Raw genomic sequence first — 56105 nt, 5'->3', positions numbered from 1 at the left:
TCGACGACTGACCGAGTGTCGGGACGCCGCGGAGATCCTCTCCCCGGCCGCGTTCGGGACGGCCGGGTCACCCCGGTCGGGACGCCCGCAGCCGCCGCTCCAGGTCCCGCAGGTCCTTGACGAGCGAGGACCGCACCTTGCGCCTCACCAGGGGGGCCGCGAGCAGGTAGAAGCCGGACACGTCGCCCCGTACGCGGATCCGGGCCAGGGTGCCGCCGTCGGGACGCGGGGTGAAGGCGTACGTCACGTGCATCGCCATCGGGCCGGAGACCGAGACCATGTCCAGCAGCACCGGCGGCTCATATCCGGCGACGCGCAGCACGTAGTCGATCCGCTTGCCCAGGAAGAACGCCGTCCGCGTCACCTCGGCCCCGACCCCGAAGCCGCCGCCCTCCGCTTCCCGCGTCAGCTCGGCCGTCCGGATGCCCTGCGTCCACTGCGGATCGTGGCGCCAGTCCATCGCGTACGCCGCCACCTGCTCGCACGGCAGCGGGATCACCCGCGCGGCGGACACGTCGATCGACATGCGCTGCCCCGCCTTCCTTCCCGGTTCCGCGCCTGCACCCTCCCATGCACTCACCCCGCCGGGCGCCGGGCAACCGGACGCCCCGCGGAGGGCTCGCCCGGGCCCCCGGACCCGAAGGCCGGATCTGACAGATCCTCGTCATTGCGGACATCGCGGCGGACCGAAATGATCTGCACATGCCGTCACCGCACAGAATCGTCATCACGGCCTTCCCGGGCGTGGAACTGCTGGATGTCACCGGCCCGGCCGAGGTGTTCTCGGTCGCCACGCGAGTCCGCGGCCCCGGCCGTGCCGGGTACGACGTCCGGATCGCGACAGCCGACGGTGGTCCCGTGACCACCTCCAGCGGTGTCCGGCTGATGGCCGACATCAGCCTCGACGAGGTGGGCGACCACGTGGACACGCTGCTCGTGTCGGGCGCGGTCGATGTCGGCGAGCAGGGGGTGGAACCCGTGCTCGACGGCGTGGTCGTCGAGTGGCTGCGGGAGGCGGCACGGGGCACCCACCGGGTCGGCTCCGTCTGCGCCGGCGCGCACCTCCTGGCCGCCGCCGGCGTCCTGGACGGTCTGCCCGCGACCACGCACTGGCTCACCGCCGCAGAGCTGGCCGCACGGCACCCCGCCGTCACCGTCGACCCGGATCCGATCTTCATCCGGGCCGGCCGCGTCTGGACCTGCGCGGGCATCACCTCGGGCATGGACATGGCTCTGGCGATGGTCAGCGAGGACCACGGCCCGGATCTCGCCCTGGCCACTGCCCGCATGATGGTCATGTACGTCAAGCGGCCCGGCGGGCAGAGCCAGTTCAGCGTCCCGCTCACCGCACCGGCCGCCGAAGGCGACCGGATCGGCGCGCTGCGCCTGTGGATCGGGGAGCACCTCGCCGACGACCTCTCGGCCGAAGCCCTGGCGGCCCGCGTGAACCTGAGCGTGCGTCACTTCAACCGGCTCTTTCGCCGCAGCACCGGCACCACACCGGCGGCCTACGTCGAGTCCGCCCGGCTGGAGGCCGCCCGCCGGCTGCTCCAGGAGAGCGACCACGGTCTCGCGGAGGTGGCCGGCGCCAGCGGTCTCGGCTCGGTGGAGAGCCTGCACCGCGCCTTCCGGCGCCGTCTGGGCACCACACCCGCCGAGTACCGGCGCCGCTTCCGCTGACATCCCGTACCGCTCACCGACCGCCCCGCGACCGCGCCGGGCGGAACACCGTCACGCCCCCGCACCCCGCGCTCCGCGCGGCGCGGGGGTACGAGGAGAACCGAATGCCCGGAACCAAGGTCATCCCGCTCCCTGTCATGGGACGCCACCACATCAACGCGTACCTCCTGCTGGGCCGTAGGCCCGTCATCGTCGACGCCGGCACCCCCGGCAGCGGGCGCAGGATCTACGAGCAGGTCGCCTCGCACGGTGTCGATCCCGCCGACGTGTCCCTGATCGTCATCACGCACGGCCACATCGACCACTTCGGATCCGCCGCCGAACTGCACCGCCTGACCGGGGCGCCGGTGGCCGGCCACGTCGCGGACCTCGGGGTCTTCCGCACCGGCCGGGCCCGTGAGCCGTACCTGCCCACCGGTCCGATGGGCCGCTTGATGGCCAGGAACAAGAAGCTGCACGTCCGTGTGGAGCCGTTCGAACCCGGCGTCCTCGTCACCGGCGAGACGGACCTGGCGGACTTCGGGGTCCCCGCCCGCATCGTGCCCACTCCGGGGCACACCGCCGGATCGGTATCCGTACTCACCGACGAGGGGGACCTGGTTGCCGGCGACCTGATCGCCAACTCCTTCTTCGGACTCGTCCGGGGCCGTCCGGCCAATCCCCCCTTCCATGACGACCCGATGGGCAACCTCGCCAGCCTCCGGGAGATGCTCGCCTTGCAGCCGGCCCGCCTCCACGTCGGCCACGGCACCGCCCTGGACCCCGATCGCGTGCGGCGCTGGGCCGACCGGGAACACCGCAGGCTGTCCCGCCTGAAGGCCGCCGGACGCCTCCTCCGCCGCCCGGCGGACGACGCCGCCTGACCGCCGCGTTCGCACGTCGAGTACCCGGGTGCACACGCGACCCGGTCACCGGCCGGCCGGCCCTGCGCCCGTGTGTCAGGGGCCGATGTGTACGTACGGCGCCCAGAACACGGGGAGCGCGGTGTCGGGCGCGGCGCGGAGTCTGCGGGCTGCGGCGTTGAGCCGGGTCGCCGTGTCGCCGTGGGCGGGGTCCGCGTAGACGAGGCCGGCCATCAGGGGGGCGATGGCGTCGTGGACGGGCCACAAGGTGGCCACGACGTGCCGGTAGCCGATGGTGTGGAGGGCCGCGGCCAGGTGGATGGCCTCGTCGGTCAGGGTGGAGCCGACGGCGGCGGTCTGGCAGGCGGAGAGGAAGGCCAGTTCCGCGTGGGGCAGGGAGAGGGCGGCGATGTCGAGGACGGTCAGGACGCCGTCGGTGAGGGCCACTCCGCTCCGGGAGGGGTGGTCGGGGTCCTGGAGGCCGTGACAGGCGAGGTGGATCCAGGCGTGGCCCGGCAGTTCCCGGCAGACGTCGGCGATGGAGGGGGCGTCGAGGAGGGTCGCCCGGTCGCCGAAGGTGCCGGTGAGGAGGTCCACCTCCGGCTGGACGGTCAGGTCCGCCGCGCCGGGGGTCTGCTCCATGGCGACGACCAGGACGCGGCGGTCGGCGGGTTCGGCGGCCGGGCGGGACCGTGCCTCGGCCAGGGCGCGCAGGGTCGGGGTGTACGAGGAGACCACCTGGTCGAGGGCGCAGGCGCCGGACGGGTCGATGCCCGCGTGGACCGGCAGGGCGGCCAGAGGCCCGGTCGGGCACCACCACAGGCGTTCGGTGTCGCCGAGGGCGGCGAGGACCGGGCCGGTGAGGTGGCGCCCGAGCCAGCGCAGCAGTTCTTCGGTCCGCTGGTGGAGGGTGAGGGCCGCGGCCAGGCCCGTCGGTGACCGGTCGAGCAGGTCCAGATAGGAGTTGGCGGTCTCCACCACTTCGGCGGCGGTCAGCTCGGGCAGGGGATGCACGGTGACCGTGCCGGTGCGCACGATCAGGGCGTCGCAGCGCAGGGCGCTCACGTTGAGCAGGACGACGGGGCCGTGCGACGCGGCCTCGGAGAGGGTCGCGAAGACCGGCGGTTTCAGGAAGTCGGCGAACCCCGGCAGCTCGCGGGCCCGGCGGACGAGGGTGTCCCATTCGCCGGCCAGGGCGGCGCGGTCGGCCGCCGTCGGGGAGGCGGCCGTGCCCGGGTCGACGACCTCGTCGAGCGCGGCGCGGACCTCGGTGAGCCGGCCGGCGAGGGCCGGTTCGGCCTCCTGGAGCGAGGTCAGGTCGGTTCTCGTCTCCAGGAGTTGCGCCCAGAGCACGCCCCGCCCGTGTTCCAGCAGCTCGACGGCGAGGCGCGGCTGTTCCGCGGTGATCGCCAGTGCGGCGGCGTCGCAGGCCAGGCCGGAGAGTTCGGCCAGCCCACGCTCCTGGTCGGTGCGGGAGACTCCGCGCCAGGCGAGCAACGGGAGGAGTTCCACGGCCAGCCGCAGCGCTTCGAGCGCCGCCGCGGTGTCGTCGTCCGCGGAGGCGGTCTGGGCCCATCGCCGGGCTGCTCGTACGCGTGCCTCGGCGGAGCTGCTCTCCAGGTACGCCGCCTCGCGGAGCACGTCGGCGGCCTTGCGCCGGGAGTCCGCCGTTCCCCGGGCGAGGAGGGCCTCTGCGAGGTTGAAGAGGTGGCGGGAGCGGTTCGGCTCGGTCGGGGACATGGTGGTGACCGCCTCCGTGAGGACGGCGATCGCCTGCGCCAGCTCTTCGGGGTTCTCCCGGTGCACGGCACGGACGAAGAGCCCTGTTCCCCATCCGGCGAGGTAGCCGGGCCGCCGCCAGGAGCCCGGCGGCAGTGTCTCGTAGGCCTGCCGGGAGGCCTCGACGGAGGCGTCCAGGTCGGCGGGGTCTTCGTAGGCCTGGTAGCGGGTGGAGAGCGCCTGGGTCAGATTGAGCTGGACCATCGACCGGGTCATCGCGTCGGCGTGCGCCTCCGCGTGGAGCAGGACGGTGACGGCCTCGCCGATGTCGTCCCGGTTCCGGGTCAGGCGGAACCGGGAGGCGAGCACACTGCCCAGGTTGCCGCTGGTCGTGGCATGCAGGGCGCTGCTGGGCTCGGTGGCGTCGAGTACGGCGCGGTAGAGGTCGATGGCTTCGTTCAGGTCGGTGGTCGATCCGGTCAGTTCGAACCGCGCCTGCAGGACGGCCCCCAGCGTGTTCGTCGCGTTGGCGTCACGGGTCTGCGCGAAGGCCTCGCGCAGGAGGCGCACGGACTCGTCGAGGGTGGCCCGGTCGCCGGTGCGTTTGAACTCATCCGAGAGGAACGCGCCGAGCGCGGACTGGGCCATGGGGAGGCCGGGGGTGCCGGGGACGGCCGCGGCCATTGCTTCCCGAGCGGCCCGCAGGGACTCCTGCCGGTCCTCTTCCGAACTGGTCCGCTGGACGCGCTCGCGCAGGGCAGTGCTGAGGTTGACGCAGACGAGGACCCGGTCGGTGCCTTTCGGCGGAGTGATCTCGACGGCACGCCGGCAGAGCTCGACGGCCTCGTCCAAGTCGGCCGCGTCGCCGAGGAGTTCGTATCGCAGGCGCAGAGCGTTCGCGACGTTGCCGAGGGTGTCCGCGAGTCCGGCGTCGTCGTCGAGGACGTCCAGGGCGCGGCGTCCCCGCACGACCGACTCCTGAAGGTCCGCGCGTACGCCTGAGAACAGGTAGCGGTTGTAGTAGGCGGCGCAGGCCAGGCCGTGGCCGCGCGCGGTGAGTGCGGATCCGTCGCCGCCGAGCAGTTCGATCAGCTCGTTCAGGTCGGCGATGTCGCGCCGGTGCTGGTTGCGGGCCGTCAGCGCCGAGCCGAGGTTCTCCAGACAGTACGTGAGCAGCTCGGCCGGGGCGTCGGCGAGGGCGTCCCGGGCCAGGTCGACGGCCTCGTCCACGAGGTCCGCGTCACCGGTCATGGTGTACACCTGGCCCAGGCACAGACTCAGGAAGGTCTGGATGAGCGCGCTGGGGAACGGACCGGCGGGCAGTGCGAGTGCTTCGCGCAGGAGCGCGACGGCTTCCTGCACCTCCGGCAGCGACGCGTCGGTGAAGCTCCTGACCGCCATCACGGTGGCCCGGCGGTAGAGGGCGAGGGGCCGGTCGGCGGAGCCGGGCGGATTGACCGCGAGCGCCAGCGCGCTCAGGGCGTACTCCTCAGCCGGGTCACGGCTGTCGAACAGGTGGTGTCCGGCCATCGCCATCCCGAGTTCGGCCGTGGCCGTCCACTCCGGCCCGCCGGCGGGGAGTTCGGCCAGCGCGGCCATGAACGTCTCCGCCAGTTCCACGCCGACCGCCGGGGAGTCGTCGGTGAGGTGGAGGTCGGCGACGGCCGAGCAGAGCATGACGTGGACGTCTGCCCGGAGGGGGTCGCCGGCTTCGGTCCGGTCCAGCCCCGCACGCATCAGCTCGAGACCTGCGCGCAGATCCTCCGGCGACCTCCGCAGGGTCAGGTAGCGGCCCAGCAGGACGGTCGCCCCGGTGGTCTCGTGGAGTTCCCTGGAGGCCTCCATCGCCGCGATCGCCCGGTCCGGGCCCGCCGGGTCCTCCACCGTCGCGCCCGCCAGGTTGTAGAACAGCGCGGCCCAGTCGCGCCGGTCCTCTTCCTCTTCGAAGTCGAGGGTCAACTCCTCCCCCGCGACGCGCCGGTCGAGGAACTCGAGCGCGAACTCGAGTACCTCCGGCCCTTCTTCCCCGGCCATGGCGGCGATCGCCCGGCTGAGGTCCCCGATGTCACCGCCGGTCTCGTAGCGGTTCCAGTATTCCCATGCCCGGGACTCGACCACGTTCGGACGATACCCTCGTTCAGCGTGGAGAACCTGACGTTGCTCTTCGATCCCTCGGCTCCGGCCGACGGCGCCGTGCGGCTCGACCTCCCCGGGGGTCTGACGCTTGAAGACGCGGCCGGCGCACTGGAGGCCCTGCTGGCCGCCGAAGCGGTCGAGTACGTGCTCCTCGTCGTGGACGGACGGCCCGTCGGGGTCACGAGCCGCAGCCGGCTCGTCCGGATCGGCGCAACCGGCATGCGTGCGCTGGGAGATGGCGCGGGCGCGACCCTTCCCGGCGAGTCCTTGCACTACCGGCTGCTGCGGTACACGTGCGGCACGTGCGGGGCCGAGATCAGGCGGGTCCACGTGGACCCCCGGGACCCGCCGGCCTGCCCGAACGGCCACGGCGTGCTCGAGCTGCCGCGATGAAGCTGGACGCGCTGGCCAGACCGGGCTTCGGCGGCGCGAGGTTCCTGCTGGTGGACTACATCCCGACGTACGCGGCCGGGCTGGCGGTCCTCGTCCTCGTGTGGGCGGGCGCCCCCGGCCGGCTCGACTTCGACCGGGCCTGGCACACCGCGGGACATCTGGGCTTGGGCGAGATCCTGCTGCTGGCACTGGCCATGACCCTGCTGGCGTCCCTCGCGCATCCGCTGCAGCTCGCGCTGGTACGCGTACTGGAGGGCGGCTGGCCTTCGCGGCGCGCTGCGGACCTGTCGCGGCGGCGGCAGGCGGGCCGCCGCGCCCGGCTGGCCGCCGGTGAGGAGCTGCCGGCCGGTGAGCTCACCGAGGCCCGGATCCAGGCGGCGGGGCAGTCGGGTACCCGGCTGCGGCGCCTGTTCCCGCCCGCGGCCGTGCTGCGGCCCACCGCTCTCGGCAATGTGCTGGCGGCCACCGAGATCAGCGCGGGCGAGCCCTACGGCCTCGACGCGGTCGTCGCCTGGCCGCGCCTGTACCCGCTGTTCCCCGCGGACACCAGGCGGATCGTCGACGACCGGCGCGACATCATGGACGCCGCCGCCCGCCTCGCGGTGGTCATGGCCGCCACGGCCCTGGTGGCGGCGGGCCTTCTGGCCGCCTCGGGCTGGTGGTTCCTGCTGGCGTTGATCCCGTTGGCGGTCGCCCGCGTCTCCTACATCGGCGCGGTCCATGCCGCCGTCGCCTACGGCGAGAGCGTCCGGGCGGCCGTGGACCTGCATCGGTTCGCCCTGCTGGACGCTCTCCGCCTGCCTCCTCCTGCCGACCTCGCCGCGGAACGGCTCCTGAACACCCGGCTCAGCGAGCTCTGGCGCCAAGGCGTCCCCCTGCCCGAGACGGCGTACGAACACCCCGTACGGATCGAAGCGATCCGGCTGGAGGCTGACGGCCGCCGGGCGGGGACGGCCACACCCGAGGCGCGGGCACCGGAGGGCACGGGCGCCTGACGAGCGCGGACCGCGCCACGCGGAAAGCCCGCGCCTTCCGTCAGCGTCGAAGGTCTCGGTGCATACCCCGGGGAACACCCCGTGCGGCGCACGACGAGCGGGAGCGATCGGGTGCCCCATTCGATGACGGAAGTCTTACGTCCGGGCGTGGAAGCGGCCGTGCGCGTGCGGAGTTCCGTAGCGTCCGCGGCATGCGAGTACTTGTCACGGGCGGCGCGGGCTTCATCGGCTCGCACATCGTCACGGCACTGAACGAGGGCGGGCACACGCCCGTGGTCCTGGACGCGCTCCTGCCGGCCGCTCATCCGGTGCCGCCCGTCCTGCCCGATGCCGAGCTGGTCCGGGCCGATCTCCGGGACGCGGAGGCGGTGCGCCCGGCTCTGCGCGGCGTTGACGCCGTGTGCCATCAGGCGGCGATGGTCGGGCTGGGTCAGGACTTCGCGGACGCCCCCGCGTACGTCGGCTGCAACGACCTGGGCACGGCGGTGCTCCTGGCGGCGATGGCCGAGGCGGGGGTGCGCCGGCTGGTGCTGGCGGGCTCGATGGTGGTCTACGGGGAGGGGCGCTACGCGTGCCCGCGCGACGGGGTCGTGCGGCCCGGCCCGCGCGAGGTCGCCGATCTGGAGGCCGGGCGGTTCGAGCCGCACTGCCCGGTGTGCGGGGCGGAGCTGGTCCCCGGTCTGGTGGGCGAGGACGCCCCGGCGGATCCCCGCACTGTGTACGCGACCACGAAGCTGGCGCAGGAGCACCTGACGGCGGCCTGGGCGCGGTCCACCGGCGGGCAGGCGGTGTCGCTGCGCTATCACAACGTGTACGGGCCGGGGATGCCGCGGGACACCCCGTACGCGGGGGTGGCGTCGTTCTTCCGGTCGGCGCTGGCCCGGGGTGAGGCTCCGCGGGTCTTCGAAGACGGGGCTCAGCGGCGGGACTTCGTACACGTCCGGGACGTGGCCGCGGCCAATGTCATGGCGCTGGAGGCGGTCGGCGGCCGTCCGGGCGGCTCGCTCGCCGCCTACAACACGGGCAGCGGCGAGCCGCACACCATCGGAGAGATGGCCGGGGCGCTCGCGGCGGCCCACGGTGGCCCCGCTCCCGTGGTCACGGGTGAGTTCCGGCTCGGCGACGTCCGGCACATCACCGCCGATTCCTCGCGGCTGCGCCGGGAGCTCGGGTGGCTGCCGCGGGTCGGCTTCACGGAAGGGATGACCGAGTTCGCGCGTGCAGGTCAGCGCGCCTCGGCCGGTTCCCCGCAGCACGCGTAGGCCGGCCCTGTCTCACCCCGCGGGGGCCGGCAGCGGCAGGGTCACCTCGAAGCGGCAGCCGCCCGGCACGTTGCGCACGTCCGTACGTCCCGCGTGGGCCTCGACGATGCCGCGCACGATCGCGAGGCCGAGACCCGCGCCGGCGGGCGGGGTGCGGGCCGCGCTGCCGCGCCAGCCTGTGTCGAAGACCCGCGGGAGTTCCTCGTCCGGGATGCCGCCGCAGCCGTCCGTCACGGAGAGCACCACGGCGTCGGCGCGGCGTTCGGCGGCGACCGCGACCGTACCGTCGGCCGGGGTGTGACGGATGGCGTTGACCAGGAGGTTGGCCAGGACCCTCGTCATCTCCCTGCCGTCGACCTCCACCGGCACGGCTTCGACCTCCGCTCCGACCAGCCGCACGCCGTGTTCGCGGGCGAGCGGGTGGACCCCGGACAGCGCGTCGCCCACGAGGTCGTAGACCGAGATCCGGCTCGGGGCCAGGGTGAGGGCGCCCGCGTGGATGCGGGAGAGTTCGAAGAGGTCGCCGACCATGGAGTTGAGCCGTTCGACTTCGGCGCCGATCTGCCGGTGGTAGCGGGCCGGGTCGGCGGCCACGCCGTCCTCCAGTGCCTCCGCCATGGCCCGGAGTCCGGCCAGCGGGGTGCGCAGGTCGTGGGAGATCCAGGCGACCAGCTCGCGGCGCGAGGTCTCCAGGGCCCGCTCCCGCTCACGGGAGGCGGCCAGCTTGGCGCTGGTGGCGGCCAGCTCCCGGGAGAGCGAGGCGAGTTCGGCGGTGGCGGGGACGGCCGGGGCGGCGAAACTGCCGTCGTCGCCGAAGTCCCGGGCGGCGCGGGCCAGGTCGTGGCTGCGGGCGACGACCCAGCGGCCCAGCAGGAGGGCGGTCGCCAGCGAGACGGCGGCGGCCATCGCCACGACGAGCGTGACGACGGTGAGGTCGTGCGCGGAGAGGAACATCGCCTGGGCGACCGCGAGCGTGCCCGCGAGCATGGCGGTGACCGTGACGGCCGCCACCACGGTCAGGGACACGGCGACGGAACGGTGGCGCAGCAGGCGCAGGGCGACCGCGCCGAGAACTCCCGCACAGGTGGCCCCGCCCAGCGCGAACGCGGCGATGAGCAGCAGGTCCTTCACGTGGCCTGCTCCGTCCCGGACGGGACCTCGAAGCGGTATCCGACGCCCCATACGGTCTGGATGAGCCCGGGCCGGGCGGGGTCGTCCTCGATCTTGGCGCGCAGCCGCCGGACGTGGACCGTGACGGTGGACAGGTCCCCGAACTCCCAGCCCCACACGTCCCGCATCAGGTCCTCCCGGCCGAGTGCCTGGCCGGGGTGCCGCAGGAAGTACGCCAGGAGGTCGAACTCCCGCAGGGTGAGCGCGAGTTCCAGGCCGTTCTTGGAGGCGCGGCGGGTGCCGGGATCGAGGGACAGTCCGCCGCCGCGCAACGCGGGCTGCGCTGGTGCGGTCACCGGACCGGTCACCGAGCCGGTCACCGGACCGCCCCGGCCGCGACTGCGGCGCAGCACGGATTCGACCCGCAGGACGAGTTCGCGGGGGCTGAAGGGCTTGGTGACGTAGTCGTCGGCGCCCAGTTCCAGCCCGGCGATGCGGTCCTCCTCGGCGCCCCGCGCGGTGAGCATGACCACCGGCACCGGGCCGACGGCACGAAGCCTCCGGCACACCTCCAGCCCGTCCAGCCCCGGCAGCATCAGGTCCAGGACGACGAGGTCGGGCCATTCCCGCCCGGCACTGGCGAGGGCCGCGGCGCCGTCCGCGGCATGCTCCACGGTGAATCCGGCGCGCACCAGATATCCGGTCACGACCTCGGCGACCGTCGGATCGTCCTCGACGACGAGGACTCTGCCCGGCGCGCTACCCATGCTCATGCGGCCAAGGGTCTCACCGTGCGGGCCGGCCTCGGCACCGCCGGGGCGGCGCCGAGGGTGATGTCCGCGTTTCGTAAGGAGTCGATGGCCCCCCCGTCCGTCCGGCGTCCATACGGTGAAATCCGTGACCGTAGACGTCGTACTCCCCTGTCTGAACGAGGCCGAGGCACTGCCCTGGGTGCTCGCCCGCATCCCTGCCGGCTGGCGTGCCGTCGTCGTCGACAACGGCTCCACCGACGGTTCCGCCGAGATCGCGCGCGGCCTCGGCGCCACCGTGGTGCACGAGTCGCGTCGCGGCTTCGGGGCTGCCTGCCACGCCGGGCTGCTGGCCGCCGAGGCCGAGGTCGTCTGCTTCTGCGACTGCGACGCCTCGCTCGACCCCGGGCTCCTCACCGGGTTCGTCCGCGCGGTCGAGGAGGGCGGGGCCGACCTCGTGCTCGGGCGGCGCCGGCCCCGGGGTCGCGGAGCCTGGCCGGTGCACGCCCGCGCCGGAAACCTGGCCCTGTCCCGGATGCTGCGGCGCCGCACCGGGCTGCGGCTGCACGACCTCGGCCCGATGCGGGCGGCACGGCGCGCGTCGCTCCTCGCGCTGGGGCTCACCGACCGGCGCAGCGGCTATCCGCTCCAGATGGTGGTCCGGGCCGCAGACGCCGGGTGGCGGATCCGGGAGGTCGACGTGCCCTACTTCCCCCGGGCCGGCAAGTCCAAGGTCACCGGAACCTGGCGGGGCACCTACCAGGCGGTACGCGACATGAGCCGGGTGCTCGCCGAACCGGTGGCCGTCGACACCGTGCCGGGGGGCCCGCGGTGACCACCCTTCTGGTGATCGCGAAGGAACCCGTGCCGGGACGGGTGAAGACGCGGCTCACTCCCGCCTTCACCCCGGCCGAGGCGGCCCGGCTGGCGGAAGCCGCCCTTGCCGACACACTGGAGGCGGTCGCCGCCGCCCCGGCCGAGCGGCGGGTCCTCGTCCTCGACGGCCGCCCCGGACCCTGGCTGCCCCCCGGGTTCGAGGTCGTCCGGCAGTGCGCCGGAGGCCTGGACGAGCGGCTCGCCGCCGCTTTCGCCGGCTGCGCCGGACCGGCGCTGCTGATCGGCATGGACACCCCGCAGATCAGCCCCGCCCTGCTGGCTCCGGCGATCGGGCCGGACGCCTGGCAGGAGTACGACGCGTGGTTCGGCCCGGCCTTCGACGGGGGCTTCTGGGCGCTCGGGCTGGCCGCACCGGACCCCGCGCTGCTGCGCGGCGTACCGATGTCCGTCCCCGAAACGGGCGCGGTGCAGTACGGCCGGCTCGTGGCCGCAGGGCTGCGGGTCGGCCGGCTGCCGCTGCTGCGGGACGTGGACACCGCCGAGGACGCCCGGCTGGTGGCCGGCGAGGTCGGCGAGGCCCTCGAGGCCGGCGGCAGCCGCTTCGTGGCCCTGTACGCGCGGCTCACGGCGGCCCGGGCCTCCTCCGCCCGCGGACCGGTGGAGTCATGAGGCTCCGCAGGGCACGCGAGGCGGCACGCGAGGCGGCCGCGGCCCGGGGCGCCCTCCCCCGGCCGGCCGCCTGGCGGGAGGACCCGTACGCCGACGCGCTGCACCGGGGCCGGGGCCCGCTGTTCCTGCGCCGGAGCGACGGCTGGCTGTTGCCGCTGGAGGTGGAGCGCTGGTGCGCCGCCCCGGACGCGGCGGACCTCAGCGTGCTGGCCCGGTGCCAGGGGGCGGTCCTGGACATCGGATGCGGTCCCGGACGCCTGGTCGCCGCGCTGGCCGCACGCGGACACCGGGCCCTGGGCGTGGACGTGAGCCCGGCGGCGGTGGCCCGTACCGCACGGGTGGGCGGGCTCGCGCTGTGCCGGTCGGTGTTCGAGCCGCTGCCCGGGGAGGGACGGTGGGACACGGCGCTGCTCATCGACGGAAACATCGGCATCGGCGGAGATCCCGCGGCCCTGTTGGGGCGCCTGGAGGCGGTGACCGGCCCGGCGGCGCGGGTCATCGTGGAATGCCTGTCGCTGGACGTCGACGAACGCTGCGAGGTCCGGCTCGACAACGGCAGCGGCGGGCTCGGGGCGCCGTTCGCCTGGGCCCGGCTCGGGGCGCGTGCCCTGCGCCGCCACGCCCGTACCACCGGCTGGGCCCTCACGGACGAGTGGTCGGTGGCGGGCCGGGTCTTCGTCGAACTCTCCCGGCGGCCTCAGGTCCCGTCGCCGGGAGCCTGAGTCCCGGGTCCGGGCGTCGGGCCGGCCGCCCGTCCGGGCTCCGGCCCGCCGTCGTTCCCGGTCGTCTCCTGCTGCGGCCGGGATCCGGGTCCGGGCCGGCGGCCCGGGTGCCGTGGGCGGTAGCGCGCCGCCACTGCCACCACGACGGCCGCGATCGCCACCGCGGCGAGCACCAGCAGCAGGTTGCGCCCGTAAGGCAGCGGCAGCGCGGACGGGTTGGGCGGGGAGCCGGGCCGGACCAGCAGAGGAAGCGTGATCAGGAGCAGTGAGCCGCCGACGATCAGGGCGCCGCGCAGCACCCCGCGCGTGGGGACGGCGGCGATCAGGAATCCGCCGGCCAGGACGAGGGGCGCGATCAGGCCGTCGTGCAGGACCAGCGCTCCGGCGAGCCAGACGGCCACGTCCTCGGACTGGGGCAGCACGGACAGCTGCCGGCCGCCGATGGCCATCAGCAGCAGCCCCAGGCCGCCCAGGACGTAGCGGACCGCCCCCACCCGACGGGCATCGACCGCCTCGCGCTTCACATGACCTCCAGCCGGGTGACCCATTTCGTCTGCAGTACACCGGGCCGGTTCGGCGCGATGATCCGCGCCGGGTAGCCGTGATCGGGCAGGAGAACGCCGCCGTTCAGGGTGAGGGCGAGCAGGGTCAGGGGATCCTCCGCGTACTCCTGCCCCATCTCCATCACCCGGTACGCGCCCTGCACTTCGAGCGAGACCACCCGCACCCCGGCTCCGGGCCTGCCGCCGGCCCGTTCCACGAGGTCGCGTACCCGTACGCCGCCCCAGCGGGCCTCCACGCTCCAGCCCTCCACGCAGGAGATCGGGAGCCTCGCCTGTGACTGCGGCAGCGTCCGCAGTTGATCGAGGGTCAGCGTGAAGGGGCGGGGGCCCAGCACCTCCAGCCGCCAGTCGCGCAGGGCAGCCGCCGATACTCCGGCCGCGGCCGCCGTACGGTTCACCGGCAGCCCCTGCGGCCCGTGATCGGGGTGTCGGGCTGCCAGCAGGTCCAGTCGCTTGAGCGGGGTGAAGGACTGGCCGACCGTGGTCAGGGTCACCGCCCCGACCGCCGCGCCGACCCCCAGCAGGAGCGAGCGCCGGTCCCGGGCGTCCTCGGCCGGAAGCTCCAGTGTCCCGGCCGACCGCCGCCCCCAATGGGCCTTGATCGTCGGCGCCTGCACCGCGATGTGCAACAGGATCGAGCCCGCCGCCACCCAGGCCACGGCGAAGTGCGCGGGTACGAAGGAGAACGGCCACGGGTACCACTCGACGATGTTGAGGAGTCCCGTGAAGACCTGGAAGACCGCCGTCGCCACCAGCACCGCGACCGAGAGCCGCTCCAGGGCGTGCCGCACGGACCGGACCGGCGGCCACACGAACAGGCGGGGATACACCGCCCACAGCTTCACGAGCAGCAACACGATCGCCGCCAGTCCGAAGGCGATGTGCAGCCCCTGGGTGAGCCGGTACCCCCAGACGGGCCGGCTCGGCAGGTAGTCGGCGAGCCATCCCGGCGGATGCTGGAGGTAGTGGCTGATCAGCCCGGTCACGAAACACACCGCGAAGGCGATGCCCAGCAGGCGCCCGACGGACGTCGCCGTTCGGGCGTCATGCAGCCGTCCCGAGAAGGAGGGCGGTCGCACGGGTGGGAGGACCGGGCGCCAACGGGTTCGGGGCATCATGCTCCCATCACAGCGCCACGGGACGCGCTATGGAGCCTTCGACACCTTACGAAACGCGGACGCGAGGCCCGGTGGGGCAGGATTCCCGCCCTGCGCTGCCAGGCTGTCGCCATGGACAGCCCCCGCACCGCCGGCGCCGCCTTGCTGCTGGCGGCCCTGACCGCCACCCTCGTGCTGACCGTGCGCAAGGACGGGTACTTCGCGGACCCGGCCGGACTGTCCTGGTGGTACGCGGCCTCGTGGGCGCTGTTCGCCGCGGCCGCATGGGCGCTGCGCAAGGTGCCCGCCCGGCACGTCGTCCCGCTGGTGCTGGCCGGCGGGGTGGTGGTGGCCGCCACCGGTCTGGTCGCGGCTCCCCGCACCAGCACCGACTCCTTCCGCTACGCGTGGGACGGCCGCGTGCAGGCCGCCCGCATCTCCCCGTACGACCACACGCCGGCGGACCTCGCGCTCCTGCCGCTGCGGGACCGCTGGCTCTTCCCGCAGGGCGCCGCCGCCTGCGCCGGACCGGACCGGGCACCGGTCGCGGAGGGAGTGTGCACACGGATCAACCGCCCCCGGGTGCACACCGTCTACCCGCCCGTCGCCGAGGGCTATTTCCTGCTGGTCCACGCGCTCTCACCGCCGGATGTCCGCCACAAGGCCCTGCAGGCCGGCGGGGACCTGCTGTCCGTGGTGACAGCGGGCGCGCTCGTACTGATCCTGCGCCGCCGGGGTGATCCCCGTAACGCCGCCTCCTGGGCATGGTGTCCGGCCGTGCCGATCGAGGCGGTGAACAACGCCCACGTCGACGTACTCGCCGTGCTCCTGTCCGTCGCCGCCCTCGGCGTGGTGGCCCGGCACCGCGCGGCGGGCGGCGCCCTGTTCGGCCTGGCCATCGCCGCCAAGATGCTGCCCGCGGTACTCCTGCCCGGAGCCCTGTCGGGAGTGCGGCGCCTGCGCGACGCGGCCGCCGTGCTGCTGCCCGCCGCCGTGGTCGTCGGCCTCGTCTACCTGCCGTACGTCCTGGTCTCCCGCGCCTCGGTCCTCGGCTACCTCGGCGGCTACGCCGAGGAGGAGGGCTACGAGGACGCCTCGGCCCGCGGCCGGTACGCCCTGCTGCGCCTGCTGTTCCCGGACTCCTGGGCGCTGCCGCTGGCCGTGGCCGGCATGCTCGCCGTGATCTGGTACGTCGTGCGCCGCGGCGACCCCGAACGCCCTTGGAGCGGAGCCCTGCTGGTCACGGGCACCGCCTTCCTGCTCATGACCCCCGGCTACTCCTGGTACGCGCTCCTGCTGATCGCCCTGGTCGCCCTCGACGGCCGCTGGGAATGGCTCTCCATCGCCGCGGCGGGTGCGGCCGTCTACGTCGCCGGCCGGTCCCTCGGCGGCGAGACGGGCACCGTCGCGTACGCGCTCGCCGGCGCCGCCGTCCTGACGGGCTGGGCCGTGCGCCGTCGACGCACGGCAGCGGGCATCGCCGTCTTCGGCGTCGCACTGCTGATCGCCGTGCTTCTGTCCGGGCTCGCCGCCCGTCCCGTCCCCTCGACCGCCCTCCTCTTCCAGCGGGGAGGGGCGCTCGTCAGCGACGGATTCCCCGGGAAGTCGTCCTCCGTTCCCGTCCCGAGCCGTGCGTCCGAACAGGAGCAGCGCCATGCCCGCCCGTGATCTCGCCGAGCCCTACCCGTACGTGACCACCGACGACGCCGCGGTCGACGCGGTCCGCCTGCTGGCCGGGCAGAACCTGCCGGCGCTCCTCGTCCTCGATGCGGACGGCACCCCGTACGCCGTCGTACCCGGCTCCCAGCTCGTGCGCCAGCTGGTGCCCGGGTACGTGAGGGAGGACCCGCTGCTCGCCGCCGTCATCGACGAGCGGCACGCCGAAGCGATGACCGACTCGCTCGCGGGCAAGACGGTGGCCGAATGGCTGCACCCGCGCGAGTTCACGCCGCCCTACGTCGGCCCGGACTCGGGGACGATGCAGATCGCCGCCGTGATGGCCCGCACCCATGTCCCCCTCGTCGCGGTGATCGAACGCGGCGGGGCGGACGGCAAGGGCCGACTCCTCGGCGTCGTATCGGCAGCGGCTCTGATGCGCCACCTGCTCCGGGCGGGCGGCCAGGCGTGAGCGGCTGGCAGAGCTGGGCCGCCGTCGCCGTCTTCGCGGGCGTCTACGTCCTGATCATCACCGAGTGGATCCACCGTGTCGCCGCCGCCCTCGGCGGCGCCGCCCTGATGCTGGCCATCGGGGCGACCGACGACACGTCGGCCTTCCACTCGGATGAGACCGGCATCGACTGGAACGTCATCTTCCTGCTCCTCGGCATGATGATGATCGTCGGCGTCCTGAAGCGCACCGGCCTCTTCGAGTACCTGGCGATCTGGTCGGTGAAGAAGTCCAAGGCCAGACCGTTCCGGGTGATGGCCATGCTGGTGGTCATCACCGCGGTGGCCTCCGCGCTGCTGGACAACGTCACCACCGTGCTGCTGGTGGCCCCCGTGACGCTCCTGGTCTGCGACCGGCTGAAGCTGTCACCCATCCCGTTCCTGCTGGCCGAGGTCTTCGCCTCGAACATCGGCGGCACCGCCACCCTCGTCGGCGACCCGCCCAACATCATCATCGCCAGCCGGGCCGGGCTCACCTTCAACGACTTCCTCGTCCACCTCGCCCCGCTCGCCGCGGTCCTGACCCTCGTCATGGTGCTGCTGTGCCGGGTGATGTTCGCCAGGCACTTCGTCTACGACGAGAAGCGCGCCGCCGAGATCATGGAGCTGCGCGAACGCGAGGCGATCAGGGATCCCCGCCTGCTGATCCAGGGCCTGAGCGTCCTCGCCCTGGTCGTCGCCGGATTCGTCCTGCACCCCGTGCTGCACTACGAGCCCAGCGTCGTCGCCCTCCTCGGTGCCGGCCTGCTCATCGCGATCTCCAAGGTCGAGACCGGAGAGGTGCTGGGCGAGGTGGAATGGCCCACCCTCGCCTTCTTCGCGGGCCTGTTCGTGATGGTCGGCGCCCTCATCGAGACCGGAGTCATCGGCGAGCTCGCGGGACAGCTCGCCGACGTCATCGGCGGAGCGCGGGTGGGCGGCACGATGCTCCTGCTGGGCGGTTCCGCCGTGCTCTCGGGGATCGTCGACAACATCCCCTACGTCGCCACGATGGCCCCCATCACCAGTGAGCTCGTCACCGGCATGGGAGGCGACCCCGACCACGTCCTGTGGTGGGCCCTCGCCCTCGGCGCCGACCTCGGCGGCAATGCGACCGCCGTCGGCGCCTCCGCCAACGTCGTGGTCCTCGGCATCGCCGAACGCAGCCGTCACCCCATCACTTTCTGGCAGTTCACCCGATACGGCCTCGTCGTCACCGCCGTCACCGTCGCCCTCGCCGCCCTCTACCTGTGGCTGCGCTACTTCGCTCTCGCCTAGGGGGTGCCTGTCCGAGGAGTTCGGCCCCGCAGCCTCGCCAGGACCCGCGTGCCGATCTTGCCCAGTCCGAGGAGCACCACGTGCCCGGACAGGCCGCGCGGGGGTCTGCGCAGGGCCATGGCGGTGGGGAACGCGCCCAGGGCTTCCAGCGCGGCCGCCACCAGGACCGGAAGCAGGAGCAGGCCCACGAACCCGGACAGGATCTGCAACACCTGCTGCTGCGTCGAGGCGTCCACCACCGGGTCGTTGATCGCGAAGATGTGTTCCTCCAGGTGCTGGCCGAGCTCGCGGTGGTAGAGCCGGATCACCAGCCGCAGCCCCGCGGCGGCCAGCACCCTCCTCGTCCGGCTCCGCCTCCAGTACCCGCAGCTCCCGTACCGGCAGCCGCTCCCCCGCCGGCCTGGCCGACGCTCGCCCGAACCGCCCCAGGTACCGCACCCGTTGACGCCCCACCACGGGCTGCGACTGACGAGCGGCCGGCACCACGAGCGTCACCCGCTCCTGGTACACGTCGCGGAGCTCGGCGGCCAGCCGACGGGCGAGTCCGTCGTCACCGCAGACCACCATCCTGCCCGCCACGTCCGAAAGTTGAACCTGCCCGGGAATCTGCACGCGCACAGGATGCCTGCCCGGATTCCGGTGGGCATCGGTGGCCGCTCGGGTCTGCTGCGGCCCGTGCCCCCGCCGCGACGACGCAATCCGGATGACCCCGGCCCTCCTGCCTGGGCGGGCCGAGCCAAGCTGTAGGAAGCTGGAAGTGGGGCGTCATCGAAGGAGATGGACCTCATGACGAGCCGAGTGACCGTGGGCCTGGACGGCTCCCCTGAAAGCAGTGCGGCGGCCCGCTGGGCTGCCCACGAGGCCGAGCTGCGGGGCGCGTCCCTGGACCTGGTCCACGCCGAGGAATGGCTGGAGGATCCGCCGCTGCCGGTCGCGACCACCGAGGAACGCCGCCACTGGGCCGAAGGCGTCCTCCGCGAGACGGCCGACGAGCTGCGCCGCGAACATCCTTCACTGGAGATCTCCACGCGCCGGGTGGGAGGCCTGCCCTCCGTGGCCCTCGCATCCGCCGCGAAGGATTCCGACCTGCTGGTACTCGGCTCCCGCGGGCTCGGCAGCATCGCCGGCTTCCTCGTCGGATCGACGGGATCGGCCACCATCGCCGAGACCGAGCGCCCGGTCGTGCTCGTACGATCCGCCGACCACACGGGAATCCCGTCCGGCGGCGTCTCCGAGCCGGGTCCTGTCGTGACCGGTGTGGACGTCCGCCACGCCAGTGACAGACTGCTCGCCTTCGCCTTCGAAGAGGCCGCCCATCGCGACGGCAGGCTGGTCGTGGTCCACGGATGGTCTCCGCCCCCGGTCCTGAGCTACGCGCCGGCGCTCGACGCCGGGGTCCTCGCGGAGATCGCTCACGGCGTCGCCACGGAACTGGACGGGATCCTGGGCCCGTGGCGGGACAGGTACCCTTCGGTGACCGTAGAACCGCGCGTGACCATCGGTCAGGCGGCGACCCAGATCCTCGATGCCGCCGCCGGCTCCGCCCTCGTCGTCGTCGGCCGGCGCATCCGCCACTCGCCGTTCGGCCTCCACATCGGCCCGATCACACACGCCGTGCTGCACCACGCGACCTCGCCGGTCGCCGTGGTCGCCCACGAATGATGCGACGTCCTCACGGATACGCCGCCTCCAGCAGGTCCACGGCACGCTCGTCGATCTCGCTCCAGCTCGCCAGGTCGGCGGCGATCAGCTCCTCGGTCAGTCGCCGGTCGAGGGGGACGCCCAGCCGTGCACAGACCTCCTGCCAGTAGCCGGGCCCGGTGACCTCTATCCGCTGGCTGACGCTCGGCTGAGCCTGGCCTGCAGGAGGAGGAGGGCGATGTCGTCGGTGCGTGGTGCGGCGCGTTCGGCGTGCTGAAGAAGAGTGTCGGCCAGGGAGTTCAGGTTCTGGTGTCCGGCTCGGGTGAGTTGGCTGGCGAGGTCGGTGATGGCGTCGTCGATGTCGGTGCCGGGGGTTTCGACGAGCCCGTCGGTGTACAGGGCGAGCAGGGCTCCGGGAGAGAACGGGATGCTGGTGGTGACGTAGTCGGCTTCAGGGTCGATACCGAGGAGGAGTCCCGGCGGCAGGTGCAGGACTTCGGTGCGGCCGTCGGGGTGGCGCAGGAGGGGCGGGGGGTGTCCGGCAGTGGCGAGGTGGGCGCGCTGGTGGGCGAGGTCGAGGTGGGCGTAGAGGCAACTGGTGAACAGGCCGGGGTCGAGGTCGGTCAGGAGCCGGTTGGTGCGAGCGAGGACTTCGCCGGGGGGTGTGCCGGCGGTGGCGTGGGCGTGGACGGCGGTGCGGACTTGTCCCATGAGGGCGGCCGCGTTCATGTTGTGGCCCTGGACGTCGCCGATGGCGGCGGCTGCGGTGGTTGCGTCGCAGCGAATGAGGTCGTAGAAGTCGCCACCGATGTCGATGCGGCGGTCGGCTGCTTGGTAGCGGGCGACGACGTCCAGGCCGGGGATCACGGGGAGGGTGTGGGGCAGCAGTCCGGATTGAAGGGTGCGGGCGAGCTGTTGGCTGGTGTCGAACAGGCGGGCCCGGTCGAGGGCTTGGGCGATGAGTCCGGCCACTGAGGTCAGCAGGGCGCGTTCGGCCGGGGGAAAGGGGCGGGGGTGGTCGTAGGCGAGAACGAGCGAGCCGACAGTGCGGCCGGAGGCGATCAGGGGCAGGAAGGCCCAAGCGGCCATCGTGTCCTGGTGGACGGCTGGAGGATGGTCGCGCTTGAGGTCGGCGAAGGTGGCGAAGAAGCTCGGGGTTCCGGTGGCGAGGACGCGCGCGGCAGGGGTGTCGGAGGTCAGGGGCGCGGCGTCGAACCGGTCCATGAGTTCGGCCGTGTAGCCCCGGAAGCCTTTGATGCGCAGGCGACCCTCTTCCGCGGTCATCAGGGCGAGGGCTTTGGGTCCGAACGCGGGGACGATCTGGTCGGCGGCCAGGTTGACCACGTCGCCTACTCCGGCGGCCTCGGTGAGGGCGGCCGCCAGGTGTGTCAGGTGGTACAGCGCCATCGCGCCCACCGGTTCCGCGGTTGACGGGGGATGTGGTCCGCGGGGCGGGTGAGGGGCGGGGGCAGTCGTGGCGGGGGTGATGTGCACGCTGATGCCGCGCTGGTCGGGGTAGAGCTGGAAGTGCAGCGGCTGGTCGGGGGGGCGCAGTGCGGTGAAGGAGGTGGGCTGGCGGGCGACGACCGCGGCCCGGTAGCGGTCTTCGAAGACGGGGTCGCGAAGCCACAGCAGCACCTCCCAGGGCCGCCTGCCGACCAGGGTGGCGGCCTCTGCGCCGACCATGTCGGCGGCGGCGGGGTTGATGAAGGTGAGCCGGCCGTCGAGGTCGAGCGCGCAGCAGCCCACGGGCAGCCGCTCGGTGAATTCCAGAGCGGCCCGAGCCTCGGCGGGGTCGGCATCGCGGGAGGGTTGCGGTGGCAGCAGCCGCGGTTCCTCGGGCGGCTGCACCGGCCGACCGCTGTCGGCGGCCTGCTGCACCATGAGTCCCGCGCGCCGGCAGCAGGCGGTGATCACACCGCGTTCGTGATCGCTGAGCCGCGCGGGATGCCGGACAGGCCACAGCAGTACCAGCCCGCCCCACACCGCGGTGGCCGCGCTGGTGAGGGGGGCTGCGGCCAGCATGAAGTCGTACGGCAGCACGATCCCGAGCCGTGGATAGCGGCGCGCGACCTCTTCCTGGCTGCCCAGCCACACCAGGCTGCGCTCGCGCATGGCGTCGGCCACCGGGATGGGCACGTCCGTAGGGATCCGTGACCACGGTGCGGTGATCTGCGAGGAAGCACCGGAGGCCACCGCAAGCCGCAGCATCTGCTCGCCGGGCGCCAGAAGATACAGCAGCCCCACCGAGGCGTCCGTGTCGCGCATGACCTGCGCCAGGGCCGCGTCAAGCTGCTCCAGGCGGTCGGCGTCACGGGCTGCGGCGGGCTCGTGCATGTGCTCACCCCGTCCTGGCGAGGAGGTGCTACGGATGCGCCCGAGGCGCGGCCATGAGCTCCAGCCGGGCACGTACCAGCCACACCTCACCCATAGTCGAACGATACGTCCGCCGTACGGTGACGGCATCCGTCTCATGCGGCACAGGAAAAGGGGCGGTGGGCAGCCCCTCTGCTCGATGCAGGGGACGGTCACTCGCCGTGGCACGCGCGTCAGCCGTACGTGGCCACCGTCCGCCCGCCTGCTGCCCCACCACGCCCGCGTCAGGCGTCGAGTGCGGTGAAGCCTCCGACGATCGCCCCGTAGCCGATGTGGGCGCAGACGGTGACCAGGGGTGTACTCGGCCCGTAGTTGAGCATCAGAAATCCGGGCGGTTCCAGCAGCGCTGTCTGTGGGGCGCTGGTCAGCGGGCTGCCCATGCGCGGGTGGACGAGGGGCAGCAGGATGTTGACGAGTGCGGTGCCGGCGAACAGGCCGTGGGCGAGCCCGAACAGGGCACCCAGCCACCAGCCCGTCCGGTCGATGGCCACGAAGACGGCGAAGTAGACGAACGCGAAGACCTGGCCGTTGAGGAAGTGCATCAGGTAGCCGATGGCCTTGGCGCGGGTGCGGTTGACGGTCACGGCCGTGCCGAGCAGGAACGGCAGATCCATGCGGGTCAAGCGCAGTTCGCTGGCCGCCCGCAGCGCGGTGGTCAGCGCGAGGGTGCCGACGAAGGCGCCTGCGGCGGTTCCCCACGCGTTCACCGTGCTGCGTCCTTGCTTGCGGCGGCGATGGCGCAGGCGGCGCTGATCAGTGCCAGGTGGCTCAGTCCCTGGGGCAGGTTCCCCAGGAAGTCACCCGTGGCCGGGTCGATTTCCTCGCTGTAAAGACCGACGTCGTTGGCGAGGCCGACCAGCTCGTCCATGAGCTCGATGGCCTGCGGGAGGCGGCCGGTGCGGGCGAGGGCTTCGACGAGCCAGAAGGAGCAGGCGAGGAAGGCGCCTTCGCCGCCCGCGAGGCCGTCTTCCCCCACGTACCGGTCGACGTACGGCCCGTGCCCCAACCGGCGGGCCAGGGTGCTGATCGTGGCCCGCATGCGGTGATGGTCGCCACCCCCGTATCCGTAGAGGTGGCCCAGCAGAACGGCGGCGTCCAGGTCGTCGCCGCCGGCGGCGCGCACGTAGCTGTTGCGGCGGGGTGAGAAGCAGCGGGTCTCGATGAACGCGGCGATCGCGTCGCGTGCCGCGTCCCAGCGGGGCAGGTGCCGGTCGGGGATCAGGCCGCGTTCGGCGAGGTCGGCGGCGCGATCGAGTGCCACCCAGCACATCATTTTCGACTGGGTGAAGTGCCGGGGTGTGCTGCGGACCTCCCAGATGCCCGCGTCGGGCTGCTGCCAGGCGGTGCAGACGAGGTCGGCGAGTTCCGCCAGGCGGCGTGCGACGTCCGCATCCAGCCCTCCCCTGGCCTGCGCGTAGAGCCAGGCGGTTTGCATCAGCTCTCCGTAGGTGTCCAGCTGGACCTGACCCACGGCGGCGTTGCCGACTCGGACGGGCTCCGAGCCGCCGTAGCCCTCCCAGGGCAGGGTCTTCTCCGGGGTGCGGTGGCCGCCGTCCAGCCGGTACAGCACGTTCAGGGCCGGGTGCGTGAGCTGGGAGGCGTGCATCAGCCACCAGAAGTAGGCGTGGGCCTCCGCCGGGCAGCCGAGCCGCAGGAAAGCCGCCAGGGTGAAGGCGGAGTCGCGCACCCAGGAGAAGCGGTAGTCCCAGTTGCGCTCGCCGCCGATCTCCTCCGGCAGCGAGCTCGTCACCGCCGCCGCGACCGCCCCGGAAGGGGCGTGGACCAGCAGCTTCAGCACCAGCAGGCTGCGCATCACCGCCTGGTGCCACCGCCCGGTGTACAGGCGGTCGTGCGCCCAGCTCTGCCACGCCGTACACGTTGCCTCCAGACGCGCCTCGCACTCGGAGCGGGCGGGCAGGACGAGAGGCTCCTGGTGGGCGAAGGGCATGGCGAGCAGTGCACGTCGGCCTCCGACGAGCTCGAAGCGGCCGCTGATGGCATCCCCGTCGCACAGGGGCTCGCCCGCCTCCCAGGCACAGAGCGCGAGTGCATCGCGTCCGGCTGTCGCCACCAGGACGCCGTCGCGCCGGGCGAGCCGGGTGCGCCGGGTGCCGTAGCCGAAGCGGGGCTGCACGCTCCAGACCAAGGGCACGGACCCGGACAAGCCGTCCACGCGCCGCAGCAGCTCCCGCATGGGCGTGAGCGTCGTGTCGTCGTGGAGGGTGAGGGCGTCGGTGACCCGCGCCGTGCCGTCGGCCGTGACGAAGGTCGTCTCCAGGACGTTGGTGCCCGGGACGTAGCGGCGCTCGGTCCGGTAGGGCACGGACGGTGCGAGCGTGAACCGGCCGCCGCGGACGGAGTCCAGTACGGCGCCGAACACCGCGGGCGAGTCCAGGTCGGGCAAACACAGCCAATCCACCGCCCCGTCCCGGGCGACCAGCGCGGCCGTGCGGCCGTCACCGATCACCGCGTACTCCCGCAGCGGAGCGTAACCGGCCAGGCGCACGCCCCTGGCCGACGGGTCCGGGGCGGTTCCCGTTTCCGCCCGGCCGCTGATGCTTCCCATGAGACAACTCTCCCCCGTGGGCTGCTGACCCGCCTGGTCCGCACGGCCCCCTGGCTCGAGGGTGGGGCGTCACGGCACAGGCGAGCTGCGGGTGACCACACCAGGGCGCCGGTGCGCTACCCGGCGACCTCGTCCAGTGGCACATGGGGGTCGCTGAGCCTGTCCCGGTCGACCCGGATCCTCGTACGGACCAGGTGTTGAACCGACTCGTTGACGTCCCAGACGTTGACGTTCATACCGGCCAGTACCCGGCCCTCGGCAAGCCAGAACGCGATGAATTCACGGGTGTCCGTTCGGCCCCGGAAGACGACCTGGTCGTAACCGTCGGGTTCGACGAAGCCGGTGTACTCCATGCCCAGGTCGTACTGGTCGGTGAAGAAGTAGGGCATGCGGTCGTATGCGACGTCCTGACCCAGCATCGCCTTGGCCGCGACCTGCGGCTGGTTGAGGGCGTTGGCCCAGTGCTCGACGCGGAGGGGCTTGCCCAGCAGCGGGTGGAAGGCGTTCGCGACGTCTCCGGCGGCATGGATGTCCGGGTGGGAGGTGCGCAGCTGGGCGTCGACGCGGATGCCGTTGTCGACGTCGAGGCCGGCGTCGGCGGCGAGCCGGGTGTTGGGGGTGATGCCGACCCCGACGATGACGGCGTCCGCGTGGATGCGGCCGCCGTCGGCAAGCAGCACTCCGTTCGCTTTCCCGCCGACGGCGGTGATTTCGGCTACCTTCACACCGCAGCGAAGATCGACCCCGTGATCCGTGTGCAGGTCGGCGAAGACCTGCGCCACTTCACGCCCCAGCACGCGCAGCAAGGGCAGTTCCGCCGTTTCCAGGACCGTCACCTCCACGCCGGCTGCACGGGCGGCGGCCGCGGTCTCCAGACCGATCCAGCCGGCGCCGATCACCGCGATGCGGGATGCGGACCGGAAGGCTTGCTTGATGCGGTCGCTGTCGGCGAGGCGGCGCAGGTAATGGACCCCGCCGGAGTCGGCTCCGGGTACGGGCAGGCGGCGCGGTGAAGAGCCGGTGGCCAGCAGCAGCTTCGCGTATCCGAGCCGGCTGCCGTCGGCGAGGGCCACCTCGTGTCCGGCCGGGTCGATCGCGGTGACGGTGGCACCCAGGCGCAGGTCGACGTCATGTTCGGCGTACCACGGGGACGGGTGGACGTAGACCGTCTCACGCTCGTCCTTGCCCAGCAGGTAGCCCTTGGACAGCGGCGGCCGTTCGTAGGGGCGCTCGCTCTCCTCTCCGAGCAGGACGACAGGGCCGTCGAAGCCCTCTTCCCGGAGGGTCTGCGCTGCCTTGGCACCAGCCAGGCCGGCTCCGACGATCACGAATGCCGAGTGCGTGGCCATGTCCTCTCCTTTGCTGCGGCGCGCTCGGTGTGCAGTTCGGTGTCCAGTTGCTCGAACAGCTCGTTGCCGGAGGCCGTGAACGTGGCTATGCCCTCATCCTCCAGGACAACCACCACGTCGTCATAGGACACGCCGAGCCCCTCCAGGTCGTTCAGTACCTGCCGGGCGTGCGCGTATGTGCCATGGATGGTGTCCCCGTGGATGCGGCCGTGGTCCGCGACCGCGAGCAGGGTCTGCTCGGGCATGGTGGTGACCACGCCAGGTGCCACCAGGTCGTCGACGTAGCGGGTGTCGGCGTAGGCGGGGTCCTTGACGCCGGTGGAGGCCCACAGTGGGCGTTGCGGACGCATCCCGGCCGCCTCCAGGACCTTCCATCGGTCCGATTCCCGGGCCCGCTCGAAGCGCTGGTAGGCCAGGCGTGCGTTGGCGACCGCGGCCTGCCCGCGCAGCTTCTGCGCCTCGGGTGTGCCGATCGCGTCGAGTCGGCTGTCGATCTCGGTATCCACTCGGCTGACGAAGAAGGAGGCCACCGACGCGATGGACGCCAGGTCACGTCCCGCCGCGTGCGCCCGGCCCATGCCGTTCAGGAAGGCGCGAAGCACCTGGTCGTAGCGGTCCAGGGAAAAGATCAGCGTCACGTTGATGCTGATGCCCTCGGCGAGTGCGGTGCTGATCGCCTCCAGGCCCTCCTGCGTCGCGGGGATCTTCACGAACAGGTTCGGCCGGTCCACCAGCCACCACAGGGCCCGCGCCTCGGCGACCGTTGCCGCCGTGTCGTGGGCGACGCGCGGGTCCACCTCGAGCGATACCCGCCCGTCGACCCCGTCACTGGCCTCGTACACGGGGCGCAGGATGTCGCAGGCCCAGCGCACGTCGAACGCGGTCAGCAGCCGGACGGCTTCCTCGACCCGCACCCCGCGCCGTGCCAACTCACCGACCTGCTCGTCGTAGCGGTCACCCGAGCGGATCGCCTTGGCAAAGATCGTCGGGTTGCTGGTGATGCCCACCACCCGCAGTTCACCCACGAGGTCGGCCAGCCGGCCACCGGCGAGCCGCTCCCGGCTCAGATCGTCCAGCCAGACCGCTACGCCTTCGGCGGCCAGCCGGTCCAGATTCTCACTCATGGTCTTCTCCTTCCGGCCGATTCCGGCCTCCACCCGGGGAGGGGGCGCGGCTGCCACGGCAGGCCGTGCGGGTGGGCCGGTACAGCGCCCACCCGCCTCTGCGTCTTCTGCGGCCGCTGCCGTCAGTGCGAGGGCTGCTCGCGGTGGTAGCGCTGGGCGAGCCGGGCCAGGGCCACCGCGCCGAGCAGCAGGCCGAAGTCGCGCAGCGCGATGTCGTAGTGCCCAGGGATGGTCAGCAGGTTGACGATGATGCCGGCGAGCCATCCGGCGACCAGCCAGCCCCCGAACCGCGGGACGGTGGCGACGACCAGTCCGGCCACGATCTCGACGACACCGACGGCGTACATGGCCGCCTGGGCGCTGCCCGGGACGATGTCGTCGATCCACGGTGCGAGGTAGAGGGGCCAGTCCACGAGCAGGTTGGTGAATTTGTCCAGCCCGAACAGGATCGGCGCGACGGTGAACCCGGTGCGCAGGATGACGAACGCCTGGTAGCCGGGGTCGGTGAGTGCGGCCCGCCGTGGGGTGACGGACGCGGCGGTTGAGGTGGGGGACGACATGACGCCTTCCTTCTATCGAGAACTCTTACTAGCAATAGAAGTACGCGCATCTTCTTTAGTCAATGGTTTTGTGTTTTACACTGGTGTTCGTGGACGACCCGAAAGAAGCACCCAGGACCGACGTCTCCGCCGTGGCCGCGCTCGACGAGCCGACCCGCAGGAGGCTGTACGAGCACGTCGTGCGCCAGCCGGGACCGGTCAGCCGCGACGAAGCCGCCGAAGCCCTCGGCCTCGGCCGGCCGACCGCGGCCTTCCACCTGGACCGCCTGGCCGAGGAATCCCTGCTCGACGTCGTCTACGAGCGGCGCAGCGGTCGCACCGGCCCGGGAGCCGGCCGGCCGGCCAAGCTGTACAAGCGCTCCGGCAAGCAGGTCACCGTCAGCCTGCCGGAGCGGCACTACGAACTCGCCGGACGGCTCCTCGCCCAGGCGCTGGAGGAATCCGAGGCCACCGGCGAACCGGTGCGGACCGTCCTGCACCGAAAGGCACACGAGCTGGGCAGACAGCTCGCCGGACAGGGACACGAACAGGGACAGGGACAGGCGGGCGTCTTCGACCTGCTGGAAGGCCACGGGTTCGAACCCCGCCACGACGGAGACACCATCGTGCTCGGCAACTGCCCCTTCCACGCCCTCGCCCGCGACCACACACAGACCGTGTGCGGAATGAACCTCCACCTGCTGCGCGGCGTGCTGGAAGGACTCACCGAAGACAGCCTCCAGGCGTGCCTGGAGCCCAGTCCCGGCCACTGCTGCGTCCGCCTGCAGCCTGCCTCCCCACCGCCCACGAGGGCGCGGCGCCCCTGAGAACGGCCACCGCCCGGCGCCCGCAGGACCTTGCCCGCCTACGAGGAGTACGTCATGGACTTCGCCACACCGGCCCCGGCCACGGCAGTGGATGAGGCCGGCCTCTCCCCCGGCATCGCCGCCCTATCCGCGCCCCGGAGCACGACGCCGTCCGTCACCCCGTTGCGCGTCGTCCACGACACCGGCGGCATCGATCTGGCCGAAGCCGAACGCGCCGCCGCCCGGTTCCTCGATGCGCTCGGCATCGACACCGGTACCGAGAGCCTTCTCGACACTCCCGGCCGCATGGCCCGCGCGTACGCCGAACTGTTCAGCCCGCGCCCCTTCGACCTGACGACCTTCCCCAACGACGAGGGATACGACGAGCTCGTCTTGGCGCGCAGCATCCCTGTGCGATCGGTGTGCGAGCACCACATGCTGCCCGTCGTCGGCACCGCCCACGTCGGCTACCTTCCGGGCCACCGCATCCTCGGCCTGTCCAAACTCGCCCGTGTCGTCGAACACTTCGCCTGCCGCCCCCAGGTTCAAGAACGCCTGACCAAGCAGGTCGCCGACTGGCTGCAGACTCAGCTGGAGCCCAAAGGCGTCGGCGTCGTGATCGAAGCCGAACACACCTGCATGACCCTGCGCGGCGTCCAGGCCACCGGCTCCAGCACCCTCACCTCCACCCTCCTCGGCACACTCCGGCACGACGCCCGCTCCCGCGCCGAATTCCTCTCGCTGACCGGCCTGACCGCCTGACCGCCTGACCGCGGACCACCTGACAAGTCGCCCTTCCCCGCTGCCCTCAGAGCGCGTGCCTCCCGGCCGCGCCCTTCGCCTGGTTCCGCCAGTGGGCGAGGCTTTCGGAGGTGGCGAGCGTGTGCGGATGGCCGGGGCCCAATACCTCGGTCATGGCCGTGAGCAGCTCTTCCAGGGCCGCTGCCGCGCCGGCCTCGTCCCCCGTCCGGCCTTGTGAGGTGGCGAGGTTGTGCCGGGCGATCAGGGTTTCGGGGTGGACGGGGCCGAGCAAGCGCACGAAGTCCCGCAGGACTTCCTGCAAGGCGGCCGTCGCTCCAGCCCCATCACCTGCCTTCCCTCGCCAGGTCGCCTGGTTACGGCGGGTTCTGAGGGTGTCGAGGTGATCGGGACCGAGCACCCGCACGCGGTCCGCGAGGACTCCGTCCAATGCGGCGACGGCTTCGGCTGGGTTGCCTGCCAGAGCATGTGCGTTGGCCAGGTTGTCGCGGGTGGTGAGGGTGTCGGGGTGGTCGGCGCCGAGCAGCGGGACCTGGTCCGCCAGCACGTCCTGCAAGGCGGTGATGGCTCCGGCCGCGTCTCCTGCCTGACCGCGCCACGTGGCGATGTTGACGCGTGTGGCGAGGATGTCGGGGTGGTGGCGGTCAAGTACGGCCAATCGGTCTCTGAGCAGTGCCTCGAAGCCGGCGACCGCGCCGGCGGCGTCGCCGGCCATGCCCCGCCAGTCGGCGAGCTCGTGACGGATCATGAGGACATCCGGATGCGTGGGAGCGCATTTCTGTTCCACTGACTCCAGCAGCTCCTCGAGGAGCCCGACGGCCCCTGCGGGGTTTCCGGCGGTCCCCTGCCAGGTGGCCAGCTGATGGCGGGCGCCCAGAGTGTCAGGGTGCTCGGGACCCAGCAACGCCAGGAGATCGTCGAGCAGCTCCCGGAAGAGCGCGGCAGCTCCGGCCGCGTCGCCCGCCTCCCCCTGCCACACGCCCCATTCGCGGCGGACGGAGAGGGTGTCGGGGTGCCCGGGGCCCATGGCTCGTTCGAGGTCTTCCAGAAGGTTCCGGAGGGTGGTGCCGGCTCCGGCGGCATCACCCGCCGCCCCCTGCCAGACGGCGAGGTGGTGGCGGGTGGTGAGGGTGTGGGGGTGGTCCGCACCGAGGACGTGGCTCATGTCGTCCGCCACCCGCTCCAGTGAGAGGGCGGCTTCTACCGGGTTCCCGTCCTCACCTCGCCACAGGGCGAGGGTGCCGCGGGCGATGAGGGTGCGGAAATCGCCGGGGCCCAGCACTTCGTTCATGTCGTGGAGGAGGTCCACCAGTGCCGTGGCGGCCCCGGCCGCCCCGGCCTCATCCCCTGCCGCCCTCCGCCAGCGGATGCAGTTGTAGCGGGTGGTGAGGGTGTACGAGTGATCAGGGCCGAGCAGCCGTTCCATGTCCGCCGGCAGCGCCTCCAGACTGCGTGCGGCGCCTGCTGCGTCGCCGGCCTCGCCCTGCCAGAGCGCGCGATTGGCGCTCGCCGCGAGAGCGACCAGGTGACTCGGCCCCAGCACGCGGTCCACATCCTCCTGCAGCCCCTCCAGCTCGGTTGCCGCGCCTGCTGCGTCCCCGGCCCGCCCCTGCCACTGCGCCAGGTTCTGGCGTGCGACAAGAGCGTCCGGATGCGCCGTCCCCAGGTGACGGCCGGTGGCCTCGACAAGGTGCTCGTAGTAGTCGATGGCGGCGGCGACCTGCCCGCTGCCACCGAGGCTGTTGCCGGCGCGGAACAGCACGACGTGGGCCCCGTCCCCGGGGCGGTACAGGGCTTCTTCGGCGTGTTCGGTGAGCGCCAGGGTGTTGGCACGCAGGTTCTGGACCAGCAGCGTGGCGCTGTCGACCGCGGGCCAGGCAGCTGCGAGGGCGTCGGCCGCGGTGCGGGCGAGCCGGTGCCTGGACTGAGGGCCGAGAGTGTCGCGGACCGCGCGCTGAACCAGTTGGTGGACTCGTACGGCTTGATCAGGGATGCGCGGCGTGTAGTCCACCAGGCTCAGGCGGTGCAGCACCCACAGCGTTCTCGAACGGTCTTCGTCTGACAGCGCCGCCGACACTTCGGATGTCCGGGACGAGGCGCCGCGGTGGTGGGTCAGGTAGGCCAGTGCCGGGGCACTGGTCAGCACGGATTCGGGGATACCGTTGGGATCGAGCATCGAGGCGAGATGGAGCATCGGCCCGGCCGCCCCTGCCGGTGCCAGTTGATTGGCGCGGTCGATCGAGAGTGACCAGGCAGCCGCCACGCTGGTGGCCTGATCGTCGGGGAGGCCGGACGCATCGGGCAGGACGTGGGTGAGGCAGCGCGTGCGGTCGGCCAGCAGGTCCCGGTAGGCGGCACAGGTGAGGTCGGTGTCGACCAGATAAGCGGCGGCCTGGGACAACGCCAGTGGCAGCTGCCCCAGGTCAGCGGCCAGGGCCGCGAGCTGTTCATCCGGCTCGCGGCGGCCACAGGCGTCCAGCGCGGTGGTGAGGTAGGCGGTTGCCTCGGCAGGGCTGAACAGACCCACTTCGACCCGAAGACGTTCCTTGCTGCGGGTGAGAGCGGCATCACGGCGACGGGTGGTCACCAGGGTGCGTCCGCACGGGCTTGCCGGCGGCCACAGTCCGCGTACGTCGGCGGGATCGGCCAGATCGTCCAAGACCACCATCCAGCGACGGCCGACACCACCGCCCTTGGGCTCCAGCCAGGCCAAGAACGCGTCGGCGGCCTGCTTGGGGTCGTTTCCGTCGGCGCCGAGGATCTCGACGGCGGCTTGGGCATAGGCGGCGACGACCGCGGGGCGGCCGGCAGCGGTAACCCACACCAACAGGTCCAATCGCCCGCTCTGCAACAGGGTACGGGCGTGGTGGGCCGCCAGCTGGGTCTTGCCGGTTCCCCCCATTCCCGTGAGCACCAGCCCTGACGGTCCGCCACTCGCACCGAAGACTGCCCGCTCCAGTTGTTCGACCGCAGCGCGGTTCTGGAAGCAGTCCGCCTCCCTCGGCAACACCCCGACCTGGTGCGGCCACGAAACTGCGGGGCGGGGTACCGCGTGGACCGTCACGTGGTCGGCGCGACCGACCGCGACGCCTCCACGATCGGCGTGGATCGCGGTGAGCGCCGTGCCGGGACTGCCACTCGGAGCCGGAAGGACGCCGGGTCCGGTCAGCCCTGGTCCGGACCCGGCGACGAAGGGGTTCCGATGGTCACGTCCCGCATGCGCCAGGCCGCTACGGCTCCACGGTCGGCACTGATGCTCACGCCGTCGCCGATGGCGACTCCGCGAGCGCCGGCCGACACCTGGGCGCCAGAGGTGTGCTGCGCCAGCAGCGACCGCAGTTCCTCGACGACCTGGGCGCGGTCGGCCCCCTCGACACCGGCCAAAAAGTCCTCGATGCGCGTCTGCCACACCGCTTCCTGGCGGACATGCGCCCGCTCCGCGTCCGGCCCCTCCAGCTCGGCTGCCGTCCGCTCCAGACGCTCCAGCTCCGCCCGCTCACGCTGGTCATCCCCCCGACCGAACAAACGGGCCATCGAGCGGCTGAACCGGGCCCACGCATCCGTGCCGGCCGCCTGGACCACGGCCGTCCCTCCGGCTGCGGCCAGCACCATCAACTCCTGCTCCAGCATCCACACCCCCCGGTCCTCGCACTTGGCAGCAAGGTAGCGTCACCGGCCGTCCCACGCTGCGTAATGGCGAAATCACCCTTCGGCGTGCTCCGGCGGCCTTCGCTGCGACCTGCGCGGACAGCCCTGCCCCGGCCAGCCGGCCCACAGTCTTCTCGGCCCCGCACATGCCGGAGTGCACCAGCAGCAGAGCGCCGCCGGGGCGCAGCAGAGCAGAAACGGTCGCGCACATCCGGTCGATCACGCCGCGTCCGTCCGGGCCGGCGTCCCAGGGCGCTGCGGCCCCCGCGAAGGCGATGGCACGCCCGGGGCGGGCACGTACGACGGGTTCGCCACGACCAACGAAGGGGTAACGGCGGGCGGGAGCGGGCTCACCGCAAAGGTCATGGTGGGACCGTTCTCGTCGTTTCTCGCCTCCGGCCTTTCAGGCTGCCGGCGGGAACCTGTCCCAGGCCCGGTGCTCGGCCAGGGCTGCGGTAACGGTCTCTACGACGGACGTACCGTCCTCCTCCAGGGCGATACCCGGGTCGTCAGCTGTGACCCCGGCAGTCTGGAGGAGCTGCTCCGCGCCGTTCCAGCCGCCGATGGCCTTGCCGTGCCGGTACGCCTCGGTGACGAGCAGGAGCACGCGCGGGTCGACGGCTTGCGGGGGCCGGGCGGTGCCGGCCTTGGCGTCGCGGGCGCCGTACGCGTCCGCTCCGGCCTGGGGCACGCCGGCAAGCAGGACGGCGTCGAATTCGGTGGAGCGGGCGGTGGCGTAGGTCCGCTGGACGGTGACCGGATCGCCGTTGGGGTCGAGGGTGCCGCCCGTCGGGGCGACGACGAGGGGCGTCATGCCTGCGTCGAGGATGGCTTGCCGGGCGGCCCGTACGCCGTCCAGGTCGGCCTCCGCGTCGGCGATGATGCCGATGACGCGGCCGTCGGTCGGCCAGGTCCTGCCCATCTGGGAGAGGGCCGGGCTGGGGTCGGGCTCGGCGAGCGGCTCGGTGGGCGCAGGGGCCGGCAGACCGAGTCCGGTGGCGACCTGTTCGCAGAGCCGCGGGTCGATGTTCGCCAGGACCTGGAGGGCGCGCACCTTGATGGACTGTTCGTAGCACTTGTTCAGTTCGAAGGTGTACGCGGCGATGATGTGCTCGCGCTCGGGCGCAGTCATGCTGAGCCAGAACAACCGCGGTTGGGTGAAGTGGTCCGAGAACGAGGCGGGCGCCTCACGGACCTTGCTCGCCGCCGGGAACTTCACCGGCGTTTCGATGAAGGCTCCCGTGTCGGCTCCGGCGAAGAAGGGGCAGCCGCCGTCGAGGCTGTTGGGGTGATAGGGGGCGACGCCGGTGTGGACGGCGGTCTGGTGCATGCCGTCGCGGAGCATGTCGTTGACGGGGGCGTGCGGCCGGTTGATCGGGATCTGCCCGAAGTTGGGGCCGCCGAGGCGGCTGATCTGGGTGTCGAGGTACGAGAAGAGGCGGCCGGCGAGCAGCGGGTCGTCGGTGACGTCGATCCCGGGGACCAAGTGTCCGGGGTGGAAGGCGACTTGCTCGGTCTCGGCGAAGTAGTTCTTGGTGTTCGCATTCAGCGTCATGAGCCCGACGGCCTGGACCGGCGCCAGTTCCTCCGGGACGATCTTCGTCGGGTCGAGGAGGTCGATGCCTTCGAAGGTCTGGTCCGGGGTGTCGGGAAAGACTTGGATGCCGAGCTCCCACTGCGGGTACGCACCGGATTCGATGGCGTCGAAGAGGTCCCGGCGATGGAAGTCGGGGTCCATACCGTTGATCAGCTGCGCTTCCTCCCAGACCAGGGAATGCACGCCCAGTTTCGGCTTCCAGTGGAACTTCACCAGCGCGCTTTCGCCGACCGCGTTGACCAGGCGGAACGTGTGGACGCCAAAGCCTTCCATCATCCGGTAGGACCTCGGGATACCGCGGTCGGACATGTTCCAGAGGGTGTGGTGCGTGGCCTCGGTGTGGAGGGACACGAAGTCCCAGAACGTGTCGTGCGCGCTCTGCGCCTGCGGGATCTCCCGGTCGGGATGCGGCTTGCCCGCGTGGATGATGTCGGGGAACTTGACGGCATCCTGGATGAAGAACACCGGGATGTTGTTGCCGACCAGGTCGAAGGTGCCTTCCTCGGTGTAGAACTTCGTCGCGAACCCGCGGGTATCACGCACCGTGTCCGCCGAACCCCGGGAGCCGAGGACGGTGGAGAACCTGACGAAGACGGGCGTCTCCACGCCCTTGGCGAGGAATGCGGCCTTCGACACCTCGCCCGCCGCCCCGTACCCGAGGAACACACCGTGAGCTGCGGCGCCCCGCGCGTGCACGACCCGCTCCGGGATTCGCTCGTGGTCGAAGTGCGTGATCTTCTCACGCAGATGGTGGTCCTGCAGGAGGACCGGCCCCCGCGGTCCGGCCTTCAGCGAATGGTCGGTGTCGTAGAGCCGTGCCCCTTGGGCGGTGGTGAGGTAAGCACCGCTCTGCGCCATGCGCGCCTGCTCCGCCCCGGTGGCCTGCCCGGTGGGACTCACGGTCTCCGGCCCTTCCTGGTCCGCTTTGGGCGGGAGGGGCTCCGCGGGCTGTGTCGGCTCGGCCACGCCCGGGGACACCGGTGCCGGCTTGCCCGGCAGGCCGTTCTCTTCCGGCTCCGACGCTTCAGGGCTGTGCTTGGTGGTCATCGTGTGTCTCCAGGGGTTGGGCTGCTGAACGCTTGAGCCATGACCGGGAAGCATCCGCTCCCAAACGGCGGCCGGGTGCTTCTCACCCGCCTCAGCGGCGTTCTGGGCATCTGCCCCGCCAGCAGCGCGGTTGCGCGTGCCTACCCACAGCCTGTCGGGTCCGCGGGCGGCCGCGAGCGGTCGGATCAGGGTGTGAAGAGGACTTTGGCGGCGCCGTCCTGCAGAGAGAGGATGTCGTCGACCCAGCGCCGCACGCCGGCCTGGCCCCTGCGCAGCGTGAGCCGTTTGTCGAACATGGTCAGCAGGGGCAGCGGAGCGGATCGGCCGCACGTCCGTAGACCCAGGTGCGGATGCCGCGTCGGCGGGCCCGCTCGTTTCCGTCGCTCCTGCCATGGCCGTGCCCCCACCGTGCGCGTGCCCCGCGCCGGACCGGCGAACCGCACTGTGGGCCTTCGCCGGTGCCCGGCGTCGTACCGCGAGTGTTTCGCTTTCCGACTGCGACCACGGGAGACCGGGCGCCACCGGCTGAGAGGTGCACCCGCTACCCGTTCCGCACCGCGGTCACTCTTCGCGGAGCACGCGGACGCTCGTGACCTCCGTGTCGACCGCGTCCGGCACGACCATGCCCGCCTCCACCCCTGTCCGCAGGTAGCGCAGAACATCCTGGGTAAGGCGCTCGCCGGGCAGGGCCGCCGGGATGCCGGGCGGGTACGGGGTCAGCATTTCGGCCGCGATCCGGCCGTCCGCCTCCTGCCAGGGCACCTGCTCCGTCCGGCCGAAGAAGGCATCGCGGGGCAGCGCCGCCTGCTCCAGCCTCAGCCGCGACGGCGATGGGACCTCCACGGGCTGCCCGGTCCGGAGCTCCGCGGCATGCTCGGCCAAGTCGGTCAAGGCCGTCAGCAGCACCTCGGCCGTGTCGCTGTCGTCGGCGTGGGTGAGCTGTGCGCTGATGCGGCGGTGGTCGGCGACGTGGAGGTTGATGCGGTGCTTGTCCCGCAGCCAGTCGGCGGCACGGTAGCCGGTCACCTCCCACGCCCTGATGTCGACGATGATCTGGAGCGGGTCCATGTCCGCCGCCCGGCCCGGCCCGCAGAGGTCGTCGCGGCCGTGCACGTGCATGCCGTCGATACGGGAAATCCGCTCACGGCTCTTCTGTGCCAGGGCGAGTGCGTGGTCGTAGAGCGGCTCGCCCTGCTCGACCATCTGTCGGCGCCAGCCGTCCAGCGCCGCGTAGACGAGGGACGAGGGGCTGGTGGTCCCCAGGAGGTCCTCACGGCTCTTGAGCACCTCCGGTTTTACCAGGTCACCCTGGAGGTGGAAGACGGAGCTCTGTTCGAGACCGGAGCCCATCTTGTGCACGGAGGTGACGCACACGTCCGCACCGGCGTCCATGGCCCAGGTCGGCAGGTCCGGGTGGAAGGGCAGGTGGGCGCCCCATGCCTCGTCGACGATCAGGGGCCGGCCTCGGCGGTGACAGACCTCGGCGATGGCGGCCAGGTCCGAGCAGGTGCCGTAGGGGGTCGGTGTGGTCACCAGCGCGCCGCGAGCGTCGGGGTGCTCGGCGAGAGCCGCCTCGAATGCCTCGGCGGTCGGCGGATGGGCGAGGTGGCGCTCGGCATCCCACTGTGGATCCACCCATACGGGCCGTATGCCCGAGAGGATCAGACCCGACACCACGGATTTGTGCGCGTCCCGGCCGACCAGCAGCTTCTCGTGCGGTCCGGCGACCGACAGCATGGCCGACTTCACCGACAGGGAACTGCCGCAGGTGGAGAAGAACGCATGGTCCGCCCCGACGGCGTCCGCCATCAGCGCCTGTGCTTCCTCGAGGACTCCGTGCGACGACGTGCGGTCGTCCAGGCCGCTGGTGGCGAGGACATCGGAGCGGAACACCGCTTCGCCGAGCACGGCCCGCACCCTCGGGTCGGCCCCCCGCCCCTGCTTGTGCCCCGGGGGCGTGAACGGGGTCTGCCCGCTTTCGTGATAGGCGGCCAACGCATCGAGTACCGGCGCTTTCGACTGGTCCATGCCTCGCGCCTGCCCCGAGGCCGCCGGCGAAAACGGACGCCGTCACGGGGCTGGACGGAGATGCCGCTCCAGCCAGTCCGCGACAGCGCGCGGTAAAGCCGACGGTTGTCCGCCCGCAGGAATTCGTGGCCCTCGTTGCGCAGCCTCAGCTGTCGTGCCCAAACCCCGCGGTAGCGTGCCGCGCGGACGAACTGCGCCGATTCCGTCGGCGGCACGTTCGTGTCGTGCTCCCCGTGGACGTCCGGCACAGGGGCGCGGAGTTGATCGATGCGGCCCATCGGGACAGGGAGCGCAGCGGTTCCCGGGCGTGTTCGGGGTGCCCGTACTTGGCGGCGGCGGACTGCGCGATCCACGGCTCGGCGGCGACGGACAGTCCTCGGGACCTGCCCTCCTCGTCCGGACGTACCCTCAGCAGGCCGCGAACTCCCGTTCTACGCCGCTGCGCAGCCAGAGCGTCCGCGCGTCGGCGGAGAACCGGCCGACGCGGACCGCGACGGACGAGCGCGAAACGGCCGTCCGCACTCACGTCGCACACCCGGAGGGAGGCAGCTCCGGCCTCCGCTGAACAGCAGGTTCGGTGCGGTTGCTGCGTCCGGGTCGACCAGACAGGCCGCCAGCCCGCCGCTGCAGGCGGGGCCGTCATGTTCGGACGCCTCTCCCCGTGTCTTTCCGCCGGCCGGCGACGCACCTTCCGCTTCGGCTGCAGGTGTCCCGGTCCGGCGTGCTCCGGGCGCACCGGGGACGGATGGGCGACCTCAGCGACCTGACGGCGAGGGCCGTGCCGTCCCGCGTCCAGCACCCGAGGTGGGCCGAACTCCCCGGCTCCGCGCCTGCGAGCACCTGGCCTCGGGTACCGTCCGGGCGCACGACGAGAACACGGGTGTGCTCCCCGCCCCCGGCGCCGCGGTGTAGGCGATCCAGCGGCCATCCGGCGACCAGGACACCTCCGTCACCGGGTCGGGGTCGGCGTCGGGGTCGGCGTCCAGCACATGCGCCTCCGTCCTCCGGGCGGGCCCGCTCCACAGCGTGGAAACTGCCGCGCCGATGCCGATGCCGATGCGCAGATGCCCGCGCCCCCACTCTCCTCTTCCGCGGCTCGGAGAGACAGGCAGGCCGGAGCCTTCGGGAGCCGCTGACGGCGGGCCCGCACCGCTCCGGAGCCTCTGCACCGGTGAGCGACACATTCAGACCTTGATCACTCCACACGCCGGGCATCGAAGGTGACGTCGTCCGCCGCGCAGATGTCTGCGGACATGTTGCAACGCATCATCCGCAGGGCCGCTTCGGCCAGGTCGGCGTCGATGTGGGCGACCGCGTCGGCCGCCACGACGACATCGAAGTGCCGGATGTGGGCGTCCAGAGCCGAGTACATCACGCACTGTTCGGTCACTTGCCCGCACAGGACGAGTCGCTCGGTTCCCAGTCGGCCCAACAGGTAGGCCAAAGGGGTTTCGTAGAAGATCGAGTGCCGCGCCTTGACGACGAAGAGCGAGTTCTCGTCGGGCGTGACCGGCTCCACCAGGTCACGGTGGCGGCCGTCGAGGGCAGCCCGCAGGATCTCGCCGTGGTGCGAGCGCCACTCCCCGAAATTGTCGTTCACATAGATGACGGGCGAGTCGCTCGCCCGGGCGTGCTTCAACAGTGCCGTGACCCCGTGGAGCGCCTCACGGACGGACGGGACCAGCGCTTCGGCGTCCTCGTGTGCGTAGGTATTGAGCATGTCGATCACGATGAGCGCCGTGCGAGGCATGGAAACCGCCGCCTCTCGTCCCGTCCATCCAGCCTGTGGCCATCCGTCGGCGGCACACCGCCGGGCCCGGACCCTCGAGGTCCAAGCCGCCTGATGCTCCCAGTCTCTGTCATTCGGGGCGGCGCCGCCGAAGGGATGTGCCGGCGGGGTCCACCACCGTCATGCGCGCGCCGCGACCGCTGGGGCCCGCGGCGCGCTGCGCACGTTTGAAAGCGCGACACGCGTGAAGAAGCGACTTAACCGGCCTCATCTCACGAAGCGGGAGACGCATCATGGGCATCATCGCGTGGATTCTCATCGGTCTGTTCGCCGGCCTCATCGCCAAGGCGATCATGCCGGGCAAGGACCCGGGCGGCATCATCATCACCATGCTCATCGGCGTCGCCGGAGGCCTCCTCGGCGGCTGGCTCGGCAAGGTCGTCTTCGGTGTCGATTCCATCGACGGCTTCTTCGACCTCTCCACCTGGATCGCCGCCATCATCGGCTCTGTCATACTCCTGGCCCTGTACCGCCTGGCCATCGGAAGCCGGCGCTCTCACCGGCACGCCTGACTGCGGCGGCGGCGGCGGCGCGTGGGCGTAGACGCCGCTCGCTTATTCGACACCGTTCAGGCCGCATGCGCAGGGCCGGCCGCCGCCGACAGATTCCGGCATCGGCCGGCCGTCCGTCTGGCGTTCGCCCGCGAAGGTGCGGACGTCGTCTTCACCCCCCGTCCGGGCCGCAAGGCCGTGTAGTAGCCGTGGGTGTCGAAGAGGTGGGGCAGGAAGCAGCGTGCCGGCGCCGCACTGCCGATCGGGTTGACCTCGAGGACTCGACGCCATACCTGTCGGATCCGAGTCGGCGAACGGGCCTCCTTCGACGGCTCCGGCATTGCCCACCATCACGGACGCCGGTCCGAGGCGGGTGCGGACCTGCCGGGCCGTGTCGCCCATTGCTGCGTCGTCGGCACCTTCCAGGCCCAGGAGGGCCGGTCGCGCACCCGATCGCCGAACGCCCGGGCCAAGGCCGCACCCAGCCCGCCCGCCGCTCCGGTCAGCAGCGCGGCGCGAGCGCGCGTCATCGGCCGGCCTACGGGCAGAAGCGGGACGAGGCTACGAGGAGACGACATGGGCATGGGCGAGACGGGCGATCCATCCGACGAGCTGTACGGGCGACTGCGGCGGGAGTGCGGCCGCCGGGCGGACGATCTGTGGGCCGTCAGCCGCGCCCTGCACGCGGATCCCGAGCTCGCCTACGAGGAGCACCGTGCGGCCCGGCTGCTGACCGACGAACTCCGGCGGGCGGGGTTCGCCGTCGAGCCGGGGACCGCCGGACTCGACACGGCCTTCGTGGCCCGCGCGGGAAGCGGGCGGGGACGGTGCGTGGCACTGCTGTTGGAGTACGACGCGCTGCCTGGCCTCGGACACGCATGCGGACACAACCTGATCGCCGGGGGCGGACTGGGGGCCGCACTGGCGTTGCGCAGTGTATGGGAGGAGGAGTTCGAGGGCACGGTGCTCGCCGTGGGGACGCCGGCAGAAGAGCGGGGCGGGGGCAAGGTCGCTCTGGCCGAAGCGGGCGTGTTCGAGGGTGTGGACGCTGCGCTGATGTTCCATCCCGGCGTGCACGACTGGTCGTGGGCGCCGCTTACCGCGCAGACGCAGATGCGCGTGGGCTTTCACGGCCGGGCAGCGCACCCCACGGGCGATCCCACCCGGGGCATAGATGCCCTGGCCGCCCTCATCCAGCTGTTCAACACGGCCGCCGTGATGGAAAGGCGGCTGCCGTCCGGCTCACACGTCCAGGGGATCATCACCGTCGGAGGCAGCGCGACCAACATCGTGCCGGCCTTCGCCGAAGGCCTGTTCGGCCTGCGTGCGGCCACCAGCACCGCCCTCGATGCACTGGCGGGCGAAATGGACGCCTGGGCGGAAGGGGTGGCGGCCGCGACCGGCACCACCGTGGAGGTGACCCGCCTGGGCAAGGGCTACGCCCACTTCCGGGACAACGACGTCCTCTCGGACCGGTTCGGCCTGCACCTCGCACGCTCGGGCATCCGACTCACCCAACCCGTCGGCGGGGTGTTCCTCGGATCGTCCGACATCGGCGACGTCAGCAGCCGCGTCCCCGCCATCCATCCGTTCGTCGCGATCCTGGGCGAGGAAGCCTCGGACCACACCCCCGCCTTCGCGAGCGCCGCCGCCTCCGAACGGGGGCGCGAGGTGATGCTGGCGGCCGCCGAAGCCCTCGCCTGCACGGCCGCCGACGTCCTCAGCGATGCCGGCTTCACCGCCCGGGCCTGGGCCCGCCAGCGGGAGAAGGCGGCGGCAGGCCTCTGACGCCCGGGCCGCGGTGCTTCGTGCCGTCGCCGGCTACCCCGCAGATCTCCAGCCCGTACGGGACGAGGGCCTCCTCGTGCCCCGCCCACATCCGCACCGCCGGGTGCCTGCGCCATCCGTAACCCGGAACGACGAGGCCACGCAGCACCTGCACGGCCTCAACGCGCTGCTTGCCGAGCCTCCGTACGTCCAGCACGGCCGCCGAGGCGTCGAACGACGGAAACGGAAGCAACGTTTGCACACGGTCTCCCTCCGAAACGGCGGTGCAACCACCCGGGACCCGTGGGCCGCAGGCCGCCGGGGCGGGGACGGTCCATGTGGCCGACGGTGTGCGCCGGGTGACTTTCGGGGGCCCTCGGTCAAGTGTTCCGGCCGGCAGTCTTCGCGTTCTCGGCGGCCCGGTGCTGCGCATCGCTGCTCGGAGTCACTGCGTCGCCGGCCTCGCCTTCGTCCGTGTCGGGAAGCACCGCTTCCTCCGCTTCGTCACGGGCCTCCGGGTCGCCGCTCTCGCCGGGAGCCTGCGACGGAGGGGTAGGCGCCGGGTCATGCTTCCTGGACTTGGTCATCGCGCACTCCGTTCATCGCTCATCACATTCGCATCGGTATGCCTCGCGTCTGCCCGGTTCGGCCCCCACATCACATCGGCCACGGATACGGGGGCCCTGCCGGATCCGCCGCAGCGCCTCACGGCTGGATCGTCACCTCCGCACACCGAGTGACGACGGATGCGAGTACGTGCCCGTCGGCGTAGAGCCGGCGCTGCGTACGGGCGCCGTTCCCCCGCTCGTGCAGGTGCGCGATGCCTTCCCGGACCCGTTCGTCATCGCCCTGCTCCTTCAACGCCTCACGCACGTGCTGGTACAAGGCATCGACTGCGTCTTCGGCAGACGTCTCCCGCATGGTTTCGGGATGGAGCAGGGGTCCGTCCAGGCCGGACCGGCCGGCCCGCCAGGATGCCAGTCGCAGCAGACTCGTACCGATCCTGGCCGGAGGCCGCCCGTCCTGCCAAGCGCGTGCCGCCGTCTCGACCAGACCGCGGATGAGGGCTGCGAGCAGGACCGGCGTGGAGGCGTCCAGGCAGACATCGGCGACCCGGACCTCCACCGTGGGGTAAGCGGCCGATAGGCGGGCGTCGAAGTAGATCATGCCCTCGTCGCGCAGCACTCCGGTGTCGATCATCGTGCTCACCTGCTCGTGGTAGCGGTCGGCGGAGCCGAAGATGTCGACCGGGCCGGCGGACGGCCACCGGTTCCACACCCGGCTGCGGTAGCTTCCGTACCCGCTGTCCCCGCCCTGCCAGAAGGGCGAGTTCGCGCTCATCGCCGTCAGGACGGCCAGCCAGGGCCTGATGCGGTCCAGGACGGCGACGCCCTCGTCGTCCGACGCGACCGAGACGTGCACGTGGCACCCGCAGGTCAGCTGCTCCTGCGCCGTCAGCCCGAACTGCTCGCCCATCCACCGGTAGCGTCGCCCGACGTTCAACGACGGCTTGACGGGCAGCGGAGATGTCGCGACCGCCGCCACCACGGCGCCGGCACTCGCCGCGTGGTGGGCTGCCTCGCGGCGGATGCGGACGATCTCCTCTTGGAGCTCCCCCATCTCGGTGACGGGCTTCGTGGCGAACTCCAGCTGCTCCTTCTGCAGTTCCTTCTCGAACTCGTGGTCTCGTCGACCGCTCGTGCCGGGGTGCTGCCAGGCTGAGCGCTGTGCGGCCGCCAGCACGGCCCCCGACACAGCGAGAGGGGCGCCACTGTGTGCGTCCACGAGCAGCAGCTCTTCTTCCACGCCTACGCTTCGCATGTCGCCGCCTGTGGATCGAACCGTCAGATGCCCCGCACCTGCCCTGCCTCCCCTCGACCATGCCGTCGCCCTGTCCGTCTCCCCGGTGGAGGCCTCCGGCCGGAAGGTCCCGGGTAGAGGTCCCGTGTCCCGTGGTCCCGTGCAATGGCTGTGCGGAACTACTGTCCAGGCCCGGAGTCCAGGAGATGATCGGGTGGGTGCAGCGGCAGGAACGGACCGCCCCGGGAGCTTCCCCGGCCGTGCACGCCTTGCAGGGCACGCTCCTCACGGATGCCGGCCGCCTCCTGGCGGATGTCCGGTCGGGCCGGCAGAGCGTCGCAAATAGGTGGCGGGGTAGACGCGGCAGGAGAGACGCCAGGCGGCGCCCGCGTACGGCTGATGAAGACGGTCGCCCGGGACATCGATGCGGGATGTAGGGGTAGCCGGACATCATGGACCTCAACACTCACGCCCCGCTCCGGGCTGTGGCGCTCGTCTGCACCCTCTCACCCTCCCCCGCCCCGTCCAGCTCCCAATTGCTGGCCGAGCAGACGATGGCAGCGCTCGCCGAGCACGGCGTCACCGGAAAGACCATCCGGATCGCGGACCACGAAGTGAAGCCCGGCGTGAAAACGGACATGGGCGACGGGGACGCCTGGCCGGAGATCCGGGACACGATCCTGGGCTGCGACATCCTCGTCCTGTCGACGCCCATCTGGCTCGGCCACGCCTCCAGCATCGCCCAGCGGGTCCTGGAACGCCTGGACGCAGAGATCTCCGAGACCGACGACGAAGGCCGCATGCTCACCTACGGCAAGGCCGCCGCAGTCTGCGTCGTCGGCAACGAGGACGGCGCCCACAAGGTCAGCGCCGACCTCTTCCAGGGATTGAACGACGTCGGTTTCTCCCTCGCCCCGAATGCCGTCACCTACTGGGTGGGCGAAGCCATGCAGGGCACCGACTACCAGGACCTCGACAAGACGCCCGAGAAGACCGCCGCAACCACGACCACTTTGGCGGCCAACACCGCCCACCTCGCCCGACGCCTCAAGTCAGCCACCTATCCGCCGAGTTGACCGGGCCCTCGCCGCCCTCCCGCAGGCCCTCGAGCGGGCGGCGGGGGGAAGTCGGGAGAATGGGGTAGACCGCGGGTCTTGTGGTCTTCCTTGAGCAGCACGATCCCGACCACCACAGCCTCCAGACTTCGCAGCACCGGGCGACGCGGCAGGCCACCCCAGTCCCGTGTACCCGGCCCGTCTACGCCCTCCGCTTGGGGACGCAGGGAAAGCACACCCTTCGATATAAACCCGTTCGGCGTCTGGTATGTCCGTGAATCGCGGGTAGGGGCCCCGAATGACTGCCATCGAAACACTCACTGCCGAAGGCCAGGCCTCACTCTTCCTCATGTTCGCCGGAGTGGTCCTCGTCGTCCTCCTGATCGGTGCATTTTGGTACGGGAGTAGACGCCGGCGCCGGGAGGCACCTCCGGCCGCGCAGAACCCTGTCGCACAGCGCCGCGAGGACTCCTGGCAGACCCCGGAAGAGCATGCTCGCGACCAGAAGGACCAGGAGTATCCCCACGCGTGAACCGGACGGGCTTTGCAGGAAAGTGAGCGCGGTGCGGCCGGCTCGGCAAAAGAAGGCCGGCGCGGCCGGTGGTCAACCCGGCCGGGTGCGAGGGGTCAGCACCTGTGTGATGATCACAGCGCTGGCGACCAGGAGCGGAGTGCGGTCGCCGCGTGCGACCGTGACGGCCCTGCCAGGCTTCTCCAGCAGCGGCTTTCGCACAGCTCTGCGGGGCTGGGCGTCTCGGAGACGGGAGCCCTGAAAGCGTGTCAGTCGGGCGTTCATCGCAGTGCGATCTGCCGTTTCCCGGCAAGCGCGGTCACCGCACCTGCTGCCGCAAGCGTCCCCGTGATGGCGAACTGTGCTGCCCCACAGCGTTGTTGACGCAGGCGTGTGTCAACGAACCAGTACACCCCACTGCCGTCCACTTCATGGCTATGGTCCCACCAGTGACGCACCGGGCAGTGACCGTTGTCACCCGCGCCCGTACGCCACATTCCCTGGCAGCGCCGACACCAGCGAAAGCCTCATTCGCCCCTGCCCCGGACGCCCTCCGTATGACGCTTCACCGGTCGGGGGTAGGGCCAAGCGGCGCAAGAAGGTCTCCCCAGACACATCGCCCCCCCCCGCGGCACCGTCACACCGTCGCACGATGCAAACAGAATCTTCTGCCCATTCGCCAGAATAAGAAACACATAGAAATCGAATGCATGTCCTGTATGCGGTCGGGCACACGATGCTTCGGAGGTTGATAACCATGGTTCCCCTGCTTCTCGTTCTTCTGCTGGCCCTTCTCCTCTTCGGCGCTGGTTTCGCGGTGAAGATTCTTTGGTGGGTCGCTATCGCCGTCCTGATCCTGTGGCTGATCGGTTTCGTCGCCCGCCCCAAGGGCGGTAGCGGCCGCTGGTATCGCTGGTAACCGTAACTCGAAGCGCAGTACTGACACTGCATGGCGGTGGCCGGGACGGTCGCCGTAACGCGGCAGGGAACCTGCTTACCCCCAATGATCGACGGCCGCCCCGGTCCCGTATTTCGATCGGGTGCGTGAAGCCGTAATGGCGGGGAAGGCGGAGTTCAGGCGGAACGCAGCACAACCGCCGAACACAACGTACGGAACAGGGAGGACCGGTGGAGAGTTCACTATTCCGCCGTCTCCCGTTGCCCGGAGGAGTTGTTTTCGCGTGACTGAGCATGTGTGGAGCTACCAGCCGACCGCGGGCCGCTTGGCCGGTACCGATCTGACCGGATACAAGGTCGAGGCGACCGACGGCAGCATCGGCAAGGTCGACAAGCACTCCGACGAGGTGGGTGACGCCTACCTGGTCGTGGACACCGGCGTATGGATCTTCGGCAAGGAGGTCCTGCTGCCGGCCGGCACGGTCGTCAGGATCGACACGGAGGACCAGAAGGTCTTCGTCGACCGCACCAAGGAGCAGATCAAGAACGCCCCCGAGTTCCACCGGGACAAGCACCTCGGCGACGCCGGGTACCGGGAGGAGCTGGGCACGTACTACGGCACCGGCGCTCCCTTCGGCGGCCGCCCCGCCTGATCGCATTTCCGTATGACGAGGCCGGTTCCAGCACCCCCGGGGTGCTGGAACCGGCCTCGTGACGGGTCAGCCACCCTCGAATGCGAGGACTTCGGCCAAGACGCTTTCCTGCTCCTCAACGTCGCCGGCGCTCCTGGCAATCACCGCGTACCGCCACGAACGGCCGTCGGGTGGCGCGTCCGCGTACAGCACCACGCCCTCGCCGCGATCCGGGTCGAACGCAAGGTGGGAAGCGCGGAGCCGGGCAAGGGCTCCTTCGAAGTCCATGGGGCTGCGGGTCCAGCCCTTGGCCACCGACCATGCCGGGGGCGACGCGGCCGATCCCGCAGTCAACCGGGTGACCATGGCGTGGGGTGTGGTGGTGGCCGTGCGGCGGATGTTGCTCTCACTCGCGTACGCGACGCCGGTCATGTCCACCAGGGCGTCGAGCCCGAAAGGCCCGGCGTAGCCGTGGTCAGCCAGGTGGCGGCCCAGGGCCGTCCCCCACTCCTCCAGTACGTCGGCCACGTGCGCGCCGGACGGCGGCAGCGGAGAGGCGTAGCCCGTGAAGGAGCCCTGAACCGTGCGCATCGCACCACTGAAGAGCGCGCGTGTCCCGGCGGCGGAGACTTCCATCTGGATGCTGACCGACTCGGCGACCTCGAGGCACTCCTCCACCACCCACAGGCCCTCGGGCCCGCCGACCGTGTCAAGCGGCAGGCTCGCCGCGCCCATCAGGTCGTTGCGGGACACGAAGCGCATCCCGTGCCCTCCGGCCGAACGGTCGGGCTTCACCACGACACGCTCGTGGTCCCGCAGGAGGGCGCGCGCCACGCCTTCGGCCTCCGGGCGCCGGCACATCCGGCCCGTCGGCAGCCGCATGCCCAATTGCCCGGCCGTCTCGCGGAATCCGGTCTTCGTGTTGAGCAGCGTGGTCATCTTCAAGGCGGCCTCTGCGGCTTCGACCGTGGGGTACGGGTGGACGTCGATGCCGATGTCCCGGGCGAATGCGACCGCCGACGCGTCGAGCGCCGTCGGCAGCAGTGCCGCACCCCGGTCACCGACGAGAGCGCGAACCTGCTCGACGAGGCCGGCCTCGCGCACCGCCCGCGCCAGCGGGACGGCTCCGGCGGGGGGCACCTCGATGACCGCCACCGATTCCGAGGGCACCCCGGTCAGGTCGTATACGTAACGCAGGAACTCCCGGCTCAGCGGCACGGGCGTGACGAACACGTCCCCCGGCCGAAGCAGCCACGCCTTCCGCGGCGCCTGCTGGGCCCACTGCGTCAGGATCTGCCCCTCGTCGAGATCCACCGCCAAGTCCGAGAGGAAGTTCGCGAACACGACGATCGGGCCGGTCTCCGTCACCGCTCTGCTCCTCTGTTCACCGCACGGCCGTCTCCGGTCGGCGCGGGTTCACCGCTCAGCCCCCTACCGGGCCCGGTGGGCGTGCAACGGGAAGCCACGTCCCCCGGCGCGTCCGGGCAGGAGCCCCTGGTTCTTGCCGCCCCGCCCCCACGGCATCGCGAGACCCGCCATGGTCGCCCTCCCTGGAACGTGGAGTCGGTGAGGGAAACGGTTCCCACGCCTCGGGGCCGACCCCCTCCACTCCACGAAGTCGGGGTCGGTGAGGTCGAGGTCGACGTCCTCGGCGTTCTCCATCCCGGCAGCGGCGAGGAAAGCCCGAACATCTGATGGACGGTGTGCCACTCCGATGGCGACGCCGTCATAGCGGACACGGCGCCAGCCCTGCTGGTCCGGCGGGTGGATGATCAGCTTGGCGGCCATGGGCCCAGCCTCTGCCGCCTCAGCCGGATTGGCACTCCTTCGCATCCGATCGGGTGACCCTCACCGGCAGTTGCCGCCCCGGGCGCTGGCCGCGGCCAGTGCACGCCAAACTGTCCGTCGTCAGTCTGGAGCGTGCCCACGAAGCACACGCATCCCGCCTCGTGCCTCGCCTCTGCCTGCGTCAGGGCCGGCGGTGCCCACTGTCGGCTGATGCGATCAGCCGGCGACAAGCACGGAGTCATCGAGGGTACCCGCGCCCGGCAGGTGATGACGGGCGGCAACGAGGGCGGCGTGCACATCTGTCGTGCCGGTCGACACGCAGAGCGCTCGCTCGACGCCCTCGATCTCCCTGCGGACCGGTGAGCCGCCTTCAGCGGCGTCGAGCACGGACAGCGCCCAGTATCGGTCGACGAGGCCGGGGAGCACGGCCGGGTGAGCCTCAACGACCCGTTTGTGCTCCTCGCGCGCATGGTCCCGCAGCGCCTCGTCGAACCGCTTGCGCGCGGCATCGACCTCCGCGTCGTACGAACGGCGCCCGAAGCCGGCGCTCCCAGTCATCCGCGGGGCGGCTCGGGCTCGTACTCTTCCCACCGCGGGAGGGGAACGGGTCCTTGGCCTGCCGTGCCTTCTCACGCGCGTACTCGTCAGTCCCGCCCCCCACCGTCACCCCAGGGTCCCGCATGGTCTCCCTAGGCATCCGTGTCGACGCCTCCGGCCTTACCAGAAGGGAACTGGTCCGTGTGGGGATCCCGCCGATCACGCGAAGAACAGGTCCCCTGGTGCCAGCATGGCCTCACTCCAGCCCACGGAATGAACCGAATGAATTCGAGGTCGGATGGCAGCCCGTCCCGCGGTCGGTCGATACGTCTACTGGTCGGATCGAGCAGTCCGACAAGTTGCCGAGGAGAACGGCATCGAGCTCACGGGGCGACGAACCTGGACCCTCGGCCTCTCGCTCATAGGCCTTCAAGGAGGCATCGGGTCGCAGCAGTTCGTAACACGGAACCGGTTGGAGGAGGCGCGCCGGATCGAGCGTCACTTCGGTACCTCGGTCATGGAAGGCCTCGACCTGGAACCTGAAGCCTCCTACGTCAAAGGCGTTGGCAAGGTCGAGTTCGCGGAGTTCGCCGCATGGCACACCCGGGGCGCCGCAGTCATGCACGTGCAGCTCCGGAACGCGCACGGTCAGCGGGTCGACCTCTGTCTCTTCGGAAGCCAGGACAACGTACGCGGCTTCGGGCCGAGCGACGGCTTTGCCGACGGCTGGACCTCCTCAGCGGCGCCGGCGATCGAGGAGCTGCTGCGCACCAGGGGAAGGCAGAACACCTCCCAATGGGACGACCCGCAGTCCCGATCCGTGGAGGCCTTGAAGATCGCTTTGGACCAGGGATTTTCCAGCACCACCGACCACAGGGGTCACCCTGAGACCCGCGGCTTCACCATCGGCCACGGCGGTCACTGCGAGTTCGTCGCCGAGATCTATACCGACGTCGTACTCGATCCCACGCGGTGGCACCTCGAAGGGGAGTCGGCCGGCGCCGAACGCATCATGGTCGGAAGGCCGCTATGGATCCGGACGATGACCCGCGACGCGGTCGTCCGCTACGCCGAGCTGCGCAACGGACCGGGCTGGGCTCGCCGGCGCCGGCTGCGGCCGTTGGGCTCCCTGACACGGCGACCGCAGGCCGAGATCGCTCCGCCGGTGGTCTCAGCAGTGCTCGAGACGACGGAGCCCAGCGCGCCCGATCCTGCTCGGCGGCGGAGGTTCTCCCAGGCTCAGCACTGATATCCACAGCGCGCCGGCTACGCACCATCACCCCGCCTCGCAATGGGCGGGGTGGAGCCGCCCCACGTCGATCCTCCGGTGACCCGAGATGGGCAGCACCCTGCGCCGAACGTCCGGCTTGGCAGGTGCCCGCACCCGGAGGCGCCTGGTGGGCGCGCCGCTGTCCGCAGCACCGCCGCCACATTCGGCACTTGCAACCGTTCGGTACAGGATGTTGTACCGAACGGGCACGGGGTGCTCCAGGCTCTCCGAAAAGCGCAGGTCAGCGCACCCGTCCGCGTGCTTTCAGGGGCACCGGGGGGAGTTCGGGAGCGGGGATCGGAGGGCCGTCATAGCCCTTCACCTCGCCGTAGCGGGTGCCTTCCATCCAGTCCTTGCGGGCTTGCACGATCTCCTCGTTGCTCCGGCCGATCCAGTTCCAGAACATGACGATCTCCTCCTCGAACGGTTCGCCGCCCAGGAGCATCAGGCCCGCGTCCGAAGTCGCCCGGAGGGGGAGGTCGGTGCGGCCGCAGCCGAGGTAGAGCATCGAGCCCGGGAGGACCGGGACGTCGTCGACGTGGGCCTCGCCCGACATCGACAGGACCGCGTACTCGAAGTCCGGGTCGAGCGGGATCCGGGTCTCGGTGCCCGCCGCGAGGGAGAGGTCCGCGCCGACGATCGGGGTGTACGCCGTGCCCGGTGAGGTCGCGGTGTCCAGGGTGCCCAGGATGACCGTCGCGGTCAGGCCCGGGGCGGTCACCTGGGGCAGGTCCGCGTGGTGCTGGAAGTGCGGCTCCACATGGCGGTGGGCGTCCGGCAGGGCCACCCACAGCTGGGCGCCGTGCAGGAAGCGGGCGTGCGGGCGCGGGCTCTCCTCCGAGTGGCTGATGCCCCGGCCGGAGGTCATCAGACCCAGTTCGCGCGGGCGTACGGTCGCCAGGCTGCCCACGCTGTCGCGGTGCAGCACCTCGCCCTCGTGGAGCCAGCTCACCGTCTGGAGCCCCGAGTGCGGATGCGGCGCGACCTGCATGCCGGGCTCGTCCGCGATGTCGTCCGGGCCGTAGTGGTCCACGAAGCACCAGGCTCCGACCATGCGGCGGCCCAGGTTCGGCAGGAGTCGTCGGACCTCGGTGGATTCCCCGAGCGTGACCGTGCGCGGGCTGAGGAGCTCGCGTACCGGTTCGGCCACGACGAAGCCGCGGCCGCCGCAGACCGAGAGTGCGGGCTGGCGATCGAGATTGCTCATGTGGACAACCTAACGGCGGATCGGCGCAACGGCGGCCGTGGTCAGTGGAATGTTCCCCCTGCCCTGCGTGTTGGAGGCACAGACACGAGCGGGAAGGTGGAAAGGACGCGATGAGCGCGATGGATGCGTCGTACTTCGAGCACGGGACGGCAGCCGAGCGCTGGGAGCGGGCCCGGCTCTTCTTCGACGCGAAGGAGTACGGGACGGCCGCGCGCATCCTGGACGCACTGGCGGCCGAGGCGCCGGAGCAGCTGGCGCCCCGCCTGCTGCTGGCCCGCGCCTACTACCACTCCGCCCAGCTCTCCCGTGCCGAGCGCGAGCTCCGCGCCATCCTGGAGCGCTGGCCCGTGGAGGACTACGCGCAGCTGATGCTCGGTCGCACGCTGGAGCGGAGCGGGCGGCCCGCCGAGGCCCGCCCGTACCTGCGGATGGCCGCCGCGATGGCGGGCGAGTTCCCGGAGTAGGGGCTTCCCGGCCTGGCGCATGCGGGGCCCGGGCTCCGGCTCGGTTAGCCTGGGTCCCATATGAACCGTCTGACCACGCCTTTCGGCTCCTACGAGCTCACCCGCTTCCCCGAGGACCCGCGCGACCGGCTCCGCGCCTGGGACGCCGCCGACGAGTACCTGCTGCGCCACCTCGACGCCGGTACCGGCGAGCGCGGCCCGGTGGACCTGGCCGGCGCCGGGCAGATCACCGTGCTCGGTGACCGCTGGGGGGCGCTGACGACGGCGCTCGCCGCGTACCGGCCGACGCAGATCACCGACTCCTCCCTCACCCGCTCCGCCACCGCGGCCAACCTGGACCGGAACGGGATCGGGACCTCCAAGGCGACGGTCACGCTGCTCACCACGCAGGACCCGCCGCCCGGGAAGATCGACGTGCTGCTGGTGCGCGTACCCAAGAGCCTGGCGCTGCTGGAGGACCAGCTGTACCGGCTGGCTCCGCACGTCCACGCGGGCACCGTGGTCGTCGGCACCGGCATGGTGAAGGAGATCCACACCTCCACGCTGCGGCTCTTCGAGCGGATCCTCGGCCCGACGAAGACCTCGCTCGCCGAGAAGAAGGCGCGGTTGATCTTCTGCACGCCGGGCGCCCCCGGCGCCGCGCGGCCCACGACCCCCGGGCCGTGGCCGGTGACGTACACGGTGGACCAGGACGCGGGGTCCGCTTCCGGACTGACCGTCGTCAACCACGCCGGGATCTTCTGCGCCGACCGGCTCGACGTCGGCACCCGCTTCTTCCTGCAGAACCTGCCGACCAACACCGACGGGGCCCGGGTCGTGGACCTGGGCTGCGGAAACGGCGTCGTCGGCACGGCCGTGCAGGTGCACGACCCGGACGCCGAGGTCGTCTTCACGGACGAGTCCTACCAGGCGGTCGCCTCGGCGCGGGCCACGTACCGGGCGAACGTCCGCGAGGGCCGGCGGACGGCCGAGTTCCACGTCGGCGACGGGGTCGCGATGCTGGATCCGGGCTCCGTGGACCTGGTGCTGAGCAACCCGCCGTTCCACTCCCACCAGGCCACCACCGACGCGACGGCGCTGCGGATGTTCGCGCAGTCGCGCAAGGTACTGCGGCCGGGCGGCGAGCTGTGGATCGTCGCCAACCGGCACATGGGTTACCACACCCACCTGCGGCGGCTCTTCGGCAACAGTGAAGTCGTCGCGAGCGAGCCGAAGTTCGTGATCCTGCGGGCGGTCAAGGAAGAACGGCCGCGGCCCATGTGACCTGCCGGTACGTCCTACACTCTGGCGCGTGAGCAGCCAGGTGCAGGACGGGACGGGCCAGTACGGGACGGGCGGGGGCGGGACGGGCCAGGACGGAACGGGCCAGGACGGAACGGGCGAGCACCGGACGGGCGGCGGGCGCTACCGGCGTGAGGACGTGGCGCGCGCGGCCGGCGTCAAGGTGCGCAACCTGCGCTACTACCAGGAGCGCGGGCTGCTGCCGCCGCCGCGTCGCGAGGGCCGGATCGCCTGGTACTCCGAGGAGCACCTGAGCCGGCTGCGGCTGATCAGCGATCTGCTGGGGCGCGGGTACACGGTCAACGGCATCGCCGAACTCCTGCAGGCGTGGGAGGGCGGCGGCGGCCTGTCCGGACTGCTGGGCCTGGAACGGGAGATGACCCGGGACTGGGTGCGGGAAGAGCCCGTGACGATGACCCGGGCCGAGCTGCGCACGCTGTTCGGGCCCACGGCCACCGCCGAGGACACCCGGCGGGCGGCCGAGCTGGGGTACGTCACGGTCGACGGGGACCTGGTCACCCACCCGAGCCCGCGCCTGCTGGACGCGACGCTCGCGCTGGTGCGCCAGGGCGTGCCGCTCGCGGAGATCCTGGACGCCGGGGAGTTCGTACAGGCGCAGGCGGCGGCGCTCGCGGACCGGTTCGTCGGACTGTTCCGGCGGCATGTGATCGGCCCGGAGGGCCTGGAGCGGCTTTCGGCCACCCAACTCCAGCACATCACGGATGCGGTGACGGCCCTGCGTCCGGTGGCCGGGGAGGTGGTGGCCGCGGAGTTCGCGCGGGCGATGGCGCGCCGGGTGGACGCGGAAGTCGCCGAACTGCTGCGTACGGAGCAGTAGGAGTTGGCCGAAAGGGTGCGCTCGCACAACCTTGCCAACCCCCATTGGCACTCTTACATTCAACTCGTCGGTAACAACGGTGTACAGCCGATCACAAGGGACGATCTCATGACGGGTTCCCCGCACTTATCCGACGCAGACTCCTCCGGAGGCTCTTCCCCAGGCTCCCCCGAGGACAGCGGTTCCGGCCGTGTCCGCTGGCGGCGGTTCGCCGTCTTGACCGTACCCGCCGTGGCCGTGACCGCCGGCCTCGGCATCGCCCTCGCGCAGGGCGCGCTCGCCGCCTCCTTCGCGGTGTCGGGGCAGCAGTTCAAGGTGTCGGCGAAGAGCCTCGAGGGCGAGGGCTTCGTCCAGTACGGCAGCGTCGACGTCAACGCCCGCGAAGAGCTGATCCCGGTGGCCGTCACCGCCATCCGGGAGGCGAAGCTGAACAGCCTGTGCCAGTCGGTGGTCACCACCCTTCCGGTGATCGGCGACATCTCGCTCAACCTGACGGCCGGCCAGAAGAAGCCCGTCGAGGCGAGCAACCTGTTCGTGGACGCGACCCAGCTCTCCGGCGACGCGGTCTTCAGCAACATCGAGATCGGGCGGGACGCCTCCACCCTCGACAAGGGCCCGGCCGATGCCCAGGGGATGCAGGACCTGTTCGCGCAGCAGGCCGACACGGTCAGCATCACCGACCTGCAGCAGACGGCGTGGGCGACCAACGCCGGCACGTTCAAGCTCTCGGGACTGAAGATGGACATATCCAAGGGCAAGAAGGAATGCTTCTGAGCCCTCGGCGGTGGCGGCGGTGGCGGCGCGGCAGACCGTTCTGGGGCGGACTGTTCACGATCCTGGCCGGAGCGTGGATCTGCGTCCTGCCCCTCGCACCACTGAAGATCATGCTCCAGCAGGGGGTGGCGGGGATCCCGTCCGTCCTGCTGGGCGTCGTGATGGTCGTGCTCGGCCTCACCGCCTGGTTCTCCCCCGCCCAGCGCGTTCTCGCGGGAATCCTCACCACCTTGATCGCCACCGCCGCCCTGGTCCTGTCGAACCTCGGCGGGTTCCTCATCGGCACTCTGCTCGGCATTCTCGGCGGCGGCCTGATGTTCGCCTGGCAGCCGTACGCCGCCACCCGCTCCACCGCTCCTGCGCCTGCCCCCGCGGCATCCCCCACCGCGTCCCCCGTCCCATCCCCCACGACACCCCCGCACCACGATCCCCAAGGAGCACAGCCATGAGCCGTTCGCGCACCGCGCTCGCCCTCGGCATGGCCGCCGCCGGAGCCCTGTCGCTGGCCTCGGTCACCGCCTCCGCCGCGCCGTTACCCGTGGCCGGGTCGACCACCGTCACCCCGGCCGGGCACGCCTTCAAGGCCACCCTCAGCGGGAAGGCCACCCTCAAAGCCGGTTCGGTGACGGTGACCTGCAACGTCTCCGTGGCCACCGGTACGGTGCCGGCCGCTCCCGGCAACCAGAACGCCGCCGGGCCCGTCTCATCCCCGATTTCGGCGCCGACGTACAGCTCCTGCACCGCCAGCATCCCGGGCGTGACCCCGACGGTCACCACCAGCGGTGCCTGGACGGTGTCGATGCAGCACGGCTCCCCGATCACCGCGACCATGACCGTGCCGGCCGGCGGCCTCGTGGTCAAGACGACCGGGCTCGCCTCCTGCACGGTCACCACGGCCCCCACGGCCGCGGCCGACGTCGGCGGCACCTGGGCCAACGGCGCCCCGCCGAGCCTGACCTTCACCAACGCGACCGTACCGGTCAAGGTCACCGGCGGGTTCGGCTGCCCGACGAGCGCGACCACCTCGACCTTCAACGCGGTCTACCTCGTCACCGACACGACCGACGCTGCGCAGCAGATCACCGTCGGCCCCTGACCCGCACCCGCGCGCGAGGCCCGCCGCCCCGGAGACCGTCCGGACGCGGCGGGCCTCTGCCGTGCCGGTACCTCGTGTCCGGCAGTGGCTCAGCGGTGCGCCGGGAACTCCGCCACCAGCTGGTACGTGGGCCGGTTCTGCCAGTTGACCTGCGGATGGGACAGTCCGCCGACCGGGCGCTGGACGATCGAGTCCGCGCACCACTGGTTGCCCGCCGCGCAGGTCCCGTCG

At 71.6% G+C, this 56105-nt stretch carries 50 protein-coding genes and 4 pseudogenes (1 of these 54 cut by a window edge); 27 read left to right on the top strand and 27 right to left on the bottom strand.

Annotated features, from left to right (window positions below):
* Positions 1-67: 67 nt before the first annotated feature.
* A complete protein-coding gene (locus tag ACZ6I1_RS13175; protein WP_469286475.1) occupies positions 68-526 on the bottom strand; it encodes an SRPBCC family protein in 459 nt (152 codons plus the stop codon).
* 176 nt (positions 527-702) lie between these two features.
* Between ACZ6I1_RS13175 and ACZ6I1_RS13170 the strand changes: the two genes are divergently transcribed.
* Together ACZ6I1_RS13170 and ACZ6I1_RS13165 are read left to right on the top strand one after the other, a co-directional pair.
* Positions 703-1680, top strand: coding sequence for a GlxA family transcriptional regulator (locus ACZ6I1_RS13170; protein ID WP_469286473.1), 978 nt, complete (start codon positions 703-705; stop codon positions 1678-1680).
* Between the two features lie 104 nt (positions 1681-1784).
* A complete protein-coding gene (locus tag ACZ6I1_RS13165; RefSeq protein WP_469286471.1) occupies positions 1785-2543 on the top strand; it encodes an MBL fold metallo-hydrolase in 759 nt (252 codons plus the stop codon).
* A gap of 75 nt (positions 2544-2618) precedes the next feature.
* Here the strand turns inward: ACZ6I1_RS13165 and ACZ6I1_RS13160 are convergent, their stop codons facing one another.
* Positions 2619-6359, bottom strand: coding sequence for a CHAT domain-containing protein (locus tag ACZ6I1_RS13160; protein ID WP_469286469.1), 3741 nt, complete (start codon positions 6357-6359; stop codon positions 2619-2621).
* Positions 6360-6383: 24 nt separating this feature from the next.
* Between ACZ6I1_RS13160 and ACZ6I1_RS13155 the strand changes: the two genes are divergently transcribed.
* From ACZ6I1_RS13155 to ACZ6I1_RS13145, 3 genes are all read left to right on the top strand, one after another.
* Positions 6384-6770: a hypothetical protein gene (locus tag ACZ6I1_RS13155; protein WP_469286467.1), complete on the top strand. Its 387-nt coding sequence runs from the start codon at positions 6384-6386 to the stop codon at positions 6768-6770.
* Complete coding sequence (locus ACZ6I1_RS13150; RefSeq protein ID WP_469286465.1) at positions 6767-7765, top strand: hypothetical protein; 999 nt, start codon at positions 6767-6769, stop codon at positions 7763-7765. The genes ACZ6I1_RS13155 and ACZ6I1_RS13150 overlap by 4 nt, the downstream gene beginning before the upstream one ends.
* A gap of 191 nt (positions 7766-7956) precedes the next feature.
* Complete coding sequence (locus ACZ6I1_RS13145; RefSeq protein WP_469286463.1) at positions 7957-9027, top strand: NAD-dependent epimerase/dehydratase family protein; 1071 nt, start codon at positions 7957-7959, stop codon at positions 9025-9027.
* 12 nt (positions 9028-9039) lie between these two features.
* Here the strand turns inward: ACZ6I1_RS13145 and ACZ6I1_RS13140 are convergent, their stop codons facing one another.
* Together ACZ6I1_RS13140 and ACZ6I1_RS13135 are read right to left on the bottom strand one after the other, a co-directional pair.
* Positions 9040-10158: a sensor histidine kinase gene (locus tag ACZ6I1_RS13140; RefSeq protein WP_469286461.1), complete on the bottom strand. Its 1119-nt coding sequence runs from the start codon at positions 10156-10158 to the stop codon at positions 9040-9042.
* Positions 10155-10910 (bottom strand): response regulator transcription factor, encoded by a 756-nt coding sequence (locus ACZ6I1_RS13135; RefSeq protein ID WP_469286459.1) that lies wholly within the window; start codon positions 10908-10910, stop codon positions 10155-10157. The genes ACZ6I1_RS13140 and ACZ6I1_RS13135 overlap by 4 nt, the downstream gene beginning before the upstream one ends.
* Positions 10911-11025: 115 nt before the next feature.
* Here ACZ6I1_RS13135 and ACZ6I1_RS13130 point away from each other — a divergent pair, with 115 nt between their 5' ends.
* The 3 genes from ACZ6I1_RS13130 to ACZ6I1_RS13120 are packed head-to-tail and all read left to right on the top strand — an operon-like array spanning position 11026 to position 13114.
* Positions 11026-11721, top strand: coding sequence for a glycosyltransferase family 2 protein (locus ACZ6I1_RS13130; RefSeq protein ID WP_469286457.1), 696 nt, complete (start codon positions 11026-11028; stop codon positions 11719-11721).
* Positions 11718-12392 carry a TIGR04282 family arsenosugar biosynthesis glycosyltransferase gene (locus ACZ6I1_RS13125; RefSeq protein ID WP_469286455.1) on the top strand — a complete coding sequence of 225 codons (675 nt, stop codon included), beginning with the start codon at positions 11718-11720 and terminating at the stop codon, positions 12390-12392. The genes ACZ6I1_RS13130 and ACZ6I1_RS13125 overlap by 4 nt, the downstream gene beginning before the upstream one ends.
* Positions 12389-13114 carry a class I SAM-dependent methyltransferase gene (locus ACZ6I1_RS13120; protein ID WP_469286453.1) on the top strand — a complete coding sequence of 242 codons (726 nt, stop codon included), beginning with the start codon at positions 12389-12391 and terminating at the stop codon, positions 13112-13114. The genes ACZ6I1_RS13125 and ACZ6I1_RS13120 overlap by 4 nt, the downstream gene beginning before the upstream one ends.
* Here ACZ6I1_RS13120 and ACZ6I1_RS13115 read toward each other — a convergent pair.
* Positions 13090-13638: a hypothetical protein gene (locus ACZ6I1_RS13115; RefSeq protein ID WP_469286451.1), complete on the bottom strand. Its 549-nt coding sequence runs from the start codon at positions 13636-13638 to the stop codon at positions 13090-13092. The two genes, ACZ6I1_RS13120 and ACZ6I1_RS13115, sit on opposite strands and share 25 nt — an antisense overlap.
* Positions 13635-14795, bottom strand: a complete 1161-nt coding sequence (locus ACZ6I1_RS13110; protein ID WP_469286449.1) for a molybdopterin-dependent oxidoreductase — start codon at positions 14793-14795, stop codon at positions 13635-13637. Before ACZ6I1_RS13110 ends, ACZ6I1_RS13115 begins: the two co-directional genes overlap by 4 nt.
* A gap of 111 nt (positions 14796-14906) precedes the next feature.
* Between ACZ6I1_RS13110 and ACZ6I1_RS13105 the strand changes: the two genes are divergently transcribed.
* The 3 genes from ACZ6I1_RS13105 to ACZ6I1_RS13095 are packed head-to-tail and all read left to right on the top strand — an operon-like array spanning position 14907 to position 18197.
* Positions 14907-16442, top strand: coding sequence for a glycosyltransferase 87 family protein (locus ACZ6I1_RS13105; protein ID WP_469286447.1), 1536 nt, complete (start codon positions 14907-14909; stop codon positions 16440-16442).
* Positions 16429-16902, top strand: coding sequence for a CBS domain-containing protein (locus ACZ6I1_RS13100; protein WP_469286445.1), 474 nt, complete (start codon positions 16429-16431; stop codon positions 16900-16902). The genes ACZ6I1_RS13105 and ACZ6I1_RS13100 overlap by 14 nt, the downstream gene beginning before the upstream one ends.
* Positions 16899-18197 carry an ArsB/NhaD family transporter gene (locus ACZ6I1_RS13095; protein WP_469286443.1) on the top strand — a complete coding sequence of 433 codons (1299 nt, stop codon included), beginning with the start codon at positions 16899-16901 and terminating at the stop codon, positions 18195-18197. Before ACZ6I1_RS13100 ends, ACZ6I1_RS13095 begins: the two co-directional genes overlap by 4 nt.
* A gap of 26 nt (positions 18198-18223) precedes the next feature.
* Here ACZ6I1_RS13095 and ACZ6I1_RS13090 read toward each other — a convergent pair.
* A pseudogene (locus ACZ6I1_RS13090) lies at positions 18224-18457 on the bottom strand (potassium transporter TrkA); the annotation flags it as partial.
* 526 nt (positions 18458-18983) lie between these two features.
* On the opposite strand from ACZ6I1_RS13090, the gene ACZ6I1_RS13085 reads away from it, so the two are divergent.
* Positions 18984-19859 (top strand): universal stress protein, encoded by an 876-nt coding sequence (locus ACZ6I1_RS13085; protein ID WP_469286441.1) that lies wholly within the window; start codon positions 18984-18986, stop codon positions 19857-19859.
* Positions 19860-20024: 165 nt separating this feature from the next.
* On the opposite strand, the gene ACZ6I1_RS13080 is transcribed toward ACZ6I1_RS13085, so the two are convergent.
* The 6 genes from ACZ6I1_RS13080 to ACZ6I1_RS13055 form a co-directional block, all read right to left on the bottom strand.
* Complete coding sequence (locus tag ACZ6I1_RS13080) at positions 20025-22175, bottom strand: SpoIIE family protein phosphatase (protein ID WP_469286438.1); 2151 nt, start codon at positions 22173-22175, stop codon at positions 20025-20027.
* Between the two features lie 263 nt (positions 22176-22438).
* Entirely contained in the window at positions 22439-22921 is a 483-nt protein-coding gene (locus tag ACZ6I1_RS13075) for a hypothetical protein (RefSeq protein WP_469286436.1), read from the bottom strand.
* Entirely contained in the window at positions 22918-24780 is a 1863-nt protein-coding gene (locus ACZ6I1_RS13070) for a glycoside hydrolase family 15 protein (RefSeq protein ID WP_469286434.1), read from the bottom strand. Before ACZ6I1_RS13070 ends, ACZ6I1_RS13075 begins: the two co-directional genes overlap by 4 nt.
* A gap of 116 nt (positions 24781-24896) precedes the next feature.
* Positions 24897-26129: an NAD(P)/FAD-dependent oxidoreductase gene (locus ACZ6I1_RS13065; RefSeq protein WP_469286431.1), complete on the bottom strand. Its 1233-nt coding sequence runs from the start codon at positions 26127-26129 to the stop codon at positions 24897-24899.
* Positions 26105-27253 carry a transaldolase gene (gene tal, locus ACZ6I1_RS13060; protein WP_469286429.1) on the bottom strand — a complete coding sequence of 383 codons (1149 nt, stop codon included), beginning with the start codon at positions 27251-27253 and terminating at the stop codon, positions 26105-26107. The genes ACZ6I1_RS13065 and tal overlap by 25 nt, the downstream gene beginning before the upstream one ends.
* 122 nt (positions 27254-27375) lie before the next feature.
* A complete protein-coding gene (locus ACZ6I1_RS13055; protein ID WP_469286427.1) occupies positions 27376-27813 on the bottom strand; it encodes a hypothetical protein in 438 nt (145 codons plus the stop codon).
* 83 nt (positions 27814-27896) lie between these two features.
* Between ACZ6I1_RS13055 and ACZ6I1_RS13050 the strand changes: the two genes are divergently transcribed.
* Both ACZ6I1_RS13050 and folE read left to right on the top strand, forming a co-directional pair.
* Positions 27897-28619, top strand: coding sequence for a helix-turn-helix transcriptional regulator (locus tag ACZ6I1_RS13050; RefSeq protein WP_469286425.1), 723 nt, complete (start codon positions 27897-27899; stop codon positions 28617-28619).
* A 54-nt stretch (positions 28620-28673) separates the two neighbouring features.
* A complete protein-coding gene (gene folE, locus ACZ6I1_RS13045; protein ID WP_469286423.1) occupies positions 28674-29360 on the top strand; it encodes a GTP cyclohydrolase I FolE in 687 nt (228 codons plus the stop codon).
* Positions 29361-29406: 46 nt separating this feature from the next.
* On the opposite strand, the gene ACZ6I1_RS13040 is transcribed toward folE, so the two are convergent.
* From ACZ6I1_RS13040 to ACZ6I1_RS13010, 7 genes and pseudogenes are all read right to left on the bottom strand, one after another.
* Entirely contained in the window at positions 29407-32367 is a 2961-nt protein-coding gene (locus ACZ6I1_RS13040) for a tetratricopeptide repeat protein (RefSeq protein ID WP_469286421.1), read from the bottom strand.
* Between the two features lie 155 nt (positions 32368-32522).
* The gene (locus tag ACZ6I1_RS13035; RefSeq protein ID WP_469286419.1) at positions 32523-32987 is read right to left on the bottom strand and encodes a hypothetical protein; all 465 of its coding nucleotides are present in this window, start codon (positions 32985-32987) and stop codon (positions 32523-32525) included.
* Positions 32988-33408: 421 nt separating this feature from the next.
* Entirely contained in the window at positions 33409-35649 is a 2241-nt protein-coding gene (locus ACZ6I1_RS13030; RefSeq protein WP_469286417.1) for a catalase, read from the bottom strand.
* A gap of 185 nt (positions 35650-35834) precedes the next feature.
* Positions 35835-35975 (bottom strand): annotated as a pseudogene (locus ACZ6I1_RS13025) (glutathione-dependent formaldehyde dehydrogenase); the annotation flags it as partial.
* 235 nt (positions 35976-36210) lie between these two features.
* A complete protein-coding gene (locus ACZ6I1_RS13020) occupies positions 36211-37677 on the bottom strand; it encodes an aminotransferase class I/II-fold pyridoxal phosphate-dependent enzyme (protein ID WP_469286415.1) in 1467 nt (488 codons plus the stop codon).
* A 128-nt stretch (positions 37678-37805) separates the two neighbouring features.
* A pseudogene (locus ACZ6I1_RS13015) lies at positions 37806-37955 on the bottom strand (prolyl oligopeptidase family serine peptidase); the annotation flags it as partial.
* 917 nt (positions 37956-38872) lie between these two features.
* Positions 38873-39427, bottom strand: a complete 555-nt coding sequence (locus tag ACZ6I1_RS13010) for a cysteine hydrolase family protein (protein WP_469286413.1) — start codon at positions 39425-39427, stop codon at positions 38873-38875.
* 272 nt (positions 39428-39699) lie between these two features.
* Between ACZ6I1_RS13010 and ACZ6I1_RS13005 the strand changes: the two genes are divergently transcribed.
* Positions 39700-39978: a GlsB/YeaQ/YmgE family stress response membrane protein gene (locus ACZ6I1_RS13005; protein ID WP_469286410.1), complete on the top strand. Its 279-nt coding sequence runs from the start codon at positions 39700-39702 to the stop codon at positions 39976-39978.
* 555 nt (positions 39979-40533) lie between these two features.
* Complete coding sequence (locus ACZ6I1_RS13000; RefSeq protein WP_469286408.1) at positions 40534-41745, top strand: amidohydrolase; 1212 nt, start codon at positions 40534-40536, stop codon at positions 41743-41745.
* 34 nt (positions 41746-41779) lie between these two features.
* Here the strand turns inward: ACZ6I1_RS13000 and ACZ6I1_RS12995 are convergent.
* The 3 genes and pseudogenes from ACZ6I1_RS12995 to ACZ6I1_RS12985 form a co-directional block, all read right to left on the bottom strand.
* Positions 41780-41986 (bottom strand): annotated as a pseudogene (locus ACZ6I1_RS12995) (MSMEG_6728 family protein); the annotation flags it as partial.
* Positions 41987-42104: 118 nt separating this feature from the next.
* Positions 42105-42311: a hypothetical protein gene (locus ACZ6I1_RS12990; RefSeq protein WP_469286407.1), complete on the bottom strand. Its 207-nt coding sequence runs from the start codon at positions 42309-42311 to the stop codon at positions 42105-42107.
* Between the two features lie 118 nt (positions 42312-42429).
* Positions 42430-43545 (bottom strand): glutamate--cysteine ligase, encoded by a 1116-nt coding sequence (locus ACZ6I1_RS12985; protein WP_469286405.1) that lies wholly within the window; start codon positions 43543-43545, stop codon positions 42430-42432.
* Between the two features lie 431 nt (positions 43546-43976).
* Here ACZ6I1_RS12985 and ACZ6I1_RS12980 point away from each other — a divergent pair, with 431 nt between their 5' ends.
* The 4 genes from ACZ6I1_RS12980 to ACZ6I1_RS12965 all read left to right on the top strand — a co-directional run bounded on the left by ACZ6I1_RS12980 (position 43977) and on the right by ACZ6I1_RS12965 (position 46640).
* A complete protein-coding gene (locus ACZ6I1_RS12980) occupies positions 43977-44600 on the top strand; it encodes a flavodoxin family protein (protein WP_469286403.1) in 624 nt (207 codons plus the stop codon).
* A gap of 277 nt (positions 44601-44877) precedes the next feature.
* Positions 44878-45111: a DUF6479 family protein gene (locus tag ACZ6I1_RS12975; RefSeq protein ID WP_469286401.1), complete on the top strand. Its 234-nt coding sequence runs from the start codon at positions 44878-44880 to the stop codon at positions 45109-45111.
* Between the two features lie 736 nt (positions 45112-45847).
* Positions 45848-46009 (top strand): hydrophobic protein, encoded by a 162-nt coding sequence (locus ACZ6I1_RS12970; RefSeq protein WP_452789089.1) that lies wholly within the window; start codon positions 45848-45850, stop codon positions 46007-46009.
* 262 nt (positions 46010-46271) lie between these two features.
* On the top strand, positions 46272-46640 hold the full coding sequence (locus ACZ6I1_RS12965) for a PRC-barrel domain-containing protein (RefSeq protein ID WP_469286399.1): 369 nt from the start codon (positions 46272-46274) through the stop codon (positions 46638-46640).
* Positions 46641-46706: 66 nt separating this feature from the next.
* Here ACZ6I1_RS12965 and ACZ6I1_RS12960 read toward each other — a convergent pair whose 3' ends face one another.
* Both ACZ6I1_RS12960 and ACZ6I1_RS12955 read right to left on the bottom strand, forming a co-directional pair.
* Entirely contained in the window at positions 46707-47987 is a 1281-nt protein-coding gene (locus tag ACZ6I1_RS12960) for a preATP grasp domain-containing protein (protein WP_469286397.1), read from the bottom strand.
* A 636-nt stretch (positions 47988-48623) separates the two neighbouring features.
* Positions 48624-48887: a DUF5133 domain-containing protein gene (locus ACZ6I1_RS12955; protein WP_469286726.1), complete on the bottom strand. Its 264-nt coding sequence runs from the start codon at positions 48885-48887 to the stop codon at positions 48624-48626.
* 529 nt (positions 48888-49416) lie between these two features.
* On the opposite strand from ACZ6I1_RS12955, the gene ACZ6I1_RS12950 reads away from it, so the two are divergent.
* The gene (locus ACZ6I1_RS12950; protein WP_469286395.1) at positions 49417-50193 is read left to right on the top strand and encodes an RNA-binding protein; all 777 of its coding nucleotides are present in this window, start codon (positions 49417-49419) and stop codon (positions 50191-50193) included.
* A 262-nt stretch (positions 50194-50455) separates the two neighbouring features.
* Here the strand turns inward: ACZ6I1_RS12950 and ACZ6I1_RS12945 are convergent, their stop codons facing one another.
* The gene (locus ACZ6I1_RS12945) at positions 50456-51421 is read right to left on the bottom strand and encodes a pirin family protein (RefSeq protein WP_469286393.1); all 966 of its coding nucleotides are present in this window, start codon (positions 51419-51421) and stop codon (positions 50456-50458) included.
* A gap of 119 nt (positions 51422-51540) precedes the next feature.
* Here ACZ6I1_RS12945 and ACZ6I1_RS12940 point away from each other — a divergent pair, with 119 nt between their 5' ends.
* The 6 genes from ACZ6I1_RS12940 (at position 51541) to ACZ6I1_RS12915 (ending at position 55874) form a co-directional block, all read left to right on the top strand.
* Positions 51541-51885, top strand: a complete 345-nt coding sequence (locus ACZ6I1_RS12940; RefSeq protein WP_469286724.1) for a tetratricopeptide repeat protein — start codon at positions 51541-51543, stop codon at positions 51883-51885.
* A gap of 69 nt (positions 51886-51954) precedes the next feature.
* Positions 51955-53148: a methyltransferase gene (locus ACZ6I1_RS12935; RefSeq protein WP_469286722.1), complete on the top strand. Its 1194-nt coding sequence runs from the start codon at positions 51955-51957 to the stop codon at positions 53146-53148.
* A 28-nt stretch (positions 53149-53176) separates the two neighbouring features.
* Positions 53177-54004 (top strand): MerR family transcriptional regulator, encoded by an 828-nt coding sequence (locus ACZ6I1_RS12930; protein WP_469286391.1) that lies wholly within the window; start codon positions 53177-53179, stop codon positions 54002-54004.
* Between the two features lie 216 nt (positions 54005-54220).
* On the top strand, positions 54221-54778 hold the full coding sequence (locus ACZ6I1_RS12925) for a DUF6230 family protein (protein ID WP_469286389.1): 558 nt from the start codon (positions 54221-54223) through the stop codon (positions 54776-54778).
* Positions 54769-55227 carry a DUF6114 domain-containing protein gene (locus ACZ6I1_RS12920; protein ID WP_469286387.1) on the top strand — a complete coding sequence of 153 codons (459 nt, stop codon included), beginning with the start codon at positions 54769-54771 and terminating at the stop codon, positions 55225-55227. The genes ACZ6I1_RS12925 and ACZ6I1_RS12920 overlap by 10 nt, the downstream gene beginning before the upstream one ends.
* Complete coding sequence (locus ACZ6I1_RS12915; RefSeq protein WP_469286385.1) at positions 55224-55874, top strand: hypothetical protein; 651 nt, start codon at positions 55224-55226, stop codon at positions 55872-55874. Before ACZ6I1_RS12920 ends, ACZ6I1_RS12915 begins: the two co-directional genes overlap by 4 nt.
* Before the next feature lie 89 nt (positions 55875-55963).
* Here the strand turns inward: ACZ6I1_RS12915 and ACZ6I1_RS12910 are convergent, their stop codons facing one another.
* On the bottom strand, positions 55964-56105 hold the 3' portion of the coding sequence (locus tag ACZ6I1_RS12910) for a penicillin acylase family protein (RefSeq protein ID WP_469286383.1). The gene runs 2618 nt beyond the window's last position; 142 of the gene's 2760 nt are visible here — the last part of the coding sequence; its start codon lies beyond the right edge, outside the window — the gene reads right to left on this strand; it ends in the stop codon at positions 55964-55966.

The organism is Streptomyces sp. NPDC046303 (genome assembly GCF_055588085.1).
This window is presented reverse-complemented; position numbering and strand designations above follow the sequence as displayed.

Coding starts and splice junctions, on each gene's coding strand:
- ACZ6I1_RS13065 (WP_469286431.1), bottom strand. CDS start 26,129: ATGGCCACGCACTCGGCATTCGTGATCGTCGGAGCCGGCCTGGCTGGT.
- ACZ6I1_RS13110 (WP_469286449.1), bottom strand. CDS start 14,795: ATGATGCCCCGAACCCGTTGGCGCCCGGTCCTCCCACCCGTGCGACCG.
- ACZ6I1_RS13145 (WP_469286463.1), top strand. CDS start 7,957: ATGCGAGTACTTGTCACGGGCGGCGCGGGCTTCATCGGCTCGCACATC.
- ACZ6I1_RS13070 (WP_469286434.1), bottom strand. CDS start 24,780: ATGGGAAGCATCAGCGGCCGGGCGGAAACGGGAACCGCCCCGGACCCG.
- ACZ6I1_RS12920 (WP_469286387.1), top strand. CDS start 54,769: ATGCTTCTGAGCCCTCGGCGGTGGCGGCGGTGGCGGCGCGGCAGACCG.
- ACZ6I1_RS13135 (WP_469286459.1), bottom strand. CDS start 10,910: ATGAGCATGGGTAGCGCGCCGGGCAGAGTCCTCGTCGTCGAGGACGAT.
- ACZ6I1_RS13030 (WP_469286417.1), bottom strand. CDS start 35,649: ATGACCACCAAGCACAGCCCTGAAGCGTCGGAGCCGGAAGAGAACGGC.
- ACZ6I1_RS13165 (WP_469286471.1), top strand. CDS start 1,785: ATGCCCGGAACCAAGGTCATCCCGCTCCCTGTCATGGGACGCCACCAC.
- ACZ6I1_RS12915 (WP_469286385.1), top strand. CDS start 55,224: ATGAGCCGTTCGCGCACCGCGCTCGCCCTCGGCATGGCCGCCGCCGGA.
- ACZ6I1_RS13020 (WP_469286415.1), bottom strand. CDS start 37,677: ATGGACCAGTCGAAAGCGCCGGTACTCGATGCGTTGGCCGCCTATCAC.
- ACZ6I1_RS12945 (WP_469286393.1), bottom strand. CDS start 51,421: ATGAGCAATCTCGATCGCCAGCCCGCACTCTCGGTCTGCGGCGGCCGC.
- folE (WP_469286423.1), top strand. CDS start 28,674: ATGGACTTCGCCACACCGGCCCCGGCCACGGCAGTGGATGAGGCCGGC.
- ACZ6I1_RS13010 (WP_469286413.1), bottom strand. CDS start 39,427: ATGCCTCGCACGGCGCTCATCGTGATCGACATGCTCAATACCTACGCA.
- tal (WP_469286429.1), bottom strand. CDS start 27,253: ATGAGTGAGAATCTGGACCGGCTGGCCGCCGAAGGCGTAGCGGTCTGG.
- ACZ6I1_RS12970 (WP_452789089.1), top strand. CDS start 45,848: ATGGTTCCCCTGCTTCTCGTTCTTCTGCTGGCCCTTCTCCTCTTCGGC.
- ACZ6I1_RS13085 (WP_469286441.1), top strand. CDS start 18,984: ATGACGAGCCGAGTGACCGTGGGCCTGGACGGCTCCCCTGAAAGCAGT.
- ACZ6I1_RS13120 (WP_469286453.1), top strand. CDS start 12,389: ATGAGGCTCCGCAGGGCACGCGAGGCGGCACGCGAGGCGGCCGCGGCC.
- ACZ6I1_RS13080 (WP_469286438.1), bottom strand. CDS start 22,175: ATGCACGAGCCCGCCGCAGCCCGTGACGCCGACCGCCTGGAGCAGCTT.
- ACZ6I1_RS12975 (WP_469286401.1), top strand. CDS start 44,878: ATGACTGCCATCGAAACACTCACTGCCGAAGGCCAGGCCTCACTCTTC.
- ACZ6I1_RS13175 (WP_469286475.1), bottom strand. CDS start 526: ATGTCGATCGACGTGTCCGCCGCGCGGGTGATCCCGCTGCCGTGCGAG.
- ACZ6I1_RS13170 (WP_469286473.1), top strand. CDS start 703: ATGCCGTCACCGCACAGAATCGTCATCACGGCCTTCCCGGGCGTGGAA.
- ACZ6I1_RS13000 (WP_469286408.1), top strand. CDS start 40,534: ATGGGCATGGGCGAGACGGGCGATCCATCCGACGAGCTGTACGGGCGA.
- ACZ6I1_RS13105 (WP_469286447.1), top strand. CDS start 14,907: ATGGACAGCCCCCGCACCGCCGGCGCCGCCTTGCTGCTGGCGGCCCTG.
- ACZ6I1_RS12980 (WP_469286403.1), top strand. CDS start 43,977: ATGGACCTCAACACTCACGCCCCGCTCCGGGCTGTGGCGCTCGTCTGC.
- ACZ6I1_RS12985 (WP_469286405.1), bottom strand. CDS start 43,545: ATGCGAAGCGTAGGCGTGGAAGAAGAGCTGCTGCTCGTGGACGCACAC.
- ACZ6I1_RS13005 (WP_469286410.1), top strand. CDS start 39,700: ATGGGCATCATCGCGTGGATTCTCATCGGTCTGTTCGCCGGCCTCATC.
- ACZ6I1_RS13035 (WP_469286419.1), bottom strand. CDS start 32,987: ATGCTGGAGCAGGAGTTGATGGTGCTGGCCGCAGCCGGAGGGACGGCC.
- ACZ6I1_RS13100 (WP_469286445.1), top strand. CDS start 16,429: ATGCCCGCCCGTGATCTCGCCGAGCCCTACCCGTACGTGACCACCGAC.
- ACZ6I1_RS12990 (WP_469286407.1), bottom strand. CDS start 42,311: ATGACCAAGTCCAGGAAGCATGACCCGGCGCCTACCCCTCCGTCGCAG.
- ACZ6I1_RS12940 (WP_469286724.1), top strand. CDS start 51,541: ATGGATGCGTCGTACTTCGAGCACGGGACGGCAGCCGAGCGCTGGGAG.
- ACZ6I1_RS13055 (WP_469286427.1), bottom strand. CDS start 27,813: ATGTCGTCCCCCACCTCAACCGCCGCGTCCGTCACCCCACGGCGGGCC.
- ACZ6I1_RS13150 (WP_469286465.1), top strand. CDS start 6,767: ATGAAGCTGGACGCGCTGGCCAGACCGGGCTTCGGCGGCGCGAGGTTC.